Source organism: Pseudothermotoga sp. (assembly GCA_025060105.1).
In the GTDB taxonomy this organism is placed as follows: Bacteria; Thermotogota; Thermotogae; order Thermotogales; family DSM-5069; genus Pseudothermotoga_A.
Map to the genome: position 1 here is coordinate 57,672 of JANXCS010000005.1, position 57,671 is coordinate 115,342.

Here is a 57,671-nt window from a genome sequence, read left to right on the forward strand (position 1 = left end):
TCTGAAACCCAGAACAATTTTTTTACCCGCAATCCAATCCAAAAAATTCTTTGGAGCTCTGACAGGCTTACCTTCAATCAAAAGTTGTGTTCCATCGAACTCCGCTTTCAACAAATTGGTTGGTGGATTTCCTATGAAACTTGCAACGAATGTGTGCTGGGGCTTGTTGTAAATTTCTTCAGGAGTACCAACTTGTACCAATTTGCCGTTGTTTATCACTGCGATTCTGTCTGCTATCGCCAACGCTTCAGCTTGGTCGTGCGTAACGTAAACTGATGTGATTTTAAGATCTTTTTGTAGCCTTTTCAGTTCTGTCCTCACGCTGATCCTCAGCAACGCATCGAGATTACTCAGAGGCTCATCAAACAAAAGTATTTGAGGTTGTTTGACGAGTGCACGAGCTATGGCGACCCGCTGTTGCTGTCCTCCGCTGAGTTGCCAAGGATATCTCTCAAGCAATGCATCTATCTTCAACATGCTTGCAACCTGGTGAACCCTTTCAAATATGGTCTTTTTATCAAATTTTTTCAACGTGAGTGGAAAAGCTATATTCTCAAAAACCTTCATGTGCGGATAAAGTGCCCAGTTTTGAAAAACCAACCCAACGTTTCTTTCTTTGGGTGGTAAGAAAGTCACATCACGACCGTCGAACAGGATTCGGCCGGCAGTTGGTTTATAAATACCAGCTATCAAGTACATCAAAGTTGTTTTTCCACTTCCGGATGGTCCAAGAAGAACGACGAATTCACCATCTTCTATTTGCAAACTCACCCCATCGAGCGCGACCACTTTACCAAACTTTTTTGTGATATTCTCGAGCACGATGCGTGCCAAGACAACTCACCTCCTGATACCTCCGGCATAGACTTTGAACAACAATTTCTGGGAACTTATGTAGAAGAAAACAGTTGGGAGTAAGTACAGTGTTGCAGCGGCTGCTAGCAATGGCATATAAGCCATCTCGGCTTCGAGGTTAGATTCTATGAAAGTGGCGAGGGTTTTATCTATGAGAAAAGTCCTAACATATATGATATCTTGCCAACCCGCAAGAAAACCGAAGATCAAAATAGCAACAACACCTGGTTTTATGAGTGGAAGCATTATCTTCGCCCACGTTTTCAATCTCGAAGCACCATCGATCAAAGCAGACCACTCTATTTCCCACGGAAGCAGATCAAAAAAACCCTTCATGAGCCAAACGGACAGTGGGACTTCCAAAGCTGCACGCGCAAACACCACATAGAAGAAAGAAAAGTATCGTAACGCATTCAAATTCGTTGGCATCCAAATCCTATAGAGGAAATAAACTCCAACGATGAGTATCGAACCAGGCAGTGCGTGAAGCATCAGCATCATTAACAGTAAAAACTTTCTTCCTTTAAATTTGATCCTTGAAATAGCGTAACCAGAGAGCGTTCCAACCAACGTGGTAACGAGAGCCACACCGAGTGCCACGATGGCTGTGCTGAACATGTAGAGAAAGATATTTTCCCTCAATCCGCCCGTTATAGCGATCCTACCTTGGAAGAGTAACTGCCAGTTCCTCAGAGTGAATCTGACCTTCGAAAAGTCAAAGTTTGTCACCATTTGACTTGCAAAACTAGATAGAACAAGCACAGAAAAAGCCATCAGAACTGGGATTGAAAAAGCTATCAAAACGATTGAATAAATCACTTGCTTGGTTTTGCTCCGAACCTCAACATCACTCAAGTTCATCAGATATCACCACGTGGTTCTATCATGAGTTTTCCAAAACCTAAAATTCTGAGCGTCATCCAACCTAGCAATCCACCGACGATCACCAAGATGGTACCAGCCGCCGCAGCGAAACCTTGATCGAAAACACCAGTGAATGCGAGATCGTACACGTACAATGCCAAAGGTGTTCCGTAGGACTTATTCACCAACCTCCAGCTGACCAACAAATATGTGTGCGCGTAAGAAGTAAGCAAACTCAAAAGCTGCCAAGTCGTTACATACATGATGTGCCACCTGATCTGGGGTATCAAAACTTTCTTGCAGATTTGCCAATCGGTCGCTCCATCGACCCGAGCCGCTATGACGAACTCACCCGGAATGCTCTTGATAGCAGAGGAAAGTACGATCATGCCAAAACTGACACCGACCAAACCGTTGACGAAGACGATCACACCCCACGGTCCATAAGGAATGAAATCCTGTCCCCAAGCCATTGGCCTATGTATGAAGCCTAGCTTCATCAACAACGAGTTCAGTGTGCCTACGCTACTACCATGGAAAAAGTAATACCAAACGAGCCCATAAACAGCTATCGGAGACATTCTCGGTAAAAGCCAAATCGTACTCGCCACAGGACCAGCAGTTTTACCAGCAAAGAAAGTCAAAATTGCGAGGATTAAACCCCCAAGTACGTTCACCAGAAGTGTACAACCTACGAAAATACCTGTAGTCAAAAATACGGCTCTCACTGACGGATCATTCAAAATCGCGTGGAACAATTTTTGATAGTTGTAGAAACCTATTATTCTCGTTGCATAACGATGTATGTTCCAATTCCTCAAGGGTGTGAAGCTGGTGTAGATTGTCAGAATCAAAGGGATCAGGTAGAAAACTATCACAACAATGAGAGCCGGGGCCAAAAAGGCCCACAGCTCCCATTTTCTTGGGAAATCTCCCCTGTTCATCTAGCTGGAAATCTCCAATCTTTAGGAATATCTTTGATGATCTTCACAGCAGCTTTGAGATCGAGATCCGCGTTGATCTTTGAAATGGCATAATCTACAGCTTTTGCCGGATCCATTTGACCCCTCAGCACTTGATCAACGACTTCAGCAAAGATTGCCGTGAGTTTCGGATACATTGGATGAGCTGGCTGGAAATTCGTGTATTCAAGCATGTAAGAAACGTTTGAAAGGAAGGTAGCGTTTATTGGATTAACTGTGGCTTTGACGATATTCGCGATCTTTTCCTTCACACCAGCATCGAGATCAACTTCAAGATTATAGAGTTTGTCAAGCCAACTTTTGTTGGCAAGCAAGGCAGCCGAGGCTTTAGTAATGGGCAACTTCGCACTCATGATGCTGTGCATAGCGTTTATATCTGGATCTGAGGCCTTTGCGACAATTAAAAACGCAAGTTCATCGTAAGTGCTTTTCAACGCACTGTATTTTGGATTCTGTGCACCAGCTTTGGAACTCACCATCCACATGAACGGCTGGCTCAACGTGACTGGCTTCTTGCCAGGTTCGCCAGCTGGGAACAATGTGTAGTAGAACCACTGTTCGACCTCCTCAGGTTTTAATCCCCTCATCTGACCAGTTTTAGGATCAGTGTAATAATCCTTGGTTTGCCATTCTGTCCAGTACCATGTGCCTCCGATGTCGAACAGAGTTTTACCATCAACTATGGCTGGATGCACCTGCTTGGCCCAGTCCCATGCCATCATATCCGATGGCAAAAGTTTTTCGCGAGCAAAAACCCATTCGATGGTTAGCCACTTGTATATCGCTTCTTTGTCGAAAACGAGTTTTCCTTCCACTGGATCGTCTAACCTACCTCCGAAGGCGAGTATGAACTGCATCAAATCGGGATGAGCAGTACCCCTTCGATGTATCAAACCCCACTCAGAAGCTTTCATCTCTACCGTCTTTTTAGACCAACTGTAGACATCGAGCCAGGTGAACTCACCCTTGAGTACCTTCTGATCTAGACCTTCCAAATTCAATCCCACCTTGGCAGCTATATCTTTTCTGATGTAGAATGGTCTGGCTTCTGTATCCTGCGGTAAACCGTAAATCTTACCCTTGTATTTGGCAACTTCAACGAGTGTGGGGAAAAAGCCTTCGAGGAAATCCTTATGTCTTGAGAGATAAGGTGTTAAATCAAGCAGATAACCTTCCTCAGCCAAAGAAGCAATGTACACGTAAGAGTTCACTAAGAAATCACCGGCTGTTCCGAGAGGTTGTTTGCTGAGAAATTCCTGATACATCTGCGTGAAATCCAATTCATAGCGGGTCTCTCTGATCGTTATCTTGACATTGACTTTGTTCTTTGACCAGATATCGTTGATGCGTCTAGCTGCTTCCACAATTCCAAGGACTCTCAAAACACTGTTTGGATCTCCTGTTCCCCAAACTGCATAGCGTACCTCGTTGATGCCGTTTCTCTCGAGTGTTTTACCAACTTCAACGATTCTCTCTTCGAGACTGGCAAAAAGGGCAACTGCGGCGAACAATAAAACTGCTAAAAACACTTTTCTCACACTAATCCCTCCCTTCAGAAGTTGGGACCGAAAAAATTCTTATGCGCTGAATGTTAAGCTAATACAAGAAAAGTCTAAGTGCCCTTTAAATTTCTATGGAAACCCCCCTGGATGAATCATTTCAACATACTCAGCTGAAATTTTTTCCTGATGGGGGCTTCGAGCTATAATAAAATATAGCAAATGTTACGAAAAGTGTCAATCGATTACAATATGTTTCGAAAAATTACGAGATAGGCCAGGTGATACACGTGATAAAAGGTGTCGGCATAAACATCGATACACGGCGTCTCGCAGGATCCATCATAAATCTCGAAACAGAGTTTAGAAAATTCAAGCAGCTTGGCTTCGATTATGCGGAAGTTCCCCCTGCAGGTCTAGATTTGATTTTCAATGGGAAGTTTTTCAAAGAAAGGTTTCTCCGCTATAAGCATCTTTTTGAATCTTCTGGAATGAAATTCACCGTGCACGGCCCAGATCCTGTGGATCTTTCCAAAAACAGGGAGGAAGATTTTCTCATCCTTTCAGCCACCATAGACTTCGCCTCGAGCATTGGTGCAGACAGTGTTGTCTATCATTGCGGTTGGTCTGGAAAAGATGACGACAAGAAACACAGAGAAATCGAGAATTTGAAACGTTTGTCTTCGAAACTCGAAGAAAAAAAGGTTTGCCTTGTTGTAGAAAATACCACTCAAACAGTAGAACAAACTCTCGAGATCGTTTACCATGTGAATCATCCCAAGATTAAGTTGCTGATCGATGTAGGTCATCTCTTCTTAAGAGTGAGAGGTGACGAGGAAGAATTGATCAAACAATTCACCTTAGGATTACCCTACACCTTTGAAATTCATGTCCATGACAATTTTGGAAAAGTCGAGAGCGATTTTGAACGTAACATAGCAGATCAAATGCACTTCGCATATCTTTACGGTGTGGGAGATCTGCATCTACCCATCGGGCTTGGTCAGATACCGTTCGAACAGATACTCAAATTATTACAAAACGAATTTCAAGGTATCGTTGTTCTTGAGATAAACGATTTGAACAGATTCGAGAAAGATATACCTGAAAGCCTTTCGAGGTTGAGAATGTTGATGCGAAAATGAGGTGATTCAGAATGCTTGAATTTCTCATCTGTGGCCTTCCAGAAAATGTGAGATTGTGTGAAGCCATTGGAGATTGGGAAACGGCCGCAGCTTTGATCGATAAATGGCTTAGAGACACTCGCATCACGGATATTCAACGCCAACGACTCGAATACGAAAAGTACAGAATCAAACGGTTGCTTTCTGCGTATCCATATGATGAGTCGCAAGCTCTAGAGAAAGCAAAGGAAATGATCAAAGATTTCGACTACGATGAATTCTACAAACTGGTTGAAGAAGGGTGCATTGACTTCATTGTTGTCAACAGGAGGAGAAGATTCTTCGAAAGATTTGTTCAAAACATTGGGTTTGCTCGAAGCGAATATAGAGAAAGAATAAAGAAAGACCCAAAAGAAGAACACGAAAGAGAACTGATCGAGCGAAGAATAAGAGAACTTTCGGAAGGTCGTAATCCAAGAACTTATAAAGTACACGTGAAAATCAAAGCAACTGTGGATTCTGAAGATGATTATTTCAGAGTTTGGCTTCCATTCCCGAAGGAAGGTTTCCAGATCAGAGATGTGAGATTACTCTACACCAGCGATGAAAATTACTTCTTAGCTCACAACGATGCCCCACAACGAACTATCTTTTTTGAGGGAACCAGCAAGGAGTACATAGTAGAGTTTGAGTACAAAGTGAGTGAGTGGATCAACAAGATCGATCCAGCGAAAGTTCAAGAACCCGATTTGGACGATTTTTTGCAACAGGAACCACCGCACATTGTTTTCACAGACTATCTCAAATGGTTGACAAAGCAAATCGTGGCAGAAGAAACTAACCCTTACTTGAAAGCTAAACGCATTTATGATTGGATCACGACTAGAGTTAGATATTCTTATGTGAGACCATACGCGACTTATGAGAACATTTCCCAGTATGTGGCTGAGAATTTGAAGGGAGATTGTGGATTTCAAGCGTTACTGTTCATCACCATGTGCAGGATAGCTGGTATTCCAGCGAGATGGCAATCTGGTTGGTACACTACACCTTACTTCGCTTCACCACACGATTGGGCACTTTTCTACGTGAAACCTTATGGTTGGCTTCCTGCCGATCTTTCCTTTGGCGGTGCAAGACGTCACAATGAAAGGTTGCGCAACTTCTACTTTGGAAACCTCGATGGATTCAGGATGGTGGCCAACGACGACTTTATGAAACAATTTGATCCTCCGCCGAAATTCCACAGGGAAGATCCTACGGATAACCAACTGGGTGAGGCTGAAACACACAATAAAAAGATCGGTCTTGAGATGAAGATCGAGGTGGTCAGATTCGAAGGCTGGGAGGTGTGAATCATGGCTAAGGTGAAAGATATACGTTTAATACTGAAGCGTTACGGTTACCGCAAACCTTTTCGTATAACAGGTAGTGTTTCTTTCGAAGCGAGCAATGTGGAGGTTGAAATATTACTTGAAAATGGAATCGTTGGGTGTGGGGAAGCTTCACCTTCTTTTAGAGTCAACGGTGAAAAGGTAGAAATGCTTCTAACGATGGAGAACTTTTTGAAAGAGAATTTTCTAGGATTGAACGTTCGCAACTATGCGGCCATTTTCCAAATCGCAGATAAACTCTTGGCCACGCCGAGTTTAAAAGCTGCTGTTCAATATGCAACTTTGGATGCTCTTTGTCAAGAACTGGGCATCAGTGTGGCAGGATTTCTTGGTGGCAGTAAATCGGAGATTGAAACAGACAAAACAGTAGGGATAGACACGATTGAAAAGAGGGTGAAAGATGCTGAGGAAATCTTCAAGGAGGGTTTTCGAACCATCAAAGTGAAAGTTGGAGAGAACCTGAAGGAAGACATCGAAGCCGTTCAGCAAATCGCGCGAGTGACGAAGGGAGCTGTATACATAATCGATGCGAACATGGGTTATACACCAAAGCAAGCCGTTGAGTTCGCAACACAGCTTTACAAATCTGGTGTGGATATAGCTGTATATGAACAACCTGTAGCGTGGTATGACATCGATGGATTGAGGTATGTGCGGTTCAACTCACCATTTCCTGTTGCCGCGGATGAATCAGCCAAGACGAAATACGATGTGATGAGACTCATAAAGCAAGAAGCCGTAGATTACGTCAACATAAAACTGATGAAGAGTGGTATAAGTGATGCGCTGGCCATAGTGGAACTTGCGAGATCTGCTGGTTTAAAATTGATGATCGGTTGCATGGCAGAGTCGAGTCTCGGAATAAACCAAAGCGTTCAGTTTGCCCTTGGAACTGGTGCGTTTGAATTTCATGACTTGGACAGCCACATGTTATTGATAGAACCCTCATTCAGGGGAAAGTTTGTCCAAGAAGGTCCAAAAATGAGATTGGAGTGATGAAGAGTGAAAATCAGAGAACTACTGAAACTGTACATCCAAGATAAAGTTCGACCTCGGCAAATCATCGAGGAGTGCTTTAAGAAAATAGAAATTCACAAAGATCTTGGTGCTTTCATTTCGATCGATCTCGATGGAGCAATCAAAACTGCGGAACAGTTGGAAAAATCTTACAAGAAAGATCTTCCCCCGCTTTTTGGTGTGCCGGTTGCTGTGAAAGACCTTATAGATGTTGAAGGTTTGAAAACAACGGCTGGGAGTTTGTTCTTCAAAGATAATGTTGCTAAACAGGATGCCTTTGTCATCAAGGCGCTCAAGAACGCTGGGGCTATAATCATGGGTAAGACAAATCTTCACGAGATCGCACTCGGTGTGACGAACAACAATCCTCACTTTGGTCCTTGCAGAAATCCACACGATCCGAGCAAGATTTCGGGAGGCTCCTCTGGGGGTTCTGCCGTGGCCGTCGCTAGTGGAATGACTTTGGTTGCCCTTGGCACAGACACTGGAGGTTCGATAAGAATTCCGGCTGCGCTGTGCGGTGTGGTTGGATTGAAACCTACCTATGGAAGAGTCAGCGTCAGAGGCGTTATGCCACTGGCATGGCATCTGGATCATGTTGGTCCAATCACAAAGTGCGTTGAGGACGCCTGGATTGTTTTAAAAATCATATCTAAGTACGATGAAGCTGATCCATTTTCACAAAAAGCCCTCCTGAGAGAGCCAAATTTCGATGAATTTCCAAAAGGAATGAGAGTTTTGAAAGTCGCAGGTGAATTCATATCCAAAGCAGACGAAAGAATTCTGAAAATAGTAGATGAAGCTTGTCATGTCCTTGAAAAACTCGGGGCAATCGTTAAAGAAGAATCTCTCAACTGGTTGAAAGACGCCGCAGCAGCGAACGGTTTGATTACTCAGACAGAGGCTGCAGCCTTCCACAAAGAAAGGTTGAGAGAACATCCAGAACTGTTTGGCGATGATGTCAAGCAAAGGTTGATGGAAGGAGCCTCAACAAGCGGTTGCGATTACGCACAAGCTAGGAGAACTCAGACGATTGTGAAGTACATGTTCAAAGATCTTTTCAAACATTTCGACCTTCTTGTTCTTCCAACGGTACCGATCGTGGCTCCACCCATCGAGGGAGAAGGTGCTGTTGAACTCGCGCGACGCCTCACCAGATTCACGGCTGAGTTCAACATCTCTGGATTACCTGCGATCAGTGTACCTTTCGGACGTGTGGAGAATTTACCCGTAGGTGTGCAATTCGTTACTAAGTGGTGGAGAGAAGATTTGCTCGTTCAAGTTGCACATGCTTTTGAGAGAACTATTGGAAGCTGACTTTGGATATAAAAAGCTTGATTCTAGACAACTCTCATTGTAGCAGTATCAAGTTTTCAGAAAAGGTGAACAATTAAAAACACTAAAAATAGAAGTTTCTCTGAAGCCTCTCTCGGAAACGGTTCTCACAACTAAGTTGTGAACCTCTTTACTTCTGCCAAGATTTCGCTATCTGCGGACTTTTGGAAATAATCCCACAACTTTGAATCTTTCATGGTCAGCATGGAGATTGCTTGCACTATGTCTTTTTTTATGTCTTCACTGAACCGTTCATCTCTGTAAGCTTTCATCAAAACATCTATTGTTCGTTGCGTTGGAACGTATGATAGAGCCATCACGACCTGCGTTGCGAGTTCTTCTCTGTACTCGTCTTCGAGTAAGTAGTAAGCTAAAATATCTAATATCTTCTCCCCCTCACCGAGTTTACAGATCGCTTCGTATATAACAAGCTGAGCAGATTCGTCATCGTATTTGTTGAGTAAATTGTAGAGGTCTTTCTTTATACTTGTCTCCCTCAAATCAGAGAGAATATCAATCAAATACAGTAAAATCACATCATTCTGTTGACACATTTTTATGTGCTCTCTGTACTTTTGAAGCAAGATCGGGCGTGCAGCATCACCGAATCTATATATGATCTGAAGGACGGTCTCCCGAACATTTTCGTCTTCATCCGCGAGAAGTTGTATTAGATTCGGTATGGCTTCTACACCTTTTTCAGTCATGATTCTTTCGATCAGTTTCTCGACGTCACTTAAATCCATCTCAATCTACCACCTTTCTCAACTAACAATTTGCGTTCGAAGTAGTCTGCAAACTCAGGCTCATGTGTGACGAACCCCACAACCTTGTTCAATCTCTCGAATTTTTTGAGGGCATCAGCTATCTTGGATTTGTTGTCGCTGTCCAAGCTCGAGAAACCTTCATCTATGAAGAACGCTTCCATTTCTCCTGTGGCTTCTTCGGCTATGCTCATCGCTAACGCTATTGATACGAGAGTCTTCTCTCCACCAGAAAGTCCACTGGCATCTCTTTTGACCCCAGCATCGTTCACTATGAAACCTGATTCTTCCACCAATAACGAGAACCTTCCATCCGTTAAGAAATCCAATAAACGGTTCGTTCGTTCAACCACTCTATTCAAAACGATGTCAGCCATGTAAGATTGAAATTCCCGAGCAGCGAGTGTATCTTTTACCAGCGCGAGCACCGTAGAACGATTATGCAATTCCTCGAAATGTTCTTCCATTTCCCTAAGCTGCTGAATGATCTCTTTTCGTCTTTCTGAATAGTGTTGAACGAGAGTTTTTCTTGCCAACTTGTCATCTCTAAGCTTTCTAAAATTCAAAAGTTCTTTTTGCAAAGCACTCAAATATTTCAGGCAATCTTCCCTACCGCTTTTGACCAACTTCTTGAGCTGTTCTGTTTGGCTTTGAATTTGTTCTATTTCGGCATCTATCTTGGATAATCTCTCCTGTACACTCACCTGAGGTACTTCCTTGGCCACGTATATCTTGAACGTTTCTAGGTCCATTCCTATCTTATCGAGTTTCAAGAAGAAGTCTTTTTCTATTATCTGCTTTCTCAAAAGGGATTCTTCTACTTCTTTAGAAAGGTTTTTGAGCTCTTCATCCAATTCTTGCAATCTGAGTGAAAGCTGATGTTTAGTACTTTCTTTTTCTGAAAGTTCTGCCATCAGTTTGGAACGCCTCTCTAAGAGTTTTTGAAGATCTGTATTGAGCTCGCGCAGTTTCTTTTTCAGTTGTGCAGAGTAACCCATCTCGTCAAGTTTTTTATGAAGATCGCTTTCTTGAAATTTGATCTGCGTGAGTTCTTCGTTCAGAGAATGTATCTCTTGATTCAGTTTTTCCACGATCGTCGTCAAAGTTTCCATCTCGGCTGCAAGTTTGACTCCATCTTCCTTGATTTTCTCTATCTGTTCACGCATGTGTTTGTAATTTTCCAGATCATAAATGGTTCCAGATATACTTCTCTTTCTGTAAATATTCCCACAAACGGGACATACCTCGCCATCTTGAAGCTGTTCTGCAATTTGATCCGCCATCCATAAAACAGCGGATAACTTAATTCGATCGAACTGCTTTGTGAGATCTTCAAGCCTAGTTTCGAGTTCGGCTTTTTCAAACTTTCTCCGACTCAGCTTTTCACCAACTTGTTCAAATTCTGAACGTTTCTTTGAAAGTTGTTGTTCGATCACGACTCTGCGTTCTTTCAAACTGGATAACTTTTGAACGAATGGCTCACTCAGTTCATCTATCTTCGAAAGTTTCTCGATTTCGCCTTGAACGGCTTGAAGTTCTCTATCGTTCCGAGTCAGCTCGAGTTGAGTTTTACGTATCTCCTCGACGAGTTTTTGTATTTCTGAATGAGTTTTGAAACGATTCGTCTGCAATCTTTGAAAATCATTTTCCACTCTTTTCAATGTTTCGCACGCATGAAGGTATTCACGATACGAAATTTCGAGAGACTTCGCGGTGGATATCTTCTTTTCTTCCTCAAGCTCTACGAGCAGTTTGCTTTTCTCGAGAACTTTAGATTGTAATAATTTTTCAAGTGATTCCACTTGCTGATGAATTTGAAGTTCGCGCTCAACCTCTCTTAGCTTTTCTTCAGTTTGAGTTATGTGCCTTTCCAGCTCTTCGATCTCAGTTTGCAAAATTTCTGGCGGGTTCTGTCTGAGTAGTTCCTCAATCTTTTTGAGCTCATCTTTTGATTCGTTGATTCTACGCAGCCAATTATCCCTTTCGTACTGACTGCTTTTGTAAACTTCATTTACCTTTTCGATGAGCTTTGCAAGCTTTTTTCTTTCAAAAAGTACATCAAAGATGACTTCGTTTATCTTCGAGCGTGTAGCTGTGAGTAAATTTGCTACCATGCCTTGGGGCAGAAAGAATGTACTTATGAAACTCTCATAACTCGTCTCCATAACTTCTTTAAGTTTTTCATCAACTGAAGTACGTTGAGAAGCGACGATACGATCGTTTATGAGCAATAACGCTTCACTCGATTTATCCTTCGCTTTCACTCTTCTGATCACTTCATACTTTTTTCCTCCCCTTAGAAAGGAAAACTTCACTTGGCAATGATCGGCACCAGATCTGACATAGTCGAAAGGGCTTTTCTTACCATAACGAACACCTACGCCATACAACGAAAAAACAATGGCTTCAAGTAAAGAAGATTTACCAGCACCGTTCTGACCAACGATGAGGAACACTCCGTCCTTGAAATCCAGTTCACAGCTTTCTATTCCAAGGAAATTTTCTATTTCAATCCTGAGAGGTCTCAGTTTGCTCAACCTCCTTCAGCAGTTCTTGAACGATCTCGATCATTTGACGTTCGTGCTCTGGATACTTCTGTTTGATGTAATCCCTGTACATCTCAATCAAACTCTTCTTCTGCTCTGGGACTTCTATCTTTTGATCTTGCCACACAGCTTCGAATTCTACCTTGACAACGTTGGGATATTTTTCGAGCAAATGCCTTCTCACTTCGTTGGATGGAAGGCATTTGAATATGACCCTGGCATAACCGGAGAAATCGTTGAGTTGAGATTCTAGCTCGTTCAGATTGGAGAGACTGTAGTCGTTATACTCGAAGGTTTTCAAAGGCATGTGAGGTGTTCTTATGGACCTGACCTGAGTTCTGTTTGATATTTCCACAAGGAGAGCTCCCTTGACGTCTTTTTCTTCCCCGAAATCTAGAGCTATAGGCGAACCGCAGTACCAAGCAACTGGACTCTGCAAAAGTAGTAACTGGTTATGCACATGGCCCAGAGCCACATAATCGAATCCTGAAGGAAAACTGTTCCGTTTTAACTCATACTGAATTGCATTCTCCCTTTCTGATTCAAAACATCCCTCAACCATCGCATGTGCAACGAGTATATTCGTTTTGCTTGGCTCAATTTGATTTCTGAATTCAATAACGTAAGAATCGAGAAATTCTCTCATCGCTGCGATGGGGTCCTTGGCAGAACCGAGGAGCTTCTGATAATCAGTGTAAGGTAGAAAAAACAACACCGCTTCGTTCAATTCTATCTTTTTTGGTCTTTCCACGATGTGAACGTTCTTGAGCTGGAAATTTTTCCAACAACTCAAACCTTGCCAATCGTGATTGCCGAACAAAAGAAAAGTCGGAGCAATCGATGAAAATCTCGATATCACTTCGCTCAGAAGATCCAGAGCATCGATCCTCGGACTAACTCTACTGTGAAGAACATCTCCAACGATGAGCACCAGATCCACTCTTTCCTCCTCGGCGACCTTGACGAGATAAAAGAGAGATGCTCTGAGCTCCTCGAGCCTATCGATGGGCTTAGAACCTGTCCAAGACTGCAGGCCTATATGCCAATCTGAAGTGTGAAGAATTTTCATCTCAGTTTCCTCCAGATTTGAAAACATGCTCTTCGGACGGAAAAATCTTTCTTCGCACGTCATCTACGTACTGGGCTATAGCCTTGACAGATATTTCATACAGGTTTGTATACCTCTTGGCGAACTTTGGCAGAAACGTTGGGTTCAATCCCAGCAGATCGTGTAAAACGAGTACTTGTCCATCACAGAATCTTCCTGAACCTATACCGATCGTTGGAACATTAACGGATTCCGTGATCTTTTGCGCAACTTCTTCAACAACCATCTCTAAAACTATAGAGAAGACACCTGCTTGTTCGAGCGCTTTGGCATCTTTGAGTAATTTCTCGGCAGACTTTTCGTCTTTACCTTGAACCCTGTAACCACCGAAGACGTTGACGGATTGAGGTGTAAGGCCGAGATGCCCCATCACAGGAATCCCGCTGTCAACGAGTCGTTTTATCAAGGGTGCAAAAACAGAACCACCTTCGAGCTTAACGGCGTTTGCACCAGCCTCTTTGAGAAATCTTCCTGCGTTTCTCACAGCTTCATCCTCTGAGCACTGGTATGAAAGAAATGGCATATCGGCGATTATAAAAGCATTTGGGGCTCCCCTTCTCACTGCTTGAGTGTGCCTGATCATATCTTCCATGGTCGCAGGAAGTGTGTCGGTGTAACCCAACACATTGTTCGCCAATGAGTCACCGACCAATATCGCATCCACACCCGCTTCATTCGCGATACGGGCAAAGGGCGCATCGTAGGCGGTGATAAGAACTATAGGTTGCTTTCCTTTCATGGAAATGAACTTTTGAACGTTCATGCTCACAGTTTTCCCTCCTTGAGTTTCTTGAGGATTTCTACCATGTTGTCATAGAGTGATACAAAGTGTGGAAAAATTTTTTCAAATATCTCTCTTTCCTTCTCAACCACTTGCCAATCGCCGCGTGCCACTGGACCAGTGAGCGATTCAACCACGCTTTTCGCCGAGATGTTTTGCGCAACGCTGGAAATCAAGCTGCTCATCAAACCACGAAAATCCCCAACGCCACTGCTGGAATATATCTTTTCTGCAAGCGCTGTGAGTCCCACTACGAAATTCGAACAAATCACGGCTGCGAGGTGATAAGCAATCTTTCCACTCTCAGATAGGACTATGTATTTTCCTGATATATCCTTAACCAATTCTATCGCTATTTTCAGCCCTGAGTTGTCTCCCTCAACGCCAAAGATACAATTTGGAAGGTTCAAATACGCAACTTTTGCATCTGCGAAAGATAGATTTGGGTGCATCGAGGCCCTTGAAAAACCCAAATCATCAGCGTTGGCAAATATTTTCGAAGAATGAAAACCACTGAAGTGAATCAAGCAGCTATTTGGGGCGCATCTGTCCTTGACTTGTTCATAAACACGCTCGATCACTGAATCTGGTACAGCAAAGAAGATGACACCGGATAGAGACTCGAGTTCCTGGTAGGTTATAGCCTCACCCACACCGAGATGTTCAACAAAAGCTTTAGCTTTTTCTTTTGAACGAGAAACAACGAAGCGAACTGTATGATCCTTTTCAACCAGCCGCTCACATATAGCGAGTGCAACCTTGCTGGTACCAAGAACGTTCAACCTCACAGAGCTTCACCAAATAAAGTTTTAACACGTGAAAAATCAAACTTTGCCGTGCTTTATGTTTAGTAAATGTTTCAGAGTCAAAAGACTTTGCGTGATGTCCTCATTCACAACGAGCACATCACTTGGTACTTCAAGATTGACCGGAGCGAAGTTCCAAATCCCTCTGATACCACAGGCAACCAGCAAGTTTGCAACCTCCTGAGCAGATTCTTTTGGCACACAGATCACACCGATTTCAACGTTGAATCTTTTCACAACGCGTTTCAAGTCTTTCAAAGGAAGCACGACGAGCTCAGACACAAACTGCCCAATTTTTTGTGGATCGTTATCGAAAATCCCAACGATTTCGATACCGTACCTTTCAAAGCCCGGATAATTAGCAAGGGCGGTGCCAAGACGGCCCGCCCCAACAATGATCACATTGGTTTCTTTCCTAACACCGAAAAGCTCATCCAATTCTTTTTTGAGTTCATCGACTCTGTAACCAACCTTTGGTTTCCCAACGGTTTTGAGGTAGCTCAAATCTTTCCTGACTTGTTCAGGTTGAACTTTGAGTATTCTGGCTATACTCTCAGAAGAAATATATTCCTCATCCACGTCGAGGAGCAATCTATGATAGAGCTTGAGTCTTTCAAATGTTGGCTTCGGAAGCATTATGAATTCTTCGCGTTCCGAGGAATTTTTCAAGTTCTTTCTCCACCTTCTCGATTGTTGCTTCACTTACGAGTTTATCATTCACAAGTACATTGGGTGATTTACCACAGTTCTCTACGCAGAAAGTGCCAACTATCTCGAGTGAAGTGAATTCTCTACGTTTTGCAAGTTCTATCAACTGTGAAAGCAATTTGTAGGAACCTTTCATGTAACAAGATGTGCCGAGACACACCTTCACGGTTATTTTCTCGCCATTCGAAGATGGTAAGACTTCGATATCCTCATGCACAACTCGCTTTCTTGGTCTATAAGAAGTGTGAATGAGTTCGTGTAAGTTTACAACCTCTTCATAGAGCCTTCGCATGTAATAATTCTCGGATGGTGAAATCAGGCTTTTCACCGAGACGAGTTCCTTCAACAATCTTGCTCTGGTTTGTCTCACCGATGTGTCGTTTGGATAGGGTTGCCCTCCTCCTCCGACGCAACCAAAATTACATGCCATGACTTCAACGATATCCACACCAAGTTTTGCTTCAAGAATTTCTGTGATGATCTTTCTCGCTCTAGAAAGACCAAACACCGCCAATCCTCTAACGGTTCTTCCATCCTTCGTTTTCGCTTCGATGAGTTTTACACCCTTATCGACTTCAGTGATCTTCTGCTCACTGAGCCCCACCTGATCGTTTAGGACCGCGAAAGCACTTTTGAGGACACCTCCGTTTTTACCGAAATCCAGACCGCCTTGTGAAGACAAACCGTAAGGTCGATCAAATGGTTGTGGCTCAAGTTTCCTCAAATCGATCCTACTTGACTTTATAAACTTAGAAAGTTCTCTCGTTGTGAGTACCAGGTCCACAACACCTGAGTGTTCTTCTCTCTCTGCCTCGAATTTTTTCGCAGTGCAAGGCATGAAGGAGATCAAGAATACTTCTTCTGGTTTCATCCCGAGTTTCTTTGTATAAACTTCCTTTATGATAGTCCCCAGCGCTTGCTGCGGTGATTTTACGGTGGATAGATTTGATGTGAGCGTTGGATAGAATTGCTCCACATACTTGACCCAAGCGGGACAGCACGATGTGAAGAGTGGTAGATTTTCATTCCTAGAAATGCGGTCCAAAAGTTCGTGAGCTTCTTCAAAAGCCACTAGGTCCGCTCCAAAAGCCACATCGAACACTTTGGAAAAGCCCATCAATTTCAGGAAACTGACGAGTCGTTCGGCAATGAATGGATCTTTTTCGATACCGAACTCTTCTGCGAGTGCAACTCTGACAGCCGGTGCGATCATGCCTATGATCGTTTTTCCAGATGAGAGTACTTCGTGGAGTCTTTCTAGATCGTTCCTGACACTCAGAGCACCAGTTGGACAAACAGAAGCGCATTGACCGCAGTAAACACATTCCGTTTCAGCCAAGTTCGCATCAAAGGCAGGTACAACACGGGACTCAAAACCACGGCCTGCAAAATCTATGGCACCAACATCTTGAACTTCCTCACACATCCTAACGCAATCACCACATAGTATGCATCTACTCGTATCCCTAACAATGGGGCTCGACGTGTCTACAACCGTAGGCTTGGAAAGATCATCGAAGCGGATCTTCCTTATACCGAATTCTTCAGCATACTTCTGCAACTTACAGCTGCCACTTCTGTCACACACTGTACAGTCTCTGTTATGGCTCGCCAAGATGAGTTCGAGTATACCTCTCCTCAGTTGTTGAATCTGCGATGAATTAGTTCTTATTCGCATTCCGTCTCTCGGTTTCGTTGTACAAGAAGTAACCAATTGACCGTCCACTTCGATCAAACACATTCTGCAAGCACCATATGTGGAAGTTTCCGATAGATAGCAAAGGTTTGGTATTTCGATCCCCACCTCTCGGAGTGCTTCTAGTAAATTTTTCGCACGCTCATCTATATGAACTTCTCTTCCATCAACGTACACTTTCATCACGTTCACCTCCCGTCACGCGACCTTTATCGCTTTGAATCTGCATTTTTCAGCACACAGACCACACTTGATGCACTTACTGATATCTATAGTGTGTGGTTTACCACGTTCTCCCACGATCGCATTCTGTGGACAAAGGCGCGCACAGAGCCCACAACCTTTGCAAGATTTCTCATCCACCAAGTATTTTTTGAAGGCGGTGCAAGTACCACTAGGACAGACGCCACGTAAATGAGCTTCATATTCGGATCTGAACCATCGCATGGTGCTCAGTATGGGATTGGGGGCGGTCTTGCCTAGACCGCAGAGTGAAGCCGTTTTGATCAATTTTGCCAAAAATTCGAGGTTTTTCAAATCTTCTTCATTCGCCCTAGCGTTCACAAACTTTTCTAAAATTCTGTAGGCCTGTGCCGTGCCTTCACGACAAGGTATGCACTTTCCACAAGATTCTCTCTTGGTGAAATCCAAGAAGAACCTAGCAACTTCCACCATGCACGTTTTATCGCTGATAACCACGATACCACCCGATCCAACCATCGCGTCAATGGATTTGAGCGTATCGTAGTCTAGAGGCATGTCGAGATATTCTGGAGGCAAACATGCACCCGAAGGACCACCTATTTGAACTGCCTTGACCTTCTCGCCGCTCGCCAAACCACCACAAATGTCGTATATGATCTGTCTCAACGTCGTTCCGAACTGCACCTCGACGATGCCTGTCATCCTCACAGGACCAGTCACAGAAAACATTTTCGTGCCGGGGGAATTGGCAGTTCCAAGCTTTCTGTACTTCTCAGCACCATCGCGAATTATCCTCGGTACATTTGCGTAGGTTTCAACATTGTTGATCAGCGTTGGATATCCCCACAGTCCGGATTCTGCTGGATATGGAGGTCTAGGCCTGGGCATACCTCTTTTTCCCTCTATAGAAGCAAGTAGGGCAGTTTCCTCACCGCAAACGAAAGCACCTGCACCTTCTTTGATCTCAAGATCGAACGAAAATCCTGTTCCAAGAATGTTTTCGCCGAGAAAACCGAAACGTTTCGCATCTTCTATAGCTTTCTGTAACATTTGTATTGCGATCGGATACTCTGCGCGCACGTATGCGTAACCTTTTTGTGCTCCGATCGCGTACGCAGCGATGATCATACCTTCCAAAACCAAGTGTGGATCTCTTTCGAGCAGAGTCCTGTTCATGAACGCCCCAGGATCTCCTTCATCACCGTTGCAAACCACGAACTTGATTTGAGATTTGCTCTTTCTGGTTGCCTCCCATTTCAAACCGGTTGGAAAACCTCCTCCACCTCTGCCACGAAGGCCAGATGCTTTCACAAGCTCGATCACTTCTTCAGGGTTCATTGAAGAGAGGACCTTCAAGAGTGAGGAATAACCGCCTCTACCCATGTAATCTTCTATGCTGTCACACTCACTTTTACCTATATCTTCCATGATGTAAAAGTTCTGTCTTTTGTAGAGGCTGGTATCCTCTATAGATTTGACGCGACGATTCGTCTCAAAATCTATCAGTAACAGTTCCTCAACGACTTCTCCCCTTTTGAGCGTGCGTTCGACTATCTTTTCTACATCTTCGACACCCACATGAGCGTAAAAATAACCATAAGGTTGAACACTCACGAGCGGACCTGAAGAACAACGCCCACAGCAACCAGTTTTTCTCAAAACACCGTTATGAAAAGCCTCATCTATCTTGTGGAGATTCACTTTCTCATTGAGGCCTTCACGTTCAATAACTTCTTTGAACTTGTTGTACACCTTCATAGCACCTTTAGCCGTGCAACCTGTTCCGACACAGACGTACACTGACAGGTTTTGAAGTTTCCACCTTCGAAATTCTTTTTGCTTTTCGAGGAAATCATAAGCTTCAGTTAGACTTTTGAGCATCGTTCTCACCTCTCAAACTACGCAAGATTTGCTTAACTTTTTCTGGTGTGAGGTTTCCATATACTTCGTCGTTTATGACCATGGCAGGCGCCAATGCGCAGGCGCCAAGACATCCTACGCAATCTACACTGAATTTCAGGTCCTTCGTCACCTCACCTGGTTTTATCCCAATCTCTTCTTCGATCGCCTTGAGCAATCTGGTAGAACCTTCCATGTGACACGCTGTCCCATCGCACACCAAGATGGTGTACTCTCCTTTCGGTTTTAAAGAGAACTGAGCGTAGAAAGTGGCAACGCCGTAAACCTTAGCAGGAGGAAGTTGCAACGCTACAGCGATGTAATGCATGACGTCTTTAGAAAGATAGCGATGCAGTTTCTGGACCTCGAGCAGTATCTTGACCAAGTTTTCCTTCTTATAGTTGTACTTCCTCAGTACCTGTTCGATGGCTTCGTAAGTTCTTTCCAAAATCGTCACCCCCTCAGCAGTAATCGATGTTGACGATCTTCCCTAAGTCTTTCAAAATTCGTGCCACATCGTGAACGAGTCTAAATTTCAACGAAACATCATGGCTGAACAGAGGATTTTGATGTGCGGGGTTGATAGCTCTCCCCACTGTGAAGTTGATTTCATCAGCTTCAAGCATCAGTTTTAAAAGCGTCTGAGCCGCCAAGCCCAGCTCTTTTTGCTGACCTTCGAGGTATCTGAATACTTGAGTGAGTGTCACGATACCTTCCGTGACCAGTTCGAAACCTTCGAGTTTACCAATTGGTGGTGAGTACGGTGAAATCGTATCCAAATCTATTTGAACTTTCTTACCAAGGATCCTTTCGAAGATCTGTGCGGTGGTGCCACCACATATCACCTTTTTTCCAGGCATGCTCATGAAGCGTTTGACCAAGATTTCGTCTTTACTTCTGTCCTCTGGTGGCCCGACGAAAATGTTTAACACGTAGAGTGGCCTGAACTGGGCAACCATAGCGAGTGCATCGTCCCCTCTAGTTTCCCTGTCAAGATGTTCTGCAAGTTTGACGAGATGGTTCACAATGTCACTTGGGGGCAACTTGTATTTCAGTAACGATTCGATTTCTTTCAAGATATTCTTCAAACCGAACCCGAGTGGGAAGTGGGGAGTACCCATGCCGGCTTGAGAAACCCCGTCCGTCATCACGAACAAAAGATCTTCCTCCACTGGTTGAAATTTACTGAAGGAAACTTTTCTGCCCTCGATGGTCTTTTCCTCTTTCTCAAGTTCGACAAACTGCCCATTCCTCAAACAAAGAACAACTGGAAATTCGTATTCCACGACGGTACACTCATTGATGACAGCATCGTAGACCACACAACAGAGGTTCGCATAACTGATACCTCTCACCCTGCAGACAGGTAAGGTTTTGAGAATGGACGAGAACACTTCATCAAATGGAATGTTCCGAAAAAGCATTGTGGCAGCCATCTTCGTTGTGAGTGTGGAAAGTATGCTCGCCTTCACACCGCTTCCTAATCCATCTGAGACACAAGCAACGACCTTACTTGAACTTCTTTTCACACAGATCGAGTCACCGCAGATTTCTTCACCTGGCTTGCTTTTCTTTGCGTACTCAATCTGACAAGTGAGCATGTTCATTCCTCCAAAGACCTTCTCAGCTCGAAAAAGCTGCTCTTTATCTCTGCTACAGTCTCTCCCAGCAAGCCTGCTACTTCTTGAACAACTCTCATCTGCTTTGAAAGCATTTCTTCCACCTTGTAGAGGGTTTCTCTTTTGATGCGCTTCAAAGTTTCCTCTTGTTGCCTCTCTTTAGTGATGTCTACAAGTAGAAAAACGTCTGCCTTTTCCTCCGGCAGGACGAAAAATTTCACATAATAAAGGTTTGATCCTATTTGAACGGGTTGGCCTTTCAGAAAAGCCTGCTTCAGCTCGTCAATGAATTTCTCTTCAGAGTCATTTCTGAACAACGTGGAAGCTGTTTTGTTGCGGTACACGATCGAACCTTCCTTGACCATGAAGATCGCATTGGGCGATTCCTCAACGACTCTGTGAGTCGCTGATTTGAGCTTGTCTACCAAGTAAGTGACACACATTTCTTTCTCTGCTCTACCCAGCAACACTGCTACAGCTTTATCTCTGCAACTGTCATAACCACATGCCCCGCAGTTCAACCTTTTTCTTTCATCTTCCTTACCCATTTCCTTCAAAATCTCTTCAATTTTCGTCTCGTCTACTTGAACTGGGTGACGTTTTACCGAGAAACTCCTTTCGATGTTCATGTCTGCGTGGAATGGTTCACCATCAAAACACAACATCTTTTGCATGTGACGAGCCATACGAGATCGCTTTTCAGCCAGACTCAGGTCTTTCCTTATGGCAGGACCGTTGATGCAACCTCCATGACAAGCAGATGCCTCTATGAAAATCTTCCCTTGAGTGGGATCGAAATTCTCAAAAAGATCGATCAGATATTCAACACCTTCAACAACGATGTGAGTTTCGAAGTCTCCATGTACTGTATAGTTAATACCTCCAGATGTTGGATACATTCTCGCTCGGTAGGGATATGGCGGTGATGGCAATTGCTCATCGAAGAGGGACAAATCTATTTGTTCTTCTCGCATGATGTTATCGAGTTCCTCAAAAGTCAGAACCACATTCACGTTTTCCTCAGTTTTCTTTGCCACACATGGTCCCAAGAAGACAACAGGAAGATCACCGTAAAATTTCTTAAGGAACTTCGCGTGTGCTGATATTGGGGAATCAACGTGAGCAAGATATGGAAGTACCGATGGATAATGCTTTTCTGCAAGTTCTACCACAACGGGACATGCTGTGGTGATCAGTGCTTCCCTTCGGTTGAACAAATCCATATATTTCTTTGATACAATCTCCGCTCCAAACGCGGTTTCTTGAACAATCATTGCACCCCAAGATTTCAACAAGGAGATAACGCGGTAAGGTTCATCATAGTGTGCAAAGAACGAAGGGGCTAAAGAAACGAGGAACGGGGTGGTGTGCATGAGCTTCCTGAACTGTTCCACATGCTGGACATATCTTTTCGCTCCCTGGGGACAAACGGAAACACATCTCGCACAGTGAATGCATTCTTCCTCAATCACACGTGTTTCACCGGAGCAGAAAGATATGGATTTCACCGGACAGTTCCTTAAACATTTATAACAATACAAACAGTCCGCTTCGTTCGAAAGAATCAATGACATGGTTTCACTCCTAAGAGTTTTCCCAGTTTATCAATATCCACGTTTGTATAAATTTGACCGTCTATCTCAACACAGACACCCTCTGAACATCTACCGAAGCATAGAGAACCGAAGATTTCTATATTTAAACCCGAATTTTTCAGCTTCTGTAGTTCTTCGACGATCTTATAAGAACCTTTCAAGTGGCATGAGCTTCCCATACAAACTTTGACAAGCATTCGATCACCCCATATCGTGAAATATTTATCGTTATATTTTTCACGATTTTATTTTATAAGATATCTTGTGAATTAACCATGAAACCGATGGAAAACTTGAGAGACAAGTATGTGAAATAAAGCACAAATTCGTCCATGCGGTTCGAGAAACTCGATATTGTAAAATCTTGCTGTGAGGGAGGAAATATGAATGAAGTGCACAAAATGCTCACAAACAGCAATTATAGATTTACCCCAACATAACGTAGCTTATTGTGAGGGACACTTTAACGAGTATTTTCTGAATAGGGTGCAGAAGGCGATAAAAACCTATTCGATGGTGGAGGAGAACGATAGAATAGTCGTTGCTCTTTCTGGTGGAAAAGATAGTGTATCTTTATGGCACGCTTTGATCAAACTCGGATATGCGTGTGACGCCGTCTTTTTGGACATCGGTATGGGCAAACCAAAACTCGAAGAGTTACAAGAGATGGGTAAAAAATTCAACAGTAAACTGTTCATCTACGATGCGCGTGCGGATCTTTTTGGATTGGATATACCAAAAATAGCGAAATTTTTGAAGAAACCAACGTGCTCTGTTTGTGGTAATGTCAGAAGGTATCTGATGAACAAGTTCGCTGTAGAGAACAATTACGATGTGATTGCAACTGGACATAATCTTGACGACGAAGTTTCTTTCCTTTTGGGAAACGTGCTTAATTGGCAGATCGGTTATCTGACGAGACAATCTCCCACACTTTTAAAAACTCACGACAAATTCGTAAAGAAAGTCAAACCATTGGTGCTTTTGACCGAGAAAGAAACTTACGCATATGCTTTGCTGAATGAACTACCGTTCTCTGGAGAAAGTTGTCCTTTTTCCAAGGGTGCGAGTTCACTCCTTTACAAAAAAGTTCTGAACGAAATAGAATTGGTTCAGCCAGGCACTAAACAAAGATTTTATTCTGGTGCAATGAAAGTGTGGAATTCGAAAACCGAGGTTGAACTCAGTGAATGCAAAGTCTGTGGTTATCCAACGACCGAAGAAGTTTGTAGTTTCTGCAGAATGAGAGAGAGGTTAAAAGATGCCTTGGGAAAACAAGCGATTTGAGTTGATACTTCCCATACTGGTTGTGTGTCTCATGATCATCGGTTCTCTCGTGCTGTACAGTGCCACGAGAGAGAGCAATCCCAGTTTCGTTCGAAAACAGCTGATTTGGGATGGCATCAGTATATGTACCATGTTCTCCATGCTATTTGTGCGAGAGCGCTATTTGAAAATTGCGGGAAAAGCGCTCTATTTTGTTTCGGTCTTTCTTTTGATACTTGTGCTGTTTTATGGCACCGTTTCGGGGGGCGCTCGGCGCTGGTTCAACCTTAGGCTGGGGTACTTCCAGCCCTCAGAGTTTGCAAGATTTGCACTTTTGGTGTTCAACGCGACTTTACTCTCTGAACCAACGAAAAAGAATCTCTACACTTCTTTCTTGCTCACTATGGTGTGTGTTGGACTAATAGCGATCGAACCAGATCTTGGCACTGCATTACTCTTGTTTGGAGTTTGGTTCTTCACGGCCATTGCAAGTCAAGCGAGATCTAAAAACCTGATCAAATTAATGATTCTGACGCTCGTGATGACGGTGCTGTTGTTCTTCTTCGGTTTAAGGGACTATCAAAGAGAAAGATTGGTATCGTTTCTCAACCCTGGTAAATATGCACAAGGAAGTGCGTATAACATGCTTCAATCGATCCACACCGTGGGATCGGGAGGTCTTTTTGGTCGCGGCTTTTTGAAAGGTCCCGCTACAAGGTTAAAGTTTGTACCAAAGAACCATACAGATTTTATATTCTCAGTGATAGGAGAAGAATTCGGTTTTCTCGGAAGTGTGACTTTGGTTGCGCTTTACTTTTTACTCTGTTGGAGAATAGAAAAAGCTGTCAAAGTCGCAAAAGATGAGTTCTGGAGACTTCTGTGTGTTGGCGTACTTGCAACTTTCTCTCTGCAAGTTTTCATAAACATTGGCATGTGCATGGGAATAGCTCCCATCACGGGTTTACCTCTTCCGTTCGTGAGCTACGGAGGTTCAGCAACACTGTTTCTTTCTGTACTTGTAGGTTTGGTTATGAAATCCATAGCGGTGGCGAAAGGTGGCGTAGAATTGTTAAGCTAAAATGAAAAGGAGGTATGAACCTTGGCCCGCCAGCAGGTTTCAACGGGGAGTATAGGTAGGAAAAGAGGAGAATTTCTTGCCAATTTCTTGGTGTTTTTAGTGATCAGCGTATTTGTGTGCGGATTTGTGCTTTCCATAGTTTCTTTTTTCTACTATCTCAGTCAGAAAAAAAATAACGAAAAATTGATCATTAGCTTAACACAGAAGATAGATTCGTTGGCAAACCGTGTTTTGAAATTGGAAGAACTGTTGAAACCAGGGACAGGCATCGAAAAATTGATAACTTCAGCGAATTATTTATCCAGCATGTCCACCGATCTTGAACGAATCTTGGAAGAACTCACTGACGATCCAACTACTGGTTACATAAGGCTCTTTGTGATAGGACAAGAAAACGTGTGGGTCACTTTCAGAAAAGGTAACGAGGTTTACTTCTCGAGAGAACTGAAACCAGGTTTGGCACCTTATAGATTTTACTATTTCAAAGAACCCACCATACAAACTCAATATTCAGTGAAAGTCCCTCGCGATTGCTCCATCACGATAGGAAAACCTGGTACCGTTTACTTTCTCATCTACGGTGTTGGAACCACGAAACATCCCACCAAAGTCGTCATATGGAAAGACGCAAAAGTTGAAAACCTCGAAAAAGATTTTTCCCTTTATATTCCAAAATAGACGGAGGGCCTGCGGGGAGCAGACCCTCCGCCATTTCTTGGTTCCATCCAAGGGGGGATAGGGGGGCTATCCAAGTTCGATGCTAAACCAAACTTGTTACGTTATTATGAAACACAACATAAAAGCCATTTAATAAGAGGTGAGAACATGAATGTGATAAGAAGAAAACGTAAACTTGCCTCTGGTGTGTACGAATTTCTCATTGAAAGCCCTCAAATAGTTAAATATTCACAACCAGGTCAATTCGTCATACTGAAACTGCATGAAAAAGCCGAACGTATCCCTATAACTATCGCCGGTAAAGAAGGAGACTGCTTTCGAGCTGTAGTCAGGGCCGTGGGTAAGAGCACGTACGAACTGTGTCTGGCCAAAGAGGGTGACCAGATCATGGACGTGGTCGGACCACTTGGGAGGCCGAGTGAAATAGATCTCTATGGGAATGTGATGCTCGTGGGTGGGGGTGTTGGCATCGCCACACTTTTACCCATCGCGGAAGCTCTGAAAGAGCGTGGAAACAAGCTTTATGTTGTGCTTGGTGGACGAAGTAAAGAGTACGTGATCATGCTCGAAGAATTTTCAAAACTTGCAGATGAACTGATCGTTACTACGGATGATGGATCCTTTGGAATAAAAGGTGTTGTTACAGACGGTATGCAGCTGTTCTTTGAAAAAGTAAAAATAGACGTTTCATGGGCAGTCGGACCAACGATCATGATGAAATTTTGTTGCTTGAAAGCTAAAGAGTACGGTGTAAAAATTTGGGTTTCGCTCAATCCCATCATGGTTGATGGAACAGGGATGTGTGGAGCATGTAGAGTAACAGTCGATGGCAAGATCAAATTTGCTTGTGTGGACGGTCCAGAATTCGAAGGAAGTCGTGTCGATTGGGATGAGCTATTGAAAAGACTGGCCCAATATAAAAAAGAAGAGGAAGAAAGTTTCAAGCTCTTTGCGGAAAGAGTGGGTGATCTTTCATGGCTGTGAAGCCCTCGCCTAGGAAAACACCCATGAGGGAACAACACCCAAAAGAAAGGATCGGGAACTTTTTCGAAGTTCCTTACGGTTACAACGAAGAAGAAGCTGTGGCTGAGGCCAACAGATGTCTACAGTGTCCTACTAAACCTTGCGTGAGCGGTTGTCCCGTGGAGATAGACATACCAAAATTCATAAGGAAAATAAAGGAAAGAAACTTTGCTGAGGCAGCAAGGATTTTGAAAATGTACAACAATCTTCCAGCGATATGCGGCAGAGTCTGTCCCCAGGAGACTCAATGCGAAGCTAAATGTGTGGTTGGGAAGATACCTAATTCAGAACCAGTTGCTATAGGTAGACTTGAAAGATTCGCCGCAGACTGGGAAGCAGAACACTACGTTGAATCGAAAATCGATGTAGCCCCAGCCAAGCACAAAAGAGTTGCCGTTGTTGGTTCAGGACCAGCAGGGCTCACTGCCGCTGCCGACCTGGCCAAAAGGGGCTACGAAGTTCACATTTTTGAGACTCTTCACAAACCAGGCGGAGTCTTGGTTTATGGAATACCGGAGTTCAGACTTCCGAAAAGTATTGTAGAGAGGGAAGTCAACTATATCAGATCTCTCTCGGTTCGAATATTCCTCAATATGCCGGTTGGAAAAGCAGTACCTGTGAAAGATCTCTTGCAAGAATACCACGCCATTTTCATAGGAGTGGGAGCTGGTACACCGAAGTTCATGGGTATAGACGGAACAAACCTCAACGGTGTATACTCAGCGAACGAATTTCTCACACGCGTGAATCTGATGAAAGCTTACCTCTTTCCAGAGTATGATACACCCGTACGGAAAGGTAAGAAAGTCATCGTTGTTGGTGGTGGAAACGTGGCAATGGATGCTGCTCGAAGCGCTTTAAGACTCGGCGCAGAAAGTGTAACAGTGGTTTACAGAAGAACTGAACAAGAAATGCCTGCGCGACGTGAAGAGTACCTCCACGCAGTGGAAGAGGGAATACGTTTTTATTGGCTCACCCAGCCTATAAAATACGTTGGAAATGAGAAAGGCGAAGTTGTCGGTGTCGAATGCATTTCGATGATGCTTGGTGAACCAGACGAATCTGGAAGAAGACGGCCAATACCCATAGAAGACAGCAGATTCATCCTTGAGGCGGACACAGTCATAGAAGCCATTGGAACGGAAGCGAACAGGTTCCTTTTGAGTCAGTTCAACGGATTGAAGCTCAACAAATATGGTTACATCGTTGTGGATGAAAGCACCTGTGCCACGAGTATGAAGAAAGTCTTCGCAGGTGGAGACATAGTTACGGGTGCGGCGACGGTCATTGAAGCCATGGGAGCAGGTAAGAGAGCGGCGGAGTGGATCGACAAATTCCTCTCTGGAGAATATGATCCATGGAAGTGAGGGATAAAACGTGATAGTTTGCATTTTCGTTGAAAGTCCCTCGAATTTCAAAGAGAAAGTTCGAACTCAACTCGAAGAACAGTTTTTTGATACACGCTATTTAGAAACCGAAGCTAACGTGGATAAGTTGACTGAACTGCTCTTCGAGCATGCCCAAGGCAATGTTGAGCTGGTGATCGTCTTGGGAGGGGTCGATATCAAAACGAGGGCTATTTCAAGCATTGCAGTAGAGAGGATCGTCGACGGTAGGATTTACACTCTAGAAAAGTATCTGTGTCAGTTGATCGCAGAGAGTTGTCCAGAATGTCTGCTCACATCACCGACTGTGGGTGTCAGAAACCAAACCTTGATCGTTTCGCTACCAAATCATGATATAAGTTTGAAACTGTTGAACGTTGTGATCGATGCAGTGAAGAAGGGCGGTTGAACCGCCCTTTTCTTTTCATTTGCTGTAGACAAGCTCACCGTCGATGTAAACCTGTTCGACGGTAGATTTCATATCGAAAGGATGCCCAGACCACACCACAAGATCTGCATCTTTACCAATTTCGATCGAGCCTAGTCTGTCTTCAAGTCCCAAAATCTTCGCTGGGTTTATCGTGAGCATTTTCAAAAGCTCTTCTTCCTTTACACCATAACGCATCGCAACCGCTGCTTGCACAGAAGCAAACTCCAAAGGTATCACCGGATGGTCGCACATGAGTGCTACGAGGACATTCTTTTGGGTGAGTATCTTGAGTGCCTCCATACTCATATACCGCAGTTCCAACTTGGTTGCGAAAGTCATGAGTGGGCCGGCAACCACGGGGATTCTCTTGCTAGCAAGAAAATCAGCCAGTTTATACCCTTCGGTGCAGTGTTCCAATACGATTTTCAGATTGAATTCTTCTGCGATACGAACTGCTGTGACGATGTCATCCACACGGTGTGCATGTATCCTGGCTGGTAACTCGCGCTTGAGTAGTTTCTCGCCCACTTCGTACTTCGGATCTCTCTCAAAAAACTGCTTTCCCTCCTTCAACCCTTGCTCTTTCTTCTTCATATAGTCTTCCGACTTGAGCAGGAAAGATCTGATGATCGCCGCCGTACCCATCCTGGTGGTCGGCATAGTCTTTTTCTCAGAATAAACCCGTTTTGGGTTCTCGCCGAGCGCCATCTTTACACCGGCAGGATTGATTAAACACATCTCAAGAGCCGTTTTCCCCCTGAACTTGGCAACAAAGCCAAGACCTCCAACGGGATTTGCACTCCCCATCACGATGAAAGCCGTCGTAACACCGCCAGAGAGTGCCTTTTTGATCGATTCATCCTCTGGGTAAAAAGCGTCGATCGCTTGAAGATGCGCAGTCACAGGGTCCGTCATTTCGTTGCCCTCACTTTCAGTTGGACCGAGGCCTTCAGGATAAAGGCCAATGTGGGCATGCGCATCGATGAACCCAGGCAATAAAAACTTACCAGTGAGGTCGATCGTTTCAAAAGAACGAGATGATCTGATCTGACCAACTTTCTTGATCTTCCCATCCTCGACGAGCACATCCCCAACGAAGGGTTTCGACGTTATGGGGATGACCGTAGCGTTTTTGAAGAGGAGTTTCACCAACCACACCTCCAATCGTTCGTCTTGCTTACTGATATGATAGCAGTTTCAAGCCTTCAAAGAACCTTGAGTCAAACCCTCAACTATGTACTTTTGTGCCAAGGAGAAAACCAAGATGGTGGGTAACAAAGCTACAACTATACCTGCAGCCATCACGTTCCATTGGATGCCAGCCTTCGATACGAAAGAGTACAGCGCTACGGGTACCGTCATCTTGCGGTCAGTGTGTAAAAAAAGTACGGCGGTGAAAACCTCGTTCCAGCTGTTGACGAAACAAAAACTGAAGATCGAGCCAACACCTGGAAGAAGTAAAGGAACGATCACCTTGAAAAGTACTTGAAATCTGTTGCAACCATCTATTAACGCGGCTTCCTCGATCGTTCTTGGCAGATTTTTCAGAAACGCTCTGGCCATGATTGTGCCAAAAGCTGAGCCAAAACTCGTGTAAATGATGATGACCGAGGTGAGTGTGTTAGTCAACTTCAATTTGGAGAACATTGTGAATTGAGGTATCATGATCAAATAAGTCGGTAGCATCTGCACGAAGAAGAGCAATAAAATCAGAAAAGCTCTCAGCCTGAATTTTTCACGCGTCAAGATGTAACCAGCCATCAATGAAAAAAGTGTTGAAAAGGCCGCTGAAGTGGTCGCTACCAAGAACGAATTTTTGAAATACATGTTGAATTTTGCGAAGCTGAAGAGATATCTGTACGCTTCTAGAGTCGGTTTCGAAGGAAAATACTTCACTGGAAAAGTGTAAACTTCAATCGATGGTTTTATCGAAGTGAGAAATATCCAAATCAAGGGAAAGATCGCAATGATCAAAAACACAGTCAAACCGATGATCCTCAAGACACTGAATATTCTCCTCTTCCTCACAGTTCAAATTCACCCCGTTCGAGAAGTGCAAGGTAAATCACGGCAAAAACAGTCATAATCGATGCGATGATCATACCCAGTGCGGAAGCAAGACCAAAATTGTTCCTGTAGTAGACCACGTTTATCATGTGAACGGCCAGAATGTTCGTTGTACCCGCAGGTCCTCCACGCGTCATGCCATAAATGATATCTGGAAAGTTCATAACCCATATGGTTCTCAACAAGATCGTATTGTAGATAGTCGGACGTATGTAAGGAAGGGTGATCGAAAACAGTCTCCTCCAAAAGCCTGCTCCATCGATCTCCGCAGCTTCATAGAGTTCACGAGGGATAGATTGAATCGCTGCCAAAAGCATGATGGCAAAAAAAGGTATACCGTACCAAACATTCACTAAGATCACCGAAAACATCGCGAACCTTTCATCAGAGAGGAAACCTACAGGAAATTTTAAAATTCCAAGTCTGATGAGTATGTCGTTCACGATACCAAACTGACCATTTAAAAGCCAAGACCACAGCAAACCTATGGCGAAACCAGACAATGCCCACGGATAGAACACCAAACCCATATACAAGCCTCGCCCGGGAAACGATTTTGCTAAGAGTAATGCCAAGATGAGTCCGAGGAGAAACTGAAACGTCACAGAGAGAGTGATCCAAATGAAAGTGTTCCACAGAATACGCAGAAAATCTGGATCTCTTATTATCGTTTTGTAGTTACTCCAACCGATGAACCTTGGATTGTTCAGATTGAACACTGTGAGTCGCTGGAATGAAATTACCCCCCCGCGAGCGAGGGGGTAGAGGTTCACGAATAAAATCAGGATGAATGTGGGTAACAACATCAAAAACCTCAGCTTGGATTTCTTCACTTCTTTACCAAACCCGCTTTCTTCCAGAAATCTGCCCAAACTCTGAGCGCATCCTCAGGTTTCATCTTGCCAAGCAACACCTGTTGCATGGTGGTTTCGTGAAGTTCGTTCCACTCGCTCCAAGCTTCGTTGTCCAAGGGATACTTCGTGAACTGGTAGTGTTTCTCATCTTCAAACATGGCGGTCCAACCATGGAAAGTTTCACTCTTGAAGAATGGATCTTGCTCATAGACCCTCATATCTACGGGAAGTGCGCCGTATTCTCTGCACCAATAAGCATTGATCGCGGGAGAATTGAAGAATTCTAAGAATTTCCACGCTAAGTCTTTGTACTTGGAGTAACTGGTGATACCCCAACCAGCAAACCCAATCGTCGGATAAGCTTTGCCTCCACGACCGATGGGTAACGGAGCTGTCTTGTACGTTCCTTGTTTCATGATTTCGTTCAGAAGTCCTACAGTATCTGGGTCTTGAAAGAGATAAGGAGTGATGCCCGAAGCGAAAGCATTAACCTGCTCATCGAAGCCCCAGTTGATCGAATCTTTCGGCGCTGTCTTGTAAAGTTCAATGTAAAACTTCAACCCTTCCAGTGCTCTGGGATCTTCGAAAATGAGCTTTCCATCTTTCTTCAAATACATACAGTTAGGATCTATATTGTCGAAGAAGGAGGTCATCACAATGTCGATGAACGCTGTAGGATAACCCTTTCCCCTGAAGGTGAAACCGAACTGACCTATCTCTGGTTTGGTCAACCTTCGACAGTGTTCCAACAATTCGTCCATTGTTTTCGCAGGAGACGTTATACCATATTTCGATATCACATCGGGTCTGTAAAAGAGGGTTTTGACGTATATAGCGTTGGGCAAAAGATAAGCCGTCCCTTTGTAAGTTCTTGCTGCTTCCAAAACGCCTGGAACGAAGTACTTCACTAGATCAGATTTCGCAAGATAAGACTCCAAAGAAAGGAGTTTTCCCATGCTCGCTAGAGCACTGAGTGACCAATCCCCCACTTCTACTATATCTAGTGGCTCTTCCGCACTCACCATTAGGTAGATCTTCTGATAAGCTGTCTCGTACGGCGGAGAGATCAACTCGATTTTTACACCGGGATTCTGCGCCTCAAATTTGGAGATGATCTCTTCGAGTATCTTCGTTCTCAAAGGACTAGTGAACACTTGAATCATTCTAAGAGTGATTTGTTGTGAGAACAGCAAACCACATACCAGCACTACGGCTAAAAAGAAAACCAGTTTTCTCACACTCTCACCTCCTCCCAAGGTTTATTTTACACAGAGTGTGAACTTTCGTAATCTTGGGTTCGATAGGCAATTCATACTCGTCTTAACTGAATCGTGATCGATTGAAACGTTCGTGGAGCCCCACACCCAAGATAGAATATTTGTAAGAGCTTAAAGAAAATCGGAGGTGCAAGATGTGAGGTTTTCACAACTTTATGCTCCAACGGTCAAAGAAGCTCCCACAGACGCAGAGGTCATTAGCCACGCTCTTTTGCACAGAGCGGGGTTCATCAGGAAAGCTGCTGCGGGCGTTTACACGTATCTTCCTTTGGCTAAAAGAACGCTTTCGAAAATAGAGAAAATCATAAGAGAAGAGATGGACAAAATCGGTGCTCAAGAGCTTTCTATGCCGATAATTCATCCCGCAGAGCTATGGCAAATGACGGGACGTTGGGATGACTACGGCGATGAGATGATGAAACTGAAGGACAGACACGGCAGAGACTTCGCGCTCGGTCCAACGCATGAGGAGATGATAACGTTTTTAGTCAAGGATGAGGTGCGTTCCTACAAACAGTTGCCCGTCTTTCTTTATCAAATAGGTCCAAAATATAGAGACGAGATCAGACCAAGGTTCGGACTTTTGCGTGCAAGAGAGTTCATCATGAAGGATGGTTATAGCTTTCACGACAGTGAAGAATCTTTAGACGAAGCTTATAGAGCTTGCAGTGACGCTTACAGTAGAATTGCGGAACGGATTGGGTTTAAATACATCATCATCGAAGCTGCGAGTGGTGCTATCGGTGGTAGTCAATCTCACGAGTTCGTGAGTTTCGCTCAAGTTGGTGAAACGAATTTGCTCAAATGCAACAGCTGTGGATACTCTTCCAGCGATGAACAAGCACCATACAAGGGCGAGTACGAGCAAATCAACGAAGAAGAAAAACCTTTGCAGTTAGTACACACACCCAACGTTAGAACGGTACAACAAGTAGCGGACTTTCTTTCTGTCGACCCCAAGAGGATCATCAAGTCGCTCCTGTTCGTTGGTAGAAACGGTTTCATCATGGCTTTGGTGCAGGGCGATAGAGAATTGAACGTAGAAAAGCTCAAAGTGTTCATGAAAGATCAATCTTTGAGGATGGCGAGTCCAGACGAAGTGCTCGAGAAATTCGGGGTTCCCATCGGTTTCATAGGTCCTGTTGGGATCAAGTTACCCATCGTGGCAGATTTTGGGATAAAGTACCTGAAAAACGCCGTCGTGGGAGGCATGAGGGAAGATTACCATTACATCAATGCTAACGTTGAGAGGGACTTCACGCCAGATCATTATACCGATCTGTTACTCACAAGGGAGAACGATCCGTGTCCAATTTGCGGTGAGCCTCTGGAAGCAATGAAAGGGATTGAACTTGGGCACGTTTTCAAGCTGGGTACAAAGTATTCACAATCCATGGGAGCTTACTTCATGGATCGTGACGGTAATTTAAAACCATTCATCATGGGTTGTTACGGGTGGGGTGTCTCCAGAACGATGGCTGCCGTGGTCGAGCAGCTCAACGATGAAGACGGTATCATTTGGCCAAGATCGATCGCGCCGTTTGAAGTGATTGTGACCATCGTTTCAACGAACGATGCGCAACAGAAGAAATTTGCTGAACAAATATATGCAGAACTGAGTAATAGAGGTATCGAAGTTCTGATAGATGATCGTGAAATATCCGCTGGTATGAAGTTCAAGGATGCAGACTTGATAGGTTTCCCATTGAGAATAACAGTTGGAAAATCACTTCAAGAAGGTTTCGTTGAGTTAAAGCTTAGAAGCGAAAAAACTCATATCAAAGTCGAGGCAAGCATTTCAAAAGTTTTAGAGAAAACCATCGCCGCACTCGATTCTTACAATCCGCACGAGGGTAGATGAACCATGGGATTTTTTGAGAAACTCAAACAAGGTCTAGAAAAAACGAAGAAAGCCTTCTTCGATGGTATCAAGCAGTTGTTGAAAAGTGGCAGGATCGATGAGGAAACACTTCAAGAACTCGAAGAACTGCTCATAGCTGCGGACGTTGGTCATCGAACCGCATCGTGGATCATAGAAAGGATCAGACAAGAAAGGTCGAACGATCCAATCTCGAGTTTAAGAAACATTCTTCTAGAGTTACTTGAGGGTAATAACGATTTGAATTTGAATGGATCACCAAGTGTCATAAGTGTCGTGGGTGTAAACGGTTCAGGTAAAACAACGACTGTGGCAAAACTCGCAGCACAGTTTCAAGCTATGGGTAAGAGTGTCGTGATGGCCGCGGCAGATACTTTTAGAGCTGCCGCCATAGAACAACTCAAGATCTGGGGCGAGAGAATCGGCTGTACAGTTATAGCACACAACGAAGGCGCAGACCCCGCGGCGGTCGCATATGATGCGGTGAATCACGCGAAATCAAAGGGTAAGGATGTCGTGATCATCGATACGGCAGGTAGGCTTCATACAAAGAAAAACTTGATGGAGGAGTTGAGAAAGATTCACAGAACTGTTGGAAAACTAGCAGAAGGCGCGCCGCACGAAACGTTGTTAGTCATAGATGCCACAACGGGTCAGAACGGTTTGGTGCAAGCTAGAGTGTTCAAGGATGCAGTGAATGTTACAGGCTTGGTGATCACCAAGCTCGATGGAACTGCCAAAGGCGGTATTGCCCTCGCCATAAAGCATGAGCTAGGCTTGCCCATCAAGTTCGTTGGTGTTGGTGAAGAAGTGGAAGATCTGAAACGCTTCAATGCTAGAGAGTTCATTGAGGCGTTGCTATCATGAAGGTTGGGGTGTATAATCCTTTCAGGTATTTGGAGGAAAAAACTCTGCGGACGTTTTGGTTTAAAACTTACCTCTGTCCAGTGTGTGAGAAACAATTCGATGCGATCAGACTTTTCAGTGAGGCAGTGAAAGTCAAAGACCGTGATCATGATCTCAAACCTATCTATGATGGTGTCAACGCACTCATGTTTCAGCTCGTTAGCTGCCCCAACTGTTTGTACACGTCGTTCGAAGACGATTTTAAAGAATTATCTCCTTCCCATCTGCAAGTTGTACGAAATCTTTGTGAAAAGTTGAGACAAAATCTGAAGATCGAGCTCAGTGAGCACAAAAATCTTCGAGATGCCATAGTGCAATACAATCTCGCGGCTGTCATTTACACAGCCAGAGGAAGATTATTCAGAGCAGCTGAGTCTTTTTTGAAACTGGCTTGGTTGTACAGAGACGCGGGTTCTTTTGAAGAAGAAAGGAAGGCCCTGAATCACGCGATGGGGTTGTTTTTGAAGTGCTACACTGAGCAAGATTTGGATGAAGATCAGCAGATTGTAGCATTATTTTATGTTGGGGAAATAAACAAGCTTTTGGGAAACAAAAAGGAAATGATGAGATGGTTCTCCGAACTGTTCGAAAGGTTTGGTAAAAAGGATTCGATCTATTTGAAGCGAGCCAGACAGGAATGGCAGGAGGCATCATTTGAGAGATGAAAGTGTCGAAATGTTTCCTCATCCTTTTGATCGTGTTTGGATTGTTTGGGTGTACGAACTACGATAGGAACGTGCTCGAACAAATCAACAGGAAACTCGACGACTTCGAATACAGACTATCGGCGCTTGAAAAAAGTGTTTACACAAATCAAAGATCGATCGAAAACTTACAGGCTGATGTCAAAAGGTTTTCTGAGGAACTGTCGACAGCAAAGAGGCTGATCAGTGAACAGAGAAACATTCCAGTCATCTCTCAAGACGACATAAACCAGATCCTCGCTCGAATCACATCGCTCGAGATGCGTTTCAACCAACTGTCCGTGGCACTGAACGTTTCTGACATAAGACAACTCATATACAAGATCTCAGATTTGGAAACAGCTCAGAAACAACAGCAGATAGCTTACGAACGTTTCATCAAGAGCACTGAGGAACTCTTATCACAGGTGAACGCTGAGGAAACAGCAAAAAGGTTGAAAAGCCTTGAAAACAGTGTCACATCGATATCGAATCAAATCAGTGAGCTTTTGGAGTTATCCTCGAGAGTGAACGCGCTCGAGAGAGCCTTCGATAATCTATCACTCACTCCGCAAGCCACACTGATCAACATATCAACGATTGAAAGAGAGCTCTTCCAAACTAGATCGAGACTGCAGGAGCTTGAGGTTAGTTTGAAGCGCGAGATCGAGAGGAAAATCGAAGAATTCTCCTCAAAACAAATCGTTGTCACGAATCCTGCAGACCTTCAGCAGTACGTGGCCAACACGACGGCAATGGTTCGACAACTGAGTTTGGAGCTCGAAATGCTCCGTGGTATGGTGAAGGAATATGACAGAGAAAGATTTCTAAAGCTCGATCAAGATTACATAGTGTACGTGGTGAAACCCAACGATACTCTCTCGAGCATCATGCGAGCATATGGGCTGGGACAAGACAAACTCAGACTCATAATGGAATTGAACAACATACAAGATCCCAACAGATTGTTGGCCGGCCAGAGAATAAAGATACCCATCGAAGACAGAAGCGCTCTGTTTGCTTACCCACTCGAAAAAGCTTTGAACTTGCAAGACGTTGTGTCAACCTTTGGTCGTCCAACAGGTAGTGGTGTCACTACTGGTATAACGATAAGTTTGGAGAAGGGTTCACGAGTGTTCTCGATATTGCCCGGTAGAATCGTGAGCATTTTGCAGGATGAGAAAGGACGTTACCATGTGCGTATAGACCACGGCAACGGTGTACTCGCTGTCTATGGAAACCTTTCAACACTCAACATCACACCGAACAGCTGGGTCGGCAGAGGACAAGTCATAGGAACAGTGAACGATCTATTTCACTTCGAGATATGGATAGATGGAGAACCTAGAGACCCACTCCGAATACTTTTGAAGTACGTTGGAAAGTTCGAGGCCACATTCTATTCTGAGTGGGACGATGGCAAGTTGCCTGAACATCCGACCTTCAGAATCACAACACTCGGAACTGTTCCAAGAGAATGGAGGACCGTAGCCGCGGATCCTTCGGTGATTCCTTTAGGAAGTCTCATCTACATTCCGCAGTTCGCTGACAAACCAAACTTTGGTCTCTTTTTAGTCGAGGACACAGGTTTACTCATAAAAGGTAACATCATCGACGTATACATGAACAGTCCTAATCAAGCCCTTCAGAACATGCGCACCGAAGTTGACGTTTACCTTGTGGCGAGCAAGCTGAGGTGATGGAGTTGGGTATCACAGTGAAGAGTGAGTACGCTTTTAGAATCCTTCTTTCCATAGGAGGATGTGGAAATAAACTAGTATCACTCGCTGATGCTTCTAGAAATATGAATGTACCGAAAGAATTCGCTGAAAAGATCGTGCTCCAATTGAGAAGAGCTGGTATCGTTAAGGCGAAGAGAGGCCGATCTGGTGGTTACGAGCTGGCCAAAAGCGCCTCACAGATCACAGCTTACGACATAGTTACAGCCGTCGACGATGTCAATAAGATCATAAAATGTGAACAGGATTTCTGTGGCTGTGAGGACAGAGAAAGTTGTGTGATAAAAAATGTAGTGTGGAACAAGTTGCAAAGGTGTATAAAAGAAGTTTTGACGAGTGTGACGTTGCAAGATCTGCTCAATGCTTGCGGGAGGGAAGGTTAGTGAGGAAGGTCGTTCAAAACATTGCGGATGATTTCTTCGAAATACTTCACTATGATAAGAATCAATGGCCAAGCTATTGGAAGATCTACAGAGCGAAACATGAACCGCTCATAGACGAATATGAAAAAACCTTGAATGTCTCTGAACAATCGATCGTTTCCATTTTAAAAAGTATGGAACGAAGAAACGTCGATAGACTGATGCAACTGTGGTATTCTATCTCGCATGAACAGAAATATCACTGTTCAAAATTGATCACAGCGAAGCACGAATTGTTCGAGCTCGATCACGAAGATTTCACTATCGTTTTGACGGGATTGCTCGGCCTCAAAGACTGGGTTGTTGTGAAAGGAAAGCGAGAATGGGTTGTACTCATTGATCTGTTGAGTTTATGGAACAAAAAATGTTTGGATGAGCTTTCGTATGTGGCTTATCAGGCAGCGTTGAGCTTCAAAAGAGGTGAAAAGTACGGTGAATACGCTCCGAAGGAAGAACTGTTTGCAAAACTCTACACAAAGATTGATAGAACTTTTGAAGAAAATGATGATATCGAAAAGATCATGCAAACGATTTGTCGCGTCTTGTACGAGGATGTACCACACTACAATTGGGTTGGATTTTACCTGACTGACAGCTTGAAGAAAAACGAACTCGTTTTAGGCCCGTTCGTTGGAGAACCAACAGAACATGTGAGGATCCCATTCGGAAAAGGTATATGCGGTCAAGCTGCAGAACGAAAGGATGTGTTCGTAGTTCAAGACGTTTCGAAAGAAACCAACTATCTTTCCTGCAGTCCAAAGGTTCAGTCAGAGATCGTGGTACCGATAATCGTGAACGGGGAAGTTTTCGGTGAGATCGACATCGACAGTCACGTGTTGAACTGTTTTGATGAAGAAGATGAACGTCTTCTCGGGTACATTTGTGAAAAGATTTCACAACGGGTGAGGGTGAAAAGATGACGGTGAACGAGGTTGTCAAAAAAGCTGCGAAAAGTCTTGAAACGCCTTTCTTACTGATTGACCTAGATTTGGTCGAAGAAAACTACAAAAGGCTCGCGGCAGCCATACCAGGCTGCAAGATCTTCTATGCAGTGAAAGCGAACAGTCATCCGAGGATCATTGAGAGACTCAGAGATCTTGGTAGCAATTTCGATGTAGCTTCACTCGGTGAAATCAACAAGTTATCCAGTCTCAACATCACGCCAGACAGAATGATCTTTGCTAACCCTATCAAGCGTGAAAAAGACATTGCTTACGCCTACGATCTAGGTGTGAATTTGTTCGCGGCCGATTCTCCGATGGAACTTGAAAAGATTGCCGAAAACGCCCCAGGTTCTCAGATCGTTATAAGAGTCGCCGTTGAAAACAGACACAGCGACTGGCCCTTGTCTAGAAAGTTCGGTGCCGATCCTATGACTGCCGTTCAACTCATCGAGCAAGCATCCAGGCTCAGGCTCAACCCGGTCGGTGTGAGTTTCCATGTTGGTTCACAAAACTATGACCCAAAAAGTTGGTGGAATGCCATAGAAAGTGTGGCGCGCATCTTTTATTGGGCAGAAAAACTTTACGGTATCAACTTGAACGTGCTCGACATCGGTGGAGGCATCCCAGTCAAGCACATCAAGCCTATACCGACAGTTGAAGAGATAGGTATCACCGTACAACAAGCGATCAACGAATATCTGTACGGTGTGAAAGACCTGCAGATCTTCGCTGAACCAGGCCGCTCAATGGTTGGGGACGCAGCCATTCTCGTCACGAAAGTTTTGTTGAGATGCCAGCGTGGTAGTGAGGAGTGGGTTTACATCGATGCGGGTGTCTTCCATGGTCTGATGGAAACTATCGAGAATTTCCGTTATGAAATCGTCGTTGAAGGAAAGGAAGATGAACAGAAGGTACCTTTCGTTCTGGCTGGACCAACGTGTGACAGTGTTGACAAGATCTATGATGATGCAATGCTTCCTTATAACGTTACACTCGATGACATTTTGTACTTCATCAATGCTGGTGCTTACACCGTAGAATACGCCACGAACTTCAACGGCATCCCTGGACCGAAAGTCTACTTCGTTCAGGATCTAGTTTCTAAAGTTTGAACGAAAATTTGCCTTGCCCTCGGTCCATCGAACTCACAAAAGAATATCCGCTGCCAAGTACCGAGGGCAAGTTCTCCATCATTCACTAGGACCATCACAGAAGAGCCAATCAAACTTGCCTTTATGTGTGCATCAGCGTTGCCTTCAAGATGGCGATAATTTCCATCTGCCGGTACCAACCTAGAAAGTTTCTCAATGATGTCGAATCGAACGGAACTGTCTGCCCCCTCGTTTATGGTTATCGCAGCCGTCGTGTGAGGCACAAAGATGAAACACACACCGTTCTTCAACCCTGAATCCGATATTAACTTTTGAATTTGATCAGTGATATCTACCATCTCGACCCTTTGCTTTGTTCTAAGCGATAAGGTCATCATAGCAACGATTCACTCGAACGTGACATTGGTGATTATGACTATGTAACCGTTGTGTTCCTCAAACTCTACTTTGACCCGCTCGGGGGAAACTTTGAAGGTGTCACTCACCCAAGTTACGATCTTCTCTTTTATCCTTTCAGAATTCTTCTCGAACTCTGTCTTTGGGATGATCTCAGTGACAGAAACGGGTCGTCTACGCTCAAGAATAGCTTCTAATCTTTTGTAAGCTGTGTCTCTACTCCTTTCCCGCTTCTTTTTTCTACTGAAGAGGCCGAAGAACCACATCACTATCAGCTCCTCTTCTTACCAAACAGATTCTTGAAGAAGGACAAAAAGCCTTTTTCTTGCGCTTGTGATAGATCTTGATCCAACGGTATAGTTTCCCCCTTGAGACGCCTAGCGATGTTTTCAAAAACTTTTGTCACATTCAAATCGCCATTCAATACCACTGGGATACCCTTGTTCGTAGCGATTATCACATCTTCACAGTCCGGTACCACACCGATTATTTCCAGTGCCAGTGTGGTTGCAACATCTTGCTCGGTGAGCATTTCTCCAGCTTTGACCATCTTGGATTTGAACCTGTTCAATATAACCTTCATAGACTTCTCGTCAAATCCTAAATTTTCGAGTAGACCGACGACCCTGTCAGCATCGGAGAGCGCGGGGAGTTCTGGTGTGGTAACTATCAACGCAAGTTCTGCTGGAGCGACAGCGTTTCTGAAACCTCTCTCTATTCCCGCCGGAGAATCTATGATGATGTAGTCAAACAACGGATGCAAAGCTTTCACTACCGCTTTCATGTCTTCTGGTGAGACCATTTCCTTGGTTGCAACCTGAGACGTTGCTAGAAGATAGAGATTTCGCTGCTGCTTGTGTTTCACAAGAGCTTCCTGAGCGCTCACCTTACCATTCACCACATCGATCAACGTGTGCACAACCCTGTTCTCCAAGCCCAACACCACATCAAGATTCTTGAGGCCTATGTCTGCATCTATCACACAAACTTTGTCACCAAACTTCGCCAGGGTGCAACCAAGATTGGCCGTCACCGTGGTCTTACCAACACCACCTTTACCTGAAGTGACAACGATGACTTTAGCCACGAACGTTCACCACCTTGGGGAACATTTTTCGCATAAATTTTACCACAACACGCATTTTCAAAATGTGGCCATGTTTTACCACCACGTATTGTGTGGTAAGTTATCTACCACTATCTATAGAAAAATGGTAAATTTGCTCGAAAAGCCTTTCTAAAAGCAAGTTTTTTGATGGTAAATTGCTTCAATATAGCTTGAAGAAAGGACTAGAAACAACTGTGAAAAAACGGTGGATGTAGAGACTCACACCTTCAACCATCTTGCCAAGCGCTTTTGAGAAATTTACCATCGAAGAAATCAGCGATGAGAAAGGATTTTCCTTCAAATTTACCAAACGCCCCCCAAAATTTACCACGCAACTTACCACGCAACTTACCACTGAGCTTTATAAAAAATTTCGCTTTAGATGCCCATTTTCGTCAACGCAAAAGTTGCGTTAATAGATTTACCACCACCTATTTATTATTACTACTACGTAATGAGAATAATGATAGAATGATTTTTAGTAGGAAAAGCGTGGAAAATTTTCCAAAACTTGGGGGCGATCAACTTGTTCGTGAAAAACTGGATGAGTACGGACTTTCCATCCATAAGTGTCAAAGCAAGTGTACAGGAAGCTCTCAACCAAATGAGAAAGCACAGAACGGATTACTGTGTGGCGACAGATGAAGAGGGAAAGTTTGCAGGTTTTGTGTACAAGAACAACATCGCTAATGCAAACTTTGAAGCCAGTGTAGAAAATTACGTTTCCTTCCCGGACTTTTATGTACACGAAGATAGTTACATCGAAGAAGCTGCACTAACTTTCAGGGAATCACACGAAAGTTGCTTAGCAGTCGTCGATGAAGAAATGAAAGTCAAAGGTGTGGTAACCTTGACTGAGGTACTCGAAGCTTTCGTTGCGATCACTGCCATGGATGAACCTGGTGTACGTGTACTCATGGTCCTTCAAGACAAACCTGGCGAACTCAAAAAAGTTCTGGATGTCTTTGCAATGAACAACATAAACGTTCTTGCAGTCAATACGGTCAAGCGTGACGGGCTTCGCAGCTTGTCGATAAAAGTGGATGCTCATGAACCAAAGCAAATCGAATGGCTTCTGAAAGAACATGGCATCAAATTTGAAAAGCTAGTGAAGGAGGAAGGCTTCTGAAACAGTTGTTCTTGGCTGCCGTGCAAGGTGCAACCGAGTTTTTACCCATATCGAGTTCTGGTCACCTTCTTTTGGCATCAGAGCTCCTTCGTGGAGAGTTGAATCTTAAGATGGCTGTTCTACTCCACGTTGGTAGCTTGTTCGCCGTTTTACTCTTCGTTCGTCGTTCAATCCTCAGAGTTTTCAAAGATTGGAAATTTTTGGTCAATCTGGTTATTTCAACAATACCAGCAGCATTCGTAGGTATATTTTTCGAGGATTTGGTGGAACGAGCGTTTTCTAGCCTTTTTCTTTTACCATTGCTGTTCGCTATCAACGCGCTCGTGCTAACTCTCGCCTCACTGAAGAATGGTGATAGGAGTTTGGAGCAGATGAACGTTCAGCACGCATTGCTGATAGGTTTGTTTCAAGCCGTTGCTGTTTTCCCCGGCATATCTCGTAGCGGTATGGCTTTATCTGCAGCTTTGCTACTCGGTTACAAAAGAGAAGAGGCCGTAAAGTATGCTTTCCTAATGGCCATACCAGTACTCGCAGGTGCGAGTTTATTGAAATTGAAGGGAGCCTCAATTTTCATGGATCTGAGCTTTTTTGTCTCATTTTTGAGCAGTTTGCTGGCTCTGTTCGTTTTGAGAAAAGTGGTCTTGGTTGGCAAATTGAAAGTGTTCGCAAGTTATTGTCTAGCGGTGGCCTTTTTGGTTTTTGTTCTGGGGTGATGAGTTGATGAAGTTCGAGGTTCTGATAACTGGTGGAAGCATCAGAGTGCCTCCATATGTGGCAGCACCGTACTGTACTGTAGCGCTTTTGAGCGATGAAAAAAGGATGGTTCTCATAGAGCCAGGTAGTTTTCCGGCGTGGGAGGCGCTCGAACGGTCGTTCAAAGAAAAAGGTTTGAAAGCCGAAGACATAACTGATTTAGTCATCTCACACGTTCATATGGATCATATATTCTGTTCCATATTCTTCAAAAACGCGGTCGTTCATGTACATGAGAAATACATAGAAAGAAACTACTCTTCCTTTGGACCGATCGCTGGTTTATTTTACCCGATGGTTTTGAACAGTTGGAAAGAGGTTCATCCAATCAAGGATGGAGACGTACTCTTCGATTGCGTCAAGGTTTTCCACACTCCTTATCACTCCTCCGACCATGTGTCGCTGCTGATCCAAACGGAGAACATGGGAAGGGTCTTCATGCCCGGGGACATATGTTACAGCAGGATTGAGTACTTTGAATACATGAAGGGTTACAAGAAAGATGACGTCGCAAAATTCCTCAAGACCATTTCTAAAGATTGTGACTGGATCGTTTTCACACACGATTTGCCTATGAAGGTGGTGGGGTGAATGGTTGAAGAATTCGTAAATTACAGAGCGAAATTGAATCAGCTCATAGAGAAGAAAGGTAACCTACACACGAAGCGTTTCATGAATCTCGACGCACAGGTTTACGAAAAAGGCGTCTTGGACACCAAGACCAAAGAGATGCTCGGTTTGGTAGCCTCGATGGTGCTCAGATGCAACGATTGCATAACTTACCATATGATAAGACTCTTCCAATTGGGAACGAGTGATGAAGAGTTTTTTGAAATCTTCAACGTTGCCTTGATAGTCGGTGGTTCAATAGTCATACCGCATCTGCGAAAAGCAGTAGAAGTGTTGGAAGAACTGAGGGAGCTTGAAAAGAATGGCAAGACTGTTTCTCTTTGACGGTACTGGTCTTGCTTTCAGGGCTTATCATGCCATCGATCAGTCGCTGAGCACAAGTAATGGTGTTCCTACGAACGCAACTTACGGCTTGATGAGGATGATGCTAAAGTTCTTGAAAGAGTGGGTCAAGGAAGGCGATTACACAGGTTTTGCGATGGATAAAAAAACGAAAACTTACCGACACGAGTTACTCGCTGAATACAAGGCTCACAGGCCTTCCGCTCCGGATGCTATGTTGCAACAACTGCCATACATAAAACGTGGCGTTGAGGCGCTCGGGGTGAAGGTACTCGAGTATGAAGGTTGTGAAGCAGACGATGTCATCGCTACACTTGCGAAGAAAGGTGAATCAATCTTCGAAGAAATCCACATCGTCAGTGGAGACAAAGATATGCTTCAACTCGTGAGTGACAGAATAAAAGTTTGGCGTCCTGTGAAGGGGATTTCTGAATTGGAGATGTACGATGAAAAGAAGGTTTTAGAGAAGTTTTCTGTCCGACCGAGATACATAGTTGATCTGTTGGCGCTCGCGGGGGATGCCATCGACAATGTGCCAGGTGTACAAGGTATTGGTCCGAAAACAGCCGTTGAACTCATCTCACGCTATGGAAGCTTGGAGGAAATATACGAAAAGATCGACAAGAGCAGTAAGATAGGTAAAATGCTCTTCCAGTATAGAGAGGACGCCTTCAAAAGTAAGCGCCTTGTGACATTGATGACCAACCTTGAACTTGGTCTAGATTGGGAGGAGTTAAGGTATAAAGGTTTCAATCAGGAACGGCTCGTGGAATTTTTCAAAGAGTTGGAATTTTCAAGTTTGATGAAGGAACTTGGACTTTACAGCCAACAACCCGAGCAAACGCCATACAAAACAGTCTCAACAGAAGCGGAATTTGAAAAACTTTTGCAACGCATACACGCTAGCCAGTACGTTGTCATCGATGTTGAGACAGATTCTTTGATACCCTTAGATGCACATTTGGTTGGTGTTTCAGTGGCATTGCCAGATAAAAGTAGTTATTATGTACCAGTGGGTCACAAAAAAGGGCCAAACTTACCATTGGAAAAAGTTCTGAAGGGTTTGAAAACGGTCCTTGAGGACAAGACTACCAGGATCATCGGACAGAACTTGAAGTACGATTACGCTGTGTTCATGATGTATGGTCTCAGACCCAACGTGCCGACGTTTGATACCATGATCGCAGCCTATTTGTTGAACCCTGATGAGAAAAAGTTCGGCCTCGATGAACTGGCTTTGAAATTCCTCAACTATAAGATGATGAGCTTTGACGATTTGGTGAAGAGTTCTTCGCCCTTGTTCAGTGCGGTTACCTTTGCCGATGTTGATGTTCATGATGCGACGAGGTATTCTGCCGAGGATGCCGATGTCACGAGAAAATTGTACGAGCTTTTGAATGTGAAGTTGCATGAACAAGGCTTGACCGAGGTTTTGGAAAAAATAGAAATGCCGTTGATACCAATACTTGCGGAGATGGAATTAACGGGTGTTTATGTTGACGTTTCTTACCTTAAGGATTTATCAATGAAATACAATGTGAAGATGGATGAACTTTCGAGGCAGATATTCGATCTCGCCGGAGAAGTGTTCAATTTGAATTCACCGAAGCAGACAGCTTACGTGTTGTTCGAAAAGTTGAAGATCAAACCGAAGGGTAAAACACCGAGTGGTGAACCTTCCACCAGAGCTGATATTCTGGAAGACTTGGTTGAAGAGCATCCCATCGTACCGCTGATCCTTTCTTACAGGAAATATCAGAAATTGAAATCGACGTACCTAGATGTGTTACCGAAACTCGTTCATCCAAAAACAAACCGTATTCATACAAGTTTTCACCAGACTGGAACCGCTACGGGAAGGTTGAGCAGCAGCGATCCAAATTTGCAGAATTTACCCAGCAGGCAAGAGGAAGGCAGAGAGATAAGAAAGGCGATCGTACCTCAACACCCAAACTGGAAGATTGTGAGTGCTGATTATTCTCAGATTGAGCTCAGAGTGCTGGCACACATGAGCAAAGATGAAAATCTCATTGAAGCGTTCATCAAGGACAAAGACGTTCACACGTTTACTGCTTCACGCATATTCGGTGTGAGGGAAGAAGATGTTGACCCACAACAAAGGGCCATAGGTAAAATGGTCAACTTTTCCATCATATATGGAGTGTCTGCATACGGTTTATCGCAACGCACAGGTCTTTCCTTCAGGCAAGCGGAAGCTTTCATAAAGGAATACTTTGAGCTTTATCCAGGCGTGAGGGATTATCTGACGAAAGTCATATCTTTCGCGAAAACTCACGGACACGTGAGAACATTGTTCGGAAGAAAGCGTGAAGTACCGCAGTTGAGATCCTCCGACGTTTCGGTCAGGCAAGAAGGCGAAAGAATAGCCGTCAATACACCAATCCAAGGCACTGCTGCCGATATAATGAAACTTGCCATGATAAACGTTTACAACTTCCTCAAAGAAAATAAACTCAGAGCGAAGATGATACTTCAAATTCACGATGAACTCGTTCTAGAGGTTCCAAACGAGGAGGTGGAATTCGTCAGCACCAGGGTCAAGGAGATCATGGAAACAGTGGTAAAATTATCGGTACCACTGAAAACGGATGTAAAGGTATCCGATCACTGGGAATGAGGAGGTATCATGAATGGATGCACGGATCGTGAATGCATTGATAGCTGCTATCATCAACACGCTGAGAACCCTTTTGAATGTCTCACCGACGATCGGAAAACCCGGTTTGTTGAAGGAAATAAAGCCGAAGTTCGATATGATAACTGTTATAGGTTTTTCTGGAAACGTGGATGGAAACCTCATATACTCTTTCAGTCCAAGCACAGCACTCAAAGTTGTTTCTAAAATGATGGGTTTGCCGTACGATAATTTGGATGAACTCGCCATGAGTGCAATAGGTGAGCTTGGAAATATGATCGCCGGTGCACTCGCCATGAACCTGGAGAAGGCTGGATGCAGGATAGTCATAAGTCCTCCCACTGTTGTGACTGGAAACAATCTCAAACTTGCTGTGGAAGGGCTCGCAATAAATCTTCCAGCATCGATCTTTGACGGTGACGATGCAGAAGTTATACTTTCCGCTAAGGGTTCGATGAAATGTTCTCAGCAGTGATGATCCTTTTAGTTCTAGGTTGTGTGCTGTTTGTGTTGCTCATCGTTGCCTTTCGCACCTTTAAATTCGAATCTAAAGAACTCACGTGGAGAACTTTGTGGGTGATTCTTCTGTGTTTAATGTTGATGGGTCTTTCCATACTGTTCTCGTTTTTGGGGGGATGAACTGTGAAACAGTTGAGTGAACTGTTCGATTTCAAATCGAAACCGTCCGTGCACATGATGGTTTACTGTGCCTTGCTATTCTTTATGGCAAATTTCCTCGGTTTGATAGCTTCCGTTGCTGCAGTTGTATCTTGGGCGATATCGGTGCAGAGGTTTCTCGGTATCACGCAGGGATTAGGATTCTTTGCAGGGCTTGGGTTGTTACTGAGTTATCTCAAATGGCGAGGAGCACTCAGAGAGATTCACCGGCGACTTGCGGATCGATTTCCAAAGTATGCTTCTTTGATCATAACAGGCGATGAGCTTTGGTTGTTGATAGGTCTTTCAGCTTCCATCGCGGGTTTGTTCATAGTGCTCGTGCTTCCGTTTGGTTTCTTACTGTTGCTCGCGGGTTTGAGTTTGTTTGAACAACAGATGTTCTTATCGCTGAAATTGTTCGAAGAGAAAGAAAAGAAATTCTTCTCAGATTTGAACATACCATGCTCGATGTGCTTTACGAAAACTTACGATATTAATTATTTGATTTATTCGCTCGTCACGTTCTACGGTCACAGCTTCATCAAGATTCATGAAAACCTTGAAGCGTTCGAATGTTATTTCAGAGTTAGAGAAGAAATACTCAAGGAGGTGAAATCGTGAATTACAGATTCACAACGAGGGGTTTCGAAGCGACAACAGCGATGCAGCAGTATCTTGAAAAAAGGTTAGAAAAGGTTGACAGAGTCATAAGGGATGAGGAATTGGTGTCCGCAGAGATCAAGGCTGAGAAGGACGCTGTTAACTACGTGGTGAAGGCGAATTTGAACCTTAGAGGGAAAGTGATCGTTGTTCAAGAGAAACACCCAGATCTTTACACGGCGATGGATAATCTGTGTGACGCTCTAGAGAAAAAAGTGAAGAAGCTCAAATCGACGATCAGAGACAAACACAGAGAGCCAAAGCAAACCGAGATTCCAATCTCTGCGGAGGAAAGTGAAGAAGACATAGTTGAAACGAGGAGATTGCCTTTGAATGTGATGCCCTTGGAGGAAGCTGTTCTCCAGTTCAAAACCATGGAAAGGCAGTTCTTCCTGTTCAGAAACAGTGAGACGAATGAGATCAATCTTTTATTGCTCAGAAAGGATGGCAAGCTCAGTTTGTATGAATTCGTTGAATGAAAACTTGGGTGATAGTTGTGTCTACTGTTTTGATCATAAATGTTCAGAAAGATTTCGTGAGTGGTGCGATCGTTGAGGATGGTGAACTTCAGGAAATTTTCGATGAAGAGAACGAAACGATCGCTGGAAACCTCTATGTCGGATCGGTACAGAAAATCGTTCCCGGATTGAATGCAGCATTCATCGATATAGGTGAAGGTAAGAACGGTTTTTTGAGAATCTCAGATGTTGGAAAGTCCTACATCCAGCAGGTACTCGGTTCAAAACAGTTACAAGAAGGCACGAAACTTTTGGTTCAGGTGAAACACGATGCGGTGGGGCAGAAAGGCCCACAACTCACGTGTAAACTCTCACTCGTTGGTCGTTACGTGGTCTATTTCCCCCTATCCCGAGTTAGGGGGGTGTCGAAGAAAATTGTTGATCCTCGAGAAAGGGAGAGGTTGAAAAGCATCTTCTCCAAGTTGGAAAAGAATGAGGGGCTCGTCGTTAGGACAGCTGCAGAAGGGATACCTGCGGAAACCATCGAGGAAGAAGTTCAGTCTCTGAAGGAAGAATGGCGACAGGTCCTCAACAGTTTCAAAAAGGCAAGGAAGGTGAAATTGCTCAGAAGAGAACCAACTGCGATCGATTATATATTGAGAGAACGGTTGAACAAGAATATAGACGAAGTTTTTGTGAATGATCCAGAAGTTTGTGAAATGGTCAAGCAAGAAGTCAAAAAAATCAGCAAATCAATCCTTGTACATTTTTTAGAGGGCGATCTGTTTGAGCGTTTCAACGTCTATCATCAACTCAACGTTTTGCAGAGACGTACGATAGATCTTCCCAGCGGAGGTTATGTGGCCCTCGACACAACTGAAGCTATGACTGTGTTCGATGTTAACTCAGCGAGTTCCACGATGGGTAAGAATCAGGCCGAACTGGCATTCAGAACGAACGTGGAAGCCGCGAAAGAGATTGCCAGACAGCTCAGGTTGAGAAACATAGGTGGAATAATTATTGTAGACTTCATCGGTATGCCGAACAGAGATTATTACGATCAACTTTTCAAGAAAATCCGTGAATCTTTTGAGAAAGACCCCGCGCACGTGGAACTTTTAGGTTTCACTAGACTCGGCTTGTTCGAGATGACGCGCAAAAGACGAACTCCTTCCAGTGAACAACTCCTCTTCTCGGCATGCCCAGTTTGTAAGGGTTCTGGGAGAGTGTTTTCGGCGACCATAGTGCTCAGGAGGTTGTTCAACGAGTTGAACAAAATCGATTTGGCTCAATACAGCTCGGTGAAGATAAACTTACACCAGAGATTTTCAGGCTATTCTGAAAAGATCAAAACCTTAGTTTCGGAGTACAAAGACAAGATCAAAATCAGTTTCAGCAATTCAGATCCAAACGATTTTGAGATCACCCTCTCAAAGAAAGTTTAGCGGTTGTTCGTTCTCAGGGAGGAAAATTGCGCAAGCCAGTTTCCTTGCGCTTGCATTCTTGACACGACTTCTTCCATCGCTGAGAATTTGTTCCACAAATAAGTTTCTCTCTTTTGCAATCGTTCCAACCATGTTTCCAACTGTTTCGCTAGGTCTCTCAACTGTTTCGTGATAGTTCCAGTGATACCTGCTAGGCTGTCTATTCTTCCACCGAACTTTGTGAGTTCCCTCATGTAAGATTGAACTCTTTGAGCAAAACCGTCCGGTCCTCCGAAGAATGTCCAGACTTTTTGGGGATCTTCCCTCAAAAGATTCCTCAACTTTTCCTCGTCCAATTCGAGTTTCCCCGTTTTCATGTTTTGATATCCAAATTTGCTCGTTTCTATACCCAACTGCCATAAGTAAGAAATATCGCCTTCGATGCGTGTTGTTATGAAGCTTCTGAGTTTGAAGAATATTTCGTTCAAAAGGGAATCTCTCCGAAGCATACCTTGAAGTTTTTCTTCCTCCGTCATTTCTTCCTTTTTCTTCCCCGTTATGGGTTTTTCGTTCATCTTGTTGTAGATGTATTCCATCAGTTCGTTCCAATTTTTAACGAACTCCTTCACTTTCGAAACGATGGATTCAACGTCGTTCTCAACCGAGAACTTCACCGCTGTATCGAAGACTTCTCTCACCTTGATGGAAAGCCCCATATGGGTGAGCTCCAACGTGGATGAGTAGAGATCAACCCAGTTGACATTGTCGCTACTGAGTTGAACGCGGGTCACATTCCCGATGTTGAATTGACCTACATCCAAGCCGAGTAGATTGAGCAAATTTGAACTTCCATCTTCCAAGCTGATCATGTTTGCTCCAGTTTGATTCGACGTGATGAGCAATTTGTCAGAGTTGGCATCGTACATTGCGGTCACACCAGCAGAACTCGAATTTATGGCATCTATGAGTTGTTTCAAAGTCATGTTGGTACTCACATTGATTTGAACACCATTTATTTTGAGCGTGCCACTCTCGATCGTGATGTTCCTGTAGTTTGCAATTTGAGAGAGTGTTTTGTGGAGAGCCACTGCACCTAAGTGTGCGGTGCTGCGTAAAACATACTTCCCACTTTCTTGAACAACGGGTGCGTTGTTCAGATTGAAAACGAAACCGAATGTACCACTCTCGGTTCGAAGTGCAAACGCTTGAGAACTTTCTATCACGAGTTTTCCATCTTCGAACTTGACGTTGCCTTCCCCAAAAATATCGTCGAGCTTATCGATGATGTCAGAAATCGTATCGTTCTTCGAGATGTTCACCGTATGTATTGAAGCACCAAGCTGGATCTTCAGAACAGAATCGGTTGGATTGTACCTGTAGATCAGATCACCAAACTTCGTTGAAACATCGATTTGAGGTCCCAGAGTCCTTCCGCTGAGAAACGAGCTTCTACTCGCTATCGATAGAACCTTAATGTAATAAGTGCCGACTTTGGCCGAAGCGGAGGCGTCAATCGAGACATTTTGTGAATCGATCGAGACTCTTTTTGCCATCAACGTAGATTGGAGTTTGAAACTGGTGAGGAACGTTCCAAAATTTTCGAGCTTCTCCTCCAGCTGTTGATAGGCTTTTTGTTTCAATCCCAAGTCCTCGTATTTTTGGTATAACCTCTGCGCGGGCTTGGATTCCAATTCGAGTAGTGCATCAACGATATCGGAAGTACTTAAACCAGAAGCAAGGCCTCCAAACTGTATGCGTGTCGATTGGTAACGATAATTAATACTCGAAGCGATCTTTGAGATCGCGTCCATGGTTCACACCTTCTCGTCGAAGAGTATACCTATCAGTTCCTGAAGATTCTTCGCAATCCTCACCGCCACTTCTGGTGGGATCTGCCTGACGATCTCACCTGTCTCAACATCCTTTATCTTGACTATGATCATGTTCAGTTCCCGTTCTATTGTGAACTGAGCTTCAGTTTTGAAGAACCTGCTGAGTTTTTCAAGCATCTTTTTGAACGATTCCATTGCCTTTGATGGATCCACTTCATCTTGTTGTTTTTGAGATTCTTCTGCCACCTTTTTCACATGCATTTGGAGCTGCTTCAAACTTTCAGCTTGAACCAACCGTTCACCACTCGAGCTTTGATTGAGATTCATCCTCACAGGGTCCACACCCATGGGTTTCACCCCTTCTCTCCTATATTATTGATCGACAAGCTCATAGAGTCCTTTAATGGTACAATTTTAACTGATGGACAGGAGAGCGATCTTTTTCATCTCGATACTGTTCATTTATTCTGTATGTATTGCTTCCATAGAGCTCAAGATCACGATGAGTTCTGACGAGCAGAGTAAAAAGCTCGTTCAAGATGTGAGCAGCTCTATTTTTTCGCTTGCACCGGAGAATGTACGCGTCGTTATCGAAATGGACGGAATGGCCCGCACGGTCAACGAAAAAGTTGATGTGGAAGAACGTCTCATTATGAGTTTCTTTGCCACATACGACGCAACGAAGAATGTTTATTCTGCAAATTGGTCAGAATCGGAAAGAATAGTCTACAGTTGTACTTATTCTCCCAAGGAGGAACGTCCTTATCGAGAATTCGTTAGGGAGTGTGCGCATTATCCGCTTGAAAGGGCTGCGCTTAGGCTTTTATCGAAGAACCGTTTTAAAAAATATCTGCGCGTTACCTATCATCCATCAGTAGATGAATACACCAGTTTCAGTCCCGATGGAAAACTCTTCGCGTTCATCACGGACAGATTGGGTGGAAACAGAAACGTTGCGCTTTTGAATTTGATGGAAGGCACGATTCGTGTTTTACCGGTACATGGTAGTAGCGAATATTTCCCAAAGTTCTCTCCAGACAGCTCTAGGATCGCCTTTCAAGGATCGTTGCATGGTTTTTGGAACATCTACGTCATGCCGATCGACGATCATGCAAAAAACATCGTCCTGATCTCATCCGGTAGCGCGCCTGCTTATGCGCCTGCTTGGTTCGATGCGAACACTCTTGTCTACATTCAGGACACCGAGGGTGGAAACGCGATGATCCGAGCCACATTGACGCGGCGCAGAAGCAGAGTGAACATAGAAGGCTTCGATATGGTTTTCTCTCCGACAGTTCACGCTGGAACGATCTACTTCGTTGGATTGAAAGAAGCAAATTTTGGTATCTATGCGTTGACACCTGAAGGAAATGTTGTTTGTGTCGAGGATAGTTTCTACAACGAACACGATCCTGCTGTCTCACCTGATGGACGATATTTGGCCTACTCTTGCAATGCCCTCGGTTATTACGCGATATGGATTAAAGATCTGCAGACTGGAGAAAAATGGTGTCTCACAGAGGAGTTGAAACAGGACGCATTTTACCCATCTTTCTCACCAAATGGACAAATAGTAGCTTTCAGTGCCAGCGAGGGTTTCTTTGAGCCAGACATCTGGTTCGTGAGATTCTTCAAACCTTCAGACTCTGGAGTGCGATCTTCTCCTCCTTCGACAGGATCTCCTCAGCGTTGAGAATGATCAACAGTTCTTCGTTGATCTTCGCTATGCCCAAGATGAAATTCGCCCTCGTTCCACCAAGGCCAGTGGGAGGAGGTTCTATTTGCTCATCTGTGAGGGTGAGTACTTCATGTACTTGATCCACTAGAAGGCCCACTTTTTTGTCTTTCATGTTGACCACGATTATTTTCGCTGAACCGCTGCGACCCGTTTCTGGCATAGAAAACTTCTTCTTCATGTTTATGATTGGTATCACATTTCCACGAAGGTTCATAACACCTTCAACGTAATCGGCCGATTCAGGCAATCTAACGATCTTTCCAACCTCCACGATGCTGTCTATGTTCATGATATCGAGTGCGAACTTTTCATTCGCAAGAGCAAAGCTCACCACTTTGAGTTCCATACTTCGCCCCCCTTCAACCTATGATGAGCATGGTTTGTTCAGTCTCGACGTTGTCACCTTCTTTTACCAAAACTTTGAGCACAGTGCCTTCGTGTTCGCTGATGATATCGTTTTCCATCTTCATGGCTTCAAGCACGAGTAATTTTTGCCCACGTTTCACTTGTTGACCCTCACTAACATGGACCTTAACGATGAGGCCTGACATTGGGGCCTTGACTTCAACACCGCCAACCTTCGTTGGAGCAGGTTGTTTCGCTTGCTCTACTTTGACTTGTTCCTCTTTTTTCGGTTGTACTGGTTGAGGTTTCTCAGCAATTTGAGGTTTTTCAACCGCTGGCCGGATCGATTGAACGATCGGTGAAGACCCCATCTCTTCAACTTCAACGATGTATTCTTTATTGTTTATCACCACCCGGAACTTGCGCGCCATTTTCTCGCTCCTTTCCATCCACTTTTTCTCCAACTAGTGTTTCTCTCTTCGAAAGAGAAGGATCTACCTCTCGGTTGTGATGATGGTTGAAGATCTTGAGATGATATGTAAGCCATCACGGCACCAACGATGACCGCTTCGAGAGGTTCATCTTGTGTTTTCTCCTCAACTTTAGATGAAACCGTCACTTGTTCTGGTTTAGATTCACCAGCGGAGGTTTTTCCTCGTTTTGATTTGAAGATCTTTTCCATCGTTAAAAAGACTATGTATAGGATCACAAAGGTGAGAAAAACGGATCCCATACCCACAACGATCACCGTCACGTTCGACACAACATCACCTCACAATGGTATGTTATCGTGCTTTTTCTTCGGCAAAGATTGAACTTTGGTACGGCAAATTTCTAATGCCCTAACGATCCATTCTCTAGTCTTCACTGGTTCTATAACAGCATCTATGTAACCTCGGGCAGCTGCAACATACGGATTTGCAAACGCTTCGCGATATTTTTGTACCAACTCTTTTCTTTTTTCTTCAGGATTCGGGGCGGTTTCTATCTCTTTTCTGAAAATGATGTTCGCGGCACCTTCTGGTCCCATGACCGCGATTTCTGCAGTCGGCCACGCTGAAACAAAATCGGCTCCGAGGTGTTTGCTACCCATTGCGATGTAAGCACCACCGTACGCTTTTCTTGTGATGACGGTGATCTTTGGTACAGTGGCCTCGCTGTAGGCGAACAAAAGTTTTGCACCGTGTCTTATGATGCCATCGTGTTCTTGCTGTACCCCTGGAAGATACCCGGGCGTATCGACGAAAGTAATGATTGGTATGTTGAAGCAATCGAGGAATCTGATGAACCTTGCAGCCTTGTCTGAGGAATCTATATCCAAAGAACCTGCGAGTACTGAAGGTTGGTTCGCTACTATGCCAACGCTCATACCTGCTATTCGTGCGAAGCCAACAACGATGTTCCTTGCATAGTTTTTATGCACTTCAAAGAAGCTTCCCTCATCAACGACCAGCTCTATGACTCTACGAACGTCGTAACTCTTAGTGGGCTCAACGGGCACAACGGTGTTGATTTCCTCACTCATTGAGAGTGAATAATCTCCAGGGATGTAATCCGGCTCTTCGAGGTTGTTCTGTGGAATGTACGAAAGTAATTTTTTAACGATTTCAATTGCTTCTTGCTCATTTGAAGCTAGAAAGTGAGCATTACCACTCTTTGAGTTATGGACGTACGCACCCCCGAGATCTTCTTGACTTATATCTTCACCAGTGACTGCTTTGATGACGTTCGGACCAGTGATGAACATCTTCGCCGTCTTATCTATCATCACGACGAAATCCGTTATGGCTGGTGAATAAACAGCACCGCCAGCGCATGGACCAGCTATGAGCGTGATCTGTGGTATAACACCGGAGGCGAGCGTGTTCCTGTAGAATATTCCTCCATAACCGAAGAGCGAATCAACGCCCTCTTGGATCCTCGCCCCACCGGAATCGTTGATGCCGATCAAAGGGATCCCCAACTCCATAGCCAGGTCCATCAGTTTCATGATCTTTTTTGCGTGCATTTCACCTAAAGATCCACCCATCACGGTGAAATCTTGGGAGAAAACGGCAACCAATCTACCGTTGATTTTCCCGATGCCTGTGACGACACCATCGCACGGCAGTTCTTCCTTATCAAGCCCGAAGGCGGAACTTCTGTGTTTGACGAATTTATCTATTTCCATGAAAGATCCTTCATCCAACAACAATGAGAGCCTCTCTCTAGCAGTTAGTTTACCCTGAGCGTGTTGCTTATCTATCTTGTCTTGTCCTCCACCGAGTTCGATCCTTTGCTCCATTTCCCTAAGCTTTTTGATCAGCTCTTCCATGCGTACGCCCCCTCAATGGTGACCTTCCACAAGCTCAACGAGCACACCACCGACCGATTTTGGATGAAAAAACAACACTCGTGTACCACCAGCACCTGGTCTTGGTGCATCCGAAAGTGGTTGAAAGCCAAGCTTTTTTGCTAGTTCTACCGCTTCGTCTATTCCTTCCACGTTGAACGCCACATGGTGTATACCTTCGCCTTTCGCTTCAAGGAACTTACTGATCTCCGACTGTTCATTCATAGGTTCGAGCAATTCGACCTTACTTTCCCCAACCTTTATCATGTGGACACGTATCCCTCTTTCCTTGATTTCTTCCGTGTGCACATCTTTGAGACCTAAAAAATCAGTATAGAATTTTAAGCGCTCTGCTGCGTTCTTTACCGCGATGCCTATGTGGTCTATCTTCTGAACGTGCATTTGGCTCCCTCCTTTGAATGCTCAATGGGGCGAGAGCCCCATCAAGCAGCTTCTTCACTCTTTTCTTCTTTCTTTGTCTCACTCTTTCGATTGTCAGTAATGTAGAAGCCGCTACCCTTGAACACCACTGCAACTTTACTGACGGTACGTTTCATACCGGAACCACAGTCACACAGCACCGTTGGATCTTCATTCATTCCATGGAATATTCTCTTTTCAGAACCGCACTTTTCACAAACATATCTGTAGAAGGGCATCTGGGACCACCT

At 44.1% G+C, this 57,671-nt stretch carries 58 protein-coding genes (1 of these 58 only partly in view); 27 read left to right on the plus strand and 31 right to left on the minus strand.

Features of this window, described 5'->3' with window-relative positions; translation table 11 throughout:
* From NZ875_06020 to NZ875_06035, 4 genes are all read right to left on the minus strand, one after another.
* Nucleotides 1-834, minus strand: the 5' portion of a protein-coding gene (locus tag NZ875_06020; protein ID MCS7175292.1) for an ABC transporter ATP-binding protein. It extends 255 nt beyond the left edge of the window; only the first 834 of its 1,089 coding nucleotides appear in the window; it begins with the start codon at nt 832-834; its stop codon lies beyond the left edge, outside the window.
* 6 nt (nt 835-840) lie between these two features.
* Nucleotides 841-1,716, minus strand: a complete 876-nt coding sequence (locus tag NZ875_06025) for a carbohydrate ABC transporter permease (protein ID MCS7175293.1) — start codon at nt 1,714-1,716, stop codon at nt 841-843.
* On the minus strand, nt 1,716-2,597 hold the full coding sequence (locus NZ875_06030; protein MCS7175294.1) for a sugar ABC transporter permease: 882 nt from the start codon (nt 2,595-2,597) through the stop codon (nt 1,716-1,718). The genes NZ875_06025 and NZ875_06030 overlap by 1 nt, the downstream gene beginning before the upstream one ends.
* A 62-nt stretch (nt 2,598-2,659) precedes the next feature.
* On the minus strand, nt 2,660-4,240 hold the full coding sequence (locus tag NZ875_06035; protein MCS7175295.1) for an extracellular solute-binding protein: 1,581 nt from the start codon (nt 4,238-4,240) through the stop codon (nt 2,660-2,662).
* 242 nt (nt 4,241-4,482) lie between these two features.
* Between NZ875_06035 and NZ875_06040 the strand changes: the two genes are divergently transcribed.
* From NZ875_06040 to NZ875_06055, 4 genes are read left to right on the plus strand one after another with little or no spacing between them, the layout of a single operon-like run.
* On the plus strand, nt 4,483-5,346 hold the full coding sequence (locus tag NZ875_06040) for a sugar phosphate isomerase/epimerase (GenBank protein MCS7175296.1): 864 nt from the start codon (nt 4,483-4,485) through the stop codon (nt 5,344-5,346).
* Between the two features lie 11 nt (nt 5,347-5,357).
* Nucleotides 5,358-6,680: a transglutaminase domain-containing protein gene (locus tag NZ875_06045; GenBank protein ID MCS7175297.1), complete on the plus strand. Its 1,323-nt coding sequence runs from the start codon at nt 5,358-5,360 to the stop codon at nt 6,678-6,680.
* Nucleotides 6,681-6,683: 3 nt separating this feature from the next.
* Complete coding sequence (locus NZ875_06050) at nt 6,684-7,715, plus strand: dipeptide epimerase (protein ID MCS7175298.1); 1,032 nt, start codon at nt 6,684-6,686, stop codon at nt 7,713-7,715.
* 6 nt (nt 7,716-7,721) lie between these two features.
* Complete coding sequence (locus NZ875_06055) at nt 7,722-9,053, plus strand: amidase (protein ID MCS7175299.1); 1,332 nt, start codon at nt 7,722-7,724, stop codon at nt 9,051-9,053.
* 131 nt (nt 9,054-9,184) lie between these two features.
* Here NZ875_06055 and NZ875_06060 read toward each other — a convergent pair whose 3' ends face one another.
* Genes NZ875_06060 through NZ875_06115 form a run of 12 tightly spaced genes read right to left on the minus strand, consistent with a single transcriptional unit; the run spans nt 9,185 to nt 22,994 of the window.
* Nucleotides 9,185-9,817: a HEAT repeat domain-containing protein gene (locus tag NZ875_06060; GenBank protein ID MCS7175300.1), complete on the minus strand. Its 633-nt coding sequence runs from the start codon at nt 9,815-9,817 to the stop codon at nt 9,185-9,187.
* The gene (locus NZ875_06065) at nt 9,808-12,372 is read right to left on the minus strand and encodes an SMC family ATPase (protein MCS7175301.1); all 2,565 of its coding nucleotides are present in this window, start codon (nt 12,370-12,372) and stop codon (nt 9,808-9,810) included. Before NZ875_06065 ends, NZ875_06060 begins: the two co-directional genes overlap by 10 nt.
* Nucleotides 12,344-13,450: an exonuclease SbcCD subunit D gene (locus tag NZ875_06070; protein ID MCS7175302.1), complete on the minus strand. Its 1,107-nt coding sequence runs from the start codon at nt 13,448-13,450 to the stop codon at nt 12,344-12,346. The genes NZ875_06065 and NZ875_06070 overlap by 29 nt, the downstream gene beginning before the upstream one ends.
* Nucleotide 13,451: 1 nt before the next feature.
* Nucleotides 13,452-14,252, minus strand: coding sequence for a 3-methyl-2-oxobutanoate hydroxymethyltransferase (panB, locus tag NZ875_06075; GenBank protein ID MCS7175303.1), 801 nt, complete (start codon nt 14,250-14,252; stop codon nt 13,452-13,454).
* 2 nt (nt 14,253-14,254) lie between these two features.
* Nucleotides 14,255-15,058: a DUF2520 domain-containing protein gene (locus NZ875_06080; GenBank protein MCS7175304.1), complete on the minus strand. Its 804-nt coding sequence runs from the start codon at nt 15,056-15,058 to the stop codon at nt 14,255-14,257.
* Nucleotides 15,059-15,094: 36 nt separating this feature from the next.
* On the minus strand, nt 15,095-15,712 hold the full coding sequence (locus tag NZ875_06085; protein MCS7175305.1) for a redox-sensing transcriptional repressor Rex: 618 nt from the start codon (nt 15,710-15,712) through the stop codon (nt 15,095-15,097).
* Complete coding sequence (locus NZ875_06090) at nt 15,690-17,663, minus strand: 2Fe-2S iron-sulfur cluster-binding protein (GenBank protein MCS7175306.1); 1,974 nt, start codon at nt 17,661-17,663, stop codon at nt 15,690-15,692. Before NZ875_06090 ends, NZ875_06085 begins: the two co-directional genes overlap by 23 nt.
* Nucleotides 17,664-17,678: 15 nt before the next feature.
* Nucleotides 17,679-19,565, minus strand: a complete 1,887-nt coding sequence (locus NZ875_06095; GenBank protein MCS7175307.1) for a 4Fe-4S binding protein — start codon at nt 19,563-19,565, stop codon at nt 17,679-17,681.
* Nucleotides 19,546-20,031, minus strand: coding sequence for an NADH-quinone oxidoreductase subunit NuoE (gene nuoE, locus NZ875_06100; protein MCS7175308.1), 486 nt, complete (start codon nt 20,029-20,031; stop codon nt 19,546-19,548). The genes NZ875_06095 and nuoE overlap by 20 nt, the downstream gene beginning before the upstream one ends.
* Before the next feature lie 13 nt (nt 20,032-20,044).
* Entirely contained in the window at nt 20,045-21,184 is a 1,140-nt protein-coding gene (locus NZ875_06105) for a serine/threonine-protein phosphatase (protein MCS7175309.1), read from the minus strand.
* A gap of 2 nt (nt 21,185-21,186) precedes the next feature.
* A complete protein-coding gene (locus NZ875_06110; GenBank protein ID MCS7175310.1) occupies nt 21,187-22,776 on the minus strand; it encodes a 4Fe-4S binding protein in 1,590 nt (529 codons plus the stop codon).
* Nucleotides 22,767-22,994, minus strand: a complete 228-nt coding sequence (locus tag NZ875_06115) for an NAD(P)H-dependent oxidoreductase subunit E (GenBank protein MCS7175311.1) — start codon at nt 22,992-22,994, stop codon at nt 22,767-22,769. The genes NZ875_06110 and NZ875_06115 overlap by 10 nt, the downstream gene beginning before the upstream one ends.
* Before the next feature lie 289 nt (nt 22,995-23,283).
* Between NZ875_06115 and NZ875_06120 the strand changes: the two genes are divergently transcribed.
* From NZ875_06120 to NZ875_06145, 6 genes are all read left to right on the plus strand, one after another.
* Nucleotides 23,284-24,084, plus strand: coding sequence for an adenine nucleotide alpha hydrolase family protein (locus NZ875_06120; protein ID MCS7175312.1), 801 nt, complete (start codon nt 23,284-23,286; stop codon nt 24,082-24,084).
* Nucleotides 24,059-25,141 carry a rod shape-determining protein RodA gene (rodA, locus tag NZ875_06125; GenBank protein ID MCS7175313.1) on the plus strand — a complete coding sequence of 361 codons (1,083 nt, stop codon included), beginning with the start codon at nt 24,059-24,061 and terminating at the stop codon, nt 25,139-25,141. Before NZ875_06120 ends, rodA begins: the two co-directional genes overlap by 26 nt.
* A gap of 21 nt (nt 25,142-25,162) precedes the next feature.
* Nucleotides 25,163-25,819: a hypothetical protein gene (locus tag NZ875_06130; GenBank protein ID MCS7175314.1), complete on the plus strand. Its 657-nt coding sequence runs from the start codon at nt 25,163-25,165 to the stop codon at nt 25,817-25,819.
* A gap of 147 nt (nt 25,820-25,966) precedes the next feature.
* The gene (locus NZ875_06135) at nt 25,967-26,803 is read left to right on the plus strand and encodes a sulfide/dihydroorotate dehydrogenase-like FAD/NAD-binding protein (GenBank protein MCS7175315.1); all 837 of its coding nucleotides are present in this window, start codon (nt 25,967-25,969) and stop codon (nt 26,801-26,803) included.
* Nucleotides 26,794-28,209, plus strand: coding sequence for an NADPH-dependent glutamate synthase (gene gltA, locus NZ875_06140; protein ID MCS7175316.1), 1,416 nt, complete (start codon nt 26,794-26,796; stop codon nt 28,207-28,209). The genes NZ875_06135 and gltA overlap by 10 nt, the downstream gene beginning before the upstream one ends.
* Nucleotides 28,210-28,219: 10 nt before the next feature.
* Nucleotides 28,220-28,636 (plus strand): hypothetical protein, encoded by a 417-nt coding sequence (locus NZ875_06145; protein ID MCS7175317.1) that lies wholly within the window; start codon nt 28,220-28,222, stop codon nt 28,634-28,636.
* A 15-nt stretch (nt 28,637-28,651) separates the two neighbouring features.
* Here the strand turns inward: NZ875_06145 and NZ875_06150 are convergent, their stop codons facing one another.
* The 4 genes from NZ875_06150 to NZ875_06165 are packed head-to-tail and all read right to left on the minus strand — an operon-like array spanning nt 28,652 to nt 32,816.
* Nucleotides 28,652-29,806, minus strand: coding sequence for an amidohydrolase (locus NZ875_06150; GenBank protein ID MCS7175318.1), 1,155 nt, complete (start codon nt 29,804-29,806; stop codon nt 28,652-28,654).
* Nucleotides 29,807-29,854: 48 nt separating this feature from the next.
* On the minus strand, nt 29,855-30,685 hold the full coding sequence (locus NZ875_06155; GenBank protein ID MCS7175319.1) for a carbohydrate ABC transporter permease: 831 nt from the start codon (nt 30,683-30,685) through the stop codon (nt 29,855-29,857).
* Entirely contained in the window at nt 30,682-31,557 is an 876-nt protein-coding gene (locus NZ875_06160; protein MCS7175320.1) for a sugar ABC transporter permease, read from the minus strand. The genes NZ875_06155 and NZ875_06160 overlap by 4 nt, the downstream gene beginning before the upstream one ends.
* Entirely contained in the window at nt 31,554-32,816 is a 1,263-nt protein-coding gene (locus NZ875_06165; protein MCS7175321.1) for a sugar ABC transporter substrate-binding protein, read from the minus strand. The genes NZ875_06160 and NZ875_06165 overlap by 4 nt, the downstream gene beginning before the upstream one ends.
* 175 nt (nt 32,817-32,991) lie before the next feature.
* Between NZ875_06165 and NZ875_06170 the strand changes: the two genes are divergently transcribed.
* The 7 genes from NZ875_06170 to NZ875_06200 are packed head-to-tail and all read left to right on the plus strand — an operon-like array spanning nt 32,992 to nt 40,540.
* Nucleotides 32,992-34,716, plus strand: a complete 1,725-nt coding sequence (locus NZ875_06170; protein MCS7175322.1) for a proline--tRNA ligase — start codon at nt 32,992-32,994, stop codon at nt 34,714-34,716.
* A 3-nt stretch (nt 34,717-34,719) separates the two neighbouring features.
* Entirely contained in the window at nt 34,720-35,601 is an 882-nt protein-coding gene (gene ftsY / locus NZ875_06175; protein ID MCS7175323.1) for a signal recognition particle-docking protein FtsY, read from the plus strand.
* Nucleotides 35,598-36,305, plus strand: coding sequence for a DUF2225 domain-containing protein (locus NZ875_06180; GenBank protein MCS7175324.1), 708 nt, complete (start codon nt 35,598-35,600; stop codon nt 36,303-36,305). Before ftsY ends, NZ875_06180 begins: the two co-directional genes overlap by 4 nt.
* Nucleotides 36,302-38,023, plus strand: a complete 1,722-nt coding sequence (locus NZ875_06185; protein ID MCS7175325.1) for a 3D domain-containing protein — start codon at nt 36,302-36,304, stop codon at nt 38,021-38,023. Before NZ875_06180 ends, NZ875_06185 begins: the two co-directional genes overlap by 4 nt.
* Nucleotides 38,023-38,445, plus strand: coding sequence for an Rrf2 family transcriptional regulator (locus tag NZ875_06190; protein ID MCS7175326.1), 423 nt, complete (start codon nt 38,023-38,025; stop codon nt 38,443-38,445). The genes NZ875_06185 and NZ875_06190 overlap by 1 nt, the downstream gene beginning before the upstream one ends.
* A complete protein-coding gene (locus tag NZ875_06195; protein MCS7175327.1) occupies nt 38,445-39,404 on the plus strand; it encodes a GAF domain-containing protein in 960 nt (319 codons plus the stop codon). The genes NZ875_06190 and NZ875_06195 overlap by 1 nt, the downstream gene beginning before the upstream one ends.
* On the plus strand, nt 39,401-40,540 hold the full coding sequence (locus tag NZ875_06200) for a type III PLP-dependent enzyme (protein MCS7175328.1): 1,140 nt from the start codon (nt 39,401-39,403) through the stop codon (nt 40,538-40,540). The genes NZ875_06195 and NZ875_06200 overlap by 4 nt, the downstream gene beginning before the upstream one ends.
* Here NZ875_06200 and NZ875_06205 read toward each other — a convergent pair.
* From NZ875_06205 to minD, 3 genes are read right to left on the minus strand one after another with little or no spacing between them, the layout of a single operon-like run.
* Nucleotides 40,516-40,878, minus strand: a complete 363-nt coding sequence (locus NZ875_06205; GenBank protein MCS7175329.1) for a secondary thiamine-phosphate synthase enzyme YjbQ — start codon at nt 40,876-40,878, stop codon at nt 40,516-40,518. The two genes, NZ875_06200 and NZ875_06205, sit on opposite strands and share 25 nt — an antisense overlap.
* A 48-nt stretch (nt 40,879-40,926) precedes the next feature.
* A complete protein-coding gene (locus NZ875_06210) occupies nt 40,927-41,202 on the minus strand; it encodes a hypothetical protein (GenBank protein ID MCS7175330.1) in 276 nt (91 codons plus the stop codon).
* A gap of 5 nt (nt 41,203-41,207) precedes the next feature.
* Nucleotides 41,208-42,023, minus strand: coding sequence for a septum site-determining protein MinD (minD, locus tag NZ875_06215; GenBank protein ID MCS7175331.1), 816 nt, complete (start codon nt 42,021-42,023; stop codon nt 41,208-41,210).
* A 553-nt stretch (nt 42,024-42,576) separates the two neighbouring features.
* Here minD and NZ875_06220 point away from each other — a divergent pair.
* The 9 genes from NZ875_06220 (at nt 42,577) to NZ875_06260 (ending at nt 50,774) form a co-directional block, all read left to right on the plus strand.
* A complete protein-coding gene (locus tag NZ875_06220; GenBank protein MCS7175332.1) occupies nt 42,577-43,173 on the plus strand; it encodes a CBS domain-containing protein in 597 nt (198 codons plus the stop codon).
* A 5-nt stretch (nt 43,174-43,178) separates the two neighbouring features.
* Nucleotides 43,179-43,886 carry an undecaprenyl-diphosphate phosphatase gene (locus tag NZ875_06225; protein MCS7175333.1) on the plus strand — a complete coding sequence of 236 codons (708 nt, stop codon included), beginning with the start codon at nt 43,179-43,181 and terminating at the stop codon, nt 43,884-43,886.
* Nucleotides 43,887-43,893: 7 nt separating this feature from the next.
* Nucleotides 43,894-44,517 (plus strand): MBL fold metallo-hydrolase, encoded by a 624-nt coding sequence (locus NZ875_06230; protein ID MCS7175334.1) that lies wholly within the window; start codon nt 43,894-43,896, stop codon nt 44,515-44,517.
* Entirely contained in the window at nt 44,518-44,880 is a 363-nt protein-coding gene (locus NZ875_06235; GenBank protein MCS7175335.1) for a carboxymuconolactone decarboxylase family protein, read from the plus strand.
* Nucleotides 44,858-47,536 carry a DNA polymerase I gene (polA, locus tag NZ875_06240; protein ID MCS7175336.1) on the plus strand — a complete coding sequence of 893 codons (2,679 nt, stop codon included), beginning with the start codon at nt 44,858-44,860 and terminating at the stop codon, nt 47,534-47,536. The genes NZ875_06235 and polA overlap by 23 nt, the downstream gene beginning before the upstream one ends.
* A 13-nt stretch (nt 47,537-47,549) precedes the next feature.
* Complete coding sequence (locus tag NZ875_06245; protein MCS7175337.1) at nt 47,550-48,029, plus strand: chemotaxis protein CheX; 480 nt, start codon at nt 47,550-47,552, stop codon at nt 48,027-48,029.
* Nucleotides 48,030-48,196: 167 nt separating this feature from the next.
* A complete protein-coding gene (locus NZ875_06250) occupies nt 48,197-48,832 on the plus strand; it encodes a hypothetical protein (protein MCS7175338.1) in 636 nt (211 codons plus the stop codon).
* Entirely contained in the window at nt 48,829-49,350 is a 522-nt protein-coding gene (gene raiA / locus NZ875_06255) for a ribosome-associated translation inhibitor RaiA (GenBank protein ID MCS7175339.1), read from the plus strand. Before NZ875_06250 ends, raiA begins: the two co-directional genes overlap by 4 nt.
* Before the next feature lie 17 nt (nt 49,351-49,367).
* Entirely contained in the window at nt 49,368-50,774 is a 1,407-nt protein-coding gene (locus NZ875_06260; GenBank protein ID MCS7175340.1) for an Rne/Rng family ribonuclease, read from the plus strand.
* Here the strand turns inward: NZ875_06260 and fliD are convergent.
* Both fliD and NZ875_06270 read right to left on the minus strand, forming a co-directional pair.
* Nucleotides 50,771-52,564, minus strand: a complete 1,794-nt coding sequence (fliD, locus tag NZ875_06265) for a flagellar filament capping protein FliD (protein MCS7175341.1) — start codon at nt 52,562-52,564, stop codon at nt 50,771-50,773. The genes NZ875_06260 and fliD overlap by 4 nt on opposite strands.
* Nucleotides 52,565-52,567: 3 nt before the next feature.
* Nucleotides 52,568-52,933, minus strand: a complete 366-nt coding sequence (locus NZ875_06270) for a flagellar protein FlaG (protein MCS7175342.1) — start codon at nt 52,931-52,933, stop codon at nt 52,568-52,570.
* 73 nt (nt 52,934-53,006) lie between these two features.
* Here NZ875_06270 and NZ875_06275 point away from each other — a divergent pair, with 73 nt between their 5' ends.
* On the plus strand, nt 53,007-54,278 hold the full coding sequence (locus tag NZ875_06275; protein ID MCS7175343.1) for a hypothetical protein: 1,272 nt from the start codon (nt 53,007-53,009) through the stop codon (nt 54,276-54,278).
* On the opposite strand, the gene NZ875_06280 is transcribed toward NZ875_06275, so the two are convergent.
* The 6 genes from NZ875_06280 to NZ875_06305 are packed head-to-tail and all read right to left on the minus strand — an operon-like array spanning nt 54,217 to nt 57,659.
* Nucleotides 54,217-54,669, minus strand: coding sequence for a chemotaxis protein CheW (locus NZ875_06280; GenBank protein ID MCS7175344.1), 453 nt, complete (start codon nt 54,667-54,669; stop codon nt 54,217-54,219). The two genes, NZ875_06275 and NZ875_06280, sit on opposite strands and share 62 nt — an antisense overlap.
* A 13-nt stretch (nt 54,670-54,682) precedes the next feature.
* The gene (locus tag NZ875_06285) at nt 54,683-55,099 is read right to left on the minus strand and encodes a biotin/lipoyl-binding protein (GenBank protein MCS7175345.1); all 417 of its coding nucleotides are present in this window, start codon (nt 55,097-55,099) and stop codon (nt 54,683-54,685) included.
* On the minus strand, nt 55,075-55,431 hold the full coding sequence (locus NZ875_06290) for an OadG family protein (protein MCS7175346.1): 357 nt from the start codon (nt 55,429-55,431) through the stop codon (nt 55,075-55,077). The genes NZ875_06285 and NZ875_06290 overlap by 25 nt, the downstream gene beginning before the upstream one ends.
* A 9-nt stretch (nt 55,432-55,440) precedes the next feature.
* Nucleotides 55,441-56,982, minus strand: a complete 1,542-nt coding sequence (locus NZ875_06295; GenBank protein ID MCS7175347.1) for an acyl-CoA carboxylase subunit beta — start codon at nt 56,980-56,982, stop codon at nt 55,441-55,443.
* A 12-nt stretch (nt 56,983-56,994) separates the two neighbouring features.
* Entirely contained in the window at nt 56,995-57,402 is a 408-nt protein-coding gene (gene mce, locus NZ875_06300) for a methylmalonyl-CoA epimerase (GenBank protein MCS7175348.1), read from the minus strand.
* Between the two features lie 41 nt (nt 57,403-57,443).
* Nucleotides 57,444-57,659, minus strand: coding sequence for an FmdB family transcriptional regulator (locus NZ875_06305; protein ID MCS7175349.1), 216 nt, complete (start codon nt 57,657-57,659; stop codon nt 57,444-57,446).
* Between the last annotated feature and the right edge of the window lie 12 nt (nt 57,660-57,671).

Coding starts and splice junctions, on each gene's coding strand:
- NZ875_06025 (MCS7175293.1), bottom strand. CDS start 1,716: ATGAACTTGAGTGATGTTGAGGTTCGGAGCAAAACCAAGCAAGTGATT.
- NZ875_06045 (MCS7175297.1), top strand. CDS start 5,358: ATGCTTGAATTTCTCATCTGTGGCCTTCCAGAAAATGTGAGATTGTGT.
- NZ875_06050 (MCS7175298.1), top strand. CDS start 6,684: ATGGCTAAGGTGAAAGATATACGTTTAATACTGAAGCGTTACGGTTAC.
- NZ875_06060 (MCS7175300.1), bottom strand. CDS start 9,817: ATGGATTTAAGTGACGTCGAGAAACTGATCGAAAGAATCATGACTGAA.
- NZ875_06070 (MCS7175302.1), bottom strand. CDS start 13,450: ATGAAAATTCTTCACACTTCAGATTGGCATATAGGCCTGCAGTCTTGG.
- panB (MCS7175303.1), bottom strand. CDS start 14,252: ATGAACGTTCAAAAGTTCATTTCCATGAAAGGAAAGCAACCTATAGTT.
- NZ875_06085 (MCS7175305.1), bottom strand. CDS start 15,712: ATGCTTCCGAAGCCAACATTTGAAAGACTCAAGCTCTATCATAGATTG.
- NZ875_06090 (MCS7175306.1), bottom strand. CDS start 17,663: ATGAAAGTGTACGTTGATGGAAGAGAAGTTCATATAGATGAGCGTGCG.
- NZ875_06095 (MCS7175307.1), bottom strand. CDS start 19,565: ATGCTCAAAAGTCTAACTGAAGCTTATGATTTCCTCGAAAAGCAAAAA.
- NZ875_06105 (MCS7175309.1), bottom strand. CDS start 21,184: ATGCTCACTTGTCAGATTGAGTACGCAAAGAAAAGCAAGCCAGGTGAA.
- NZ875_06110 (MCS7175310.1), bottom strand. CDS start 22,776: ATGTCATTGATTCTTTCGAACGAAGCGGACTGTTTGTATTGTTATAAA.
- NZ875_06115 (MCS7175311.1), bottom strand. CDS start 22,994: ATGCTTGTCAAAGTTTGTATGGGAAGCTCATGCCACTTGAAAGGTTCT.
- rodA (MCS7175313.1), top strand. CDS start 24,059: ATGCCTTGGGAAAACAAGCGATTTGAGTTGATACTTCCCATACTGGTT.
- NZ875_06135 (MCS7175315.1), top strand. CDS start 25,967: ATGAATGTGATAAGAAGAAAACGTAAACTTGCCTCTGGTGTGTACGAA.
- gltA (MCS7175316.1), top strand. CDS start 26,794: ATGGCTGTGAAGCCCTCGCCTAGGAAAACACCCATGAGGGAACAACAC.
- ftsY (MCS7175323.1), top strand. CDS start 34,720: ATGGGATTTTTTGAGAAACTCAAACAAGGTCTAGAAAAAACGAAGAAA.
- NZ875_06180 (MCS7175324.1), top strand. CDS start 35,598: ATGAAGGTTGGGGTGTATAATCCTTTCAGGTATTTGGAGGAAAAAACT.
- NZ875_06185 (MCS7175325.1), top strand. CDS start 36,302: ATGAAAGTGTCGAAATGTTTCCTCATCCTTTTGATCGTGTTTGGATTG.
- NZ875_06190 (MCS7175326.1), top strand. CDS start 38,023: ATGGAGTTGGGTATCACAGTGAAGAGTGAGTACGCTTTTAGAATCCTT.
- NZ875_06200 (MCS7175328.1), top strand. CDS start 39,401: ATGACGGTGAACGAGGTTGTCAAAAAAGCTGCGAAAAGTCTTGAAACG.
- NZ875_06205 (MCS7175329.1), bottom strand. CDS start 40,878: ATGGTAGATATCACTGATCAAATTCAAAAGTTAATATCGGATTCAGGG.
- NZ875_06210 (MCS7175330.1), bottom strand. CDS start 41,202: ATGTGGTTCTTCGGCCTCTTCAGTAGAAAAAAGAAGCGGGAAAGGAGT.
- NZ875_06230 (MCS7175334.1), top strand. CDS start 43,894: ATGAAGTTCGAGGTTCTGATAACTGGTGGAAGCATCAGAGTGCCTCCA.
- NZ875_06235 (MCS7175335.1), top strand. CDS start 44,518: ATGGTTGAAGAATTCGTAAATTACAGAGCGAAATTGAATCAGCTCATA.
- polA (MCS7175336.1), top strand. CDS start 44,858: ATGGCAAGACTGTTTCTCTTTGACGGTACTGGTCTTGCTTTCAGGGCT.
- NZ875_06245 (MCS7175337.1), top strand. CDS start 47,550: ATGGATGCACGGATCGTGAATGCATTGATAGCTGCTATCATCAACACG.
- fliD (MCS7175341.1), bottom strand. CDS start 52,564: ATGGACGCGATCTCAAAGATCGCTTCGAGTATTAATTATCGTTACCAA.
- NZ875_06270 (MCS7175342.1), bottom strand. CDS start 52,933: ATGGGTGTGGACCCTGTGAGGATGAATCTCAATCAAAGCTCGAGTGGT.
- NZ875_06275 (MCS7175343.1), top strand. CDS start 53,007: ATGGACAGGAGAGCGATCTTTTTCATCTCGATACTGTTCATTTATTCT.
- NZ875_06280 (MCS7175344.1), bottom strand. CDS start 54,669: ATGGAACTCAAAGTGGTGAGCTTTGCTCTTGCGAATGAAAAGTTCGCA.
- NZ875_06285 (MCS7175345.1), bottom strand. CDS start 55,099: ATGGCGCGCAAGTTCCGGGTGGTGATAAACAATAAAGAATACATCGTT.
- NZ875_06295 (MCS7175347.1), bottom strand. CDS start 56,982: ATGGAAGAGCTGATCAAAAAGCTTAGGGAAATGGAGCAAAGGATCGAA.
- mce (MCS7175348.1), bottom strand. CDS start 57,402: ATGCACGTTCAGAAGATAGACCACATAGGCATCGCGGTAAAGAACGCA.
- NZ875_06305 (MCS7175349.1), bottom strand. CDS start 57,659: ATGCCCTTCTACAGATATGTTTGTGAAAAGTGCGGTTCTGAAAAGAGA.